Source organism: Streptomyces sp. NPDC006140 (genome assembly GCF_040628815.1).
Classification (GTDB): domain Bacteria; phylum Actinomycetota; class Actinomycetes; order Streptomycetales; family Streptomycetaceae; genus Streptomyces.
Window position 1 is genome coordinate 169,093 of sequence record NZ_JBEXTS010000009.1, and the last position, 55,389, is coordinate 224,481.

55 protein-coding genes, 2 pseudogenes and 1 riboswitch (2 of these 58 cut by a window edge) are annotated in these 55,389 nt (G+C 69.4%); of the genes and pseudogenes, 28 read left to right on the plus strand and 29 right to left on the minus strand.

Going from position 1 to position 55,389, the window contains the following annotated elements; genetic code table 11:
- The 3 genes in view from ABZ386_RS23630 to ABZ386_RS23640 are tightly spaced (at most 32 nt apart) and all read left to right on the plus strand, a layout consistent with a single transcriptional unit that may run on beyond the window.
- Positions 1–392, plus strand: the final stretch of a protein-coding gene (locus ABZ386_RS23630) for an ABC transporter substrate-binding protein (protein WP_114255253.1). It extends 559 nt beyond the left edge of the window; 392 of the gene's 951 nt are visible here — the last part of the coding sequence; its start codon lies off the left edge, out of view; the stop codon is at positions 390–392.
- A gap of 32 nt (positions 393–424) precedes the next feature.
- Positions 425–1,366 carry an amino acid ABC transporter permease gene (locus ABZ386_RS23635; RefSeq protein ID WP_355717664.1) on the plus strand — a complete coding sequence of 314 codons (942 nt, stop codon included), beginning with the start codon at positions 425–427 and terminating at the stop codon, positions 1,364–1,366.
- Positions 1,363–2,124: an amino acid ABC transporter ATP-binding protein gene (locus tag ABZ386_RS23640; protein ID WP_114255251.1), complete on the plus strand. Its 762-nt coding sequence runs from the start codon at positions 1,363–1,365 to the stop codon at positions 2,122–2,124. The genes ABZ386_RS23635 and ABZ386_RS23640 overlap by 4 nt, the downstream gene beginning before the upstream one ends.
- Before the next feature lie 65 nt (positions 2,125–2,189).
- Here ABZ386_RS23640 and ABZ386_RS23645 read toward each other — a convergent pair whose 3' ends face one another.
- The gene (locus ABZ386_RS23645; RefSeq protein WP_351342335.1) at positions 2,190–2,960 is read right to left on the minus strand and encodes a class I SAM-dependent methyltransferase; all 771 of its coding nucleotides are present in this window, start codon (positions 2,958–2,960) and stop codon (positions 2,190–2,192) included.
- Between the two features lie 89 nt (positions 2,961–3,049).
- On the opposite strand from ABZ386_RS23645, the gene ABZ386_RS23650 reads away from it, so the two are divergent.
- Positions 3,050–3,709, plus strand: a complete 660-nt coding sequence (locus ABZ386_RS23650; RefSeq protein ID WP_351342333.1) for a CGNR zinc finger domain-containing protein — start codon at positions 3,050–3,052, stop codon at positions 3,707–3,709.
- Between the two features lie 17 nt (positions 3,710–3,726).
- On the opposite strand, the pseudogene sodX reads toward ABZ386_RS23650, so the two are convergent.
- Positions 3,727–4,173 (minus strand): annotated as a pseudogene (sodX, locus tag ABZ386_RS23655) (nickel-type superoxide dismutase maturation protease); the annotation flags it as partial.
- On the opposite strand from sodX, the gene sodN reads away from it, so the two are divergent.
- Positions 4,172–4,567, plus strand: a complete 396-nt coding sequence (gene sodN / locus ABZ386_RS23660) for a superoxide dismutase, Ni (protein ID WP_003992892.1) — start codon at positions 4,172–4,174, stop codon at positions 4,565–4,567. The pseudogene sodX and the gene sodN overlap by 2 nt on opposite strands.
- A 7-nt stretch (positions 4,568–4,574) precedes the next feature.
- Here sodN and ABZ386_RS23665 read toward each other — a convergent pair whose 3' ends face one another.
- Both ABZ386_RS23665 and ABZ386_RS23670 read right to left on the minus strand, forming a co-directional pair.
- On the minus strand, positions 4,575–5,729 hold the full coding sequence (locus ABZ386_RS23665; RefSeq protein ID WP_358965746.1) for a site-specific integrase: 1,155 nt from the start codon (positions 5,727–5,729) through the stop codon (positions 4,575–4,577).
- 21 nt (positions 5,730–5,750) lie between these two features.
- Positions 5,751–6,254 (minus strand): helix-turn-helix transcriptional regulator, encoded by a 504-nt coding sequence (locus tag ABZ386_RS23670; protein ID WP_358965747.1) that lies wholly within the window; start codon positions 6,252–6,254, stop codon positions 5,751–5,753.
- 120 nt (positions 6,255–6,374) lie between these two features.
- Between ABZ386_RS23670 and ABZ386_RS23675 the strand changes: the two genes are divergently transcribed.
- The 4 genes from ABZ386_RS23675 to ABZ386_RS23690 all read left to right on the plus strand — a co-directional run bounded on the left by ABZ386_RS23675 (position 6,375) and on the right by ABZ386_RS23690 (position 10,926).
- Positions 6,375–6,569, plus strand: coding sequence for a helix-turn-helix domain-containing protein (locus tag ABZ386_RS23675; protein ID WP_358965749.1), 195 nt, complete (start codon positions 6,375–6,377; stop codon positions 6,567–6,569).
- 565 nt (positions 6,570–7,134) lie between these two features.
- The gene (locus ABZ386_RS23680) at positions 7,135–8,319 is read left to right on the plus strand and encodes a DUF3631 domain-containing protein (RefSeq protein WP_358965832.1); all 1,185 of its coding nucleotides are present in this window, start codon (positions 7,135–7,137) and stop codon (positions 8,317–8,319) included.
- A gap of 317 nt (positions 8,320–8,636) precedes the next feature.
- The gene (locus ABZ386_RS23685) at positions 8,637–9,242 is read left to right on the plus strand and encodes a hypothetical protein (protein WP_358965751.1); all 606 of its coding nucleotides are present in this window, start codon (positions 8,637–8,639) and stop codon (positions 9,240–9,242) included.
- Complete coding sequence (locus ABZ386_RS23690; protein ID WP_358965753.1) at positions 9,232–10,926, plus strand: mobilization protein; 1,695 nt, start codon at positions 9,232–9,234, stop codon at positions 10,924–10,926. The genes ABZ386_RS23685 and ABZ386_RS23690 overlap by 11 nt, the downstream gene beginning before the upstream one ends.
- A gap of 65 nt (positions 10,927–10,991) precedes the next feature.
- Here the strand turns inward: ABZ386_RS23690 and ABZ386_RS23695 are convergent, their stop codons facing one another.
- The 4 genes from ABZ386_RS23695 to ABZ386_RS23710 form a co-directional block, all read right to left on the minus strand.
- On the minus strand, positions 10,992–11,570 hold the full coding sequence (locus tag ABZ386_RS23695) for an HAD domain-containing protein (RefSeq protein WP_358965754.1): 579 nt from the start codon (positions 11,568–11,570) through the stop codon (positions 10,992–10,994).
- 30 nt (positions 11,571–11,600) lie between these two features.
- On the minus strand, positions 11,601–12,296 hold the full coding sequence (locus ABZ386_RS23700) for a class I SAM-dependent methyltransferase (protein ID WP_358965756.1): 696 nt from the start codon (positions 12,294–12,296) through the stop codon (positions 11,601–11,603).
- Positions 12,297–13,208 carry an aminoglycoside phosphotransferase family protein gene (locus ABZ386_RS23705; protein ID WP_358965758.1) on the minus strand — a complete coding sequence of 304 codons (912 nt, stop codon included), beginning with the start codon at positions 13,206–13,208 and terminating at the stop codon, positions 12,297–12,299. It lies immediately after the preceding gene.
- A gap of 77 nt (positions 13,209–13,285) precedes the next feature.
- On the minus strand, positions 13,286–14,035 hold the full coding sequence (locus tag ABZ386_RS23710; protein WP_358965760.1) for a hypothetical protein: 750 nt from the start codon (positions 14,033–14,035) through the stop codon (positions 13,286–13,288).
- A 224-nt stretch (positions 14,036–14,259) separates the two neighbouring features.
- On the opposite strand from ABZ386_RS23710, the gene ABZ386_RS23715 reads away from it, so the two are divergent.
- From ABZ386_RS23715 to ABZ386_RS23730, 4 genes and pseudogenes are all read left to right on the plus strand, one after another.
- Complete coding sequence (locus tag ABZ386_RS23715) at positions 14,260–15,618, plus strand: tetratricopeptide repeat protein (protein ID WP_358965761.1); 1,359 nt, start codon at positions 14,260–14,262, stop codon at positions 15,616–15,618.
- A 35-nt stretch (positions 15,619–15,653) separates the two neighbouring features.
- Positions 15,654–16,154: an NUDIX domain-containing protein gene (locus tag ABZ386_RS23720; protein ID WP_358965763.1), complete on the plus strand. Its 501-nt coding sequence runs from the start codon at positions 15,654–15,656 to the stop codon at positions 16,152–16,154.
- A gap of 62 nt (positions 16,155–16,216) precedes the next feature.
- Positions 16,217–16,484: pseudogene (locus ABZ386_RS23725) on the plus strand (hypothetical protein); the annotation flags it as partial.
- A gap of 33 nt (positions 16,485–16,517) precedes the next feature.
- Positions 16,518–18,980 (plus strand): hypothetical protein, encoded by a 2,463-nt coding sequence (locus ABZ386_RS23730; protein WP_358965765.1) that lies wholly within the window; start codon positions 16,518–16,520, stop codon positions 18,978–18,980.
- 272 nt (positions 18,981–19,252) lie between these two features.
- Here ABZ386_RS23730 and ABZ386_RS23735 read toward each other — a convergent pair whose 3' ends face one another.
- The 4 genes from ABZ386_RS23735 to ABZ386_RS23750 all read right to left on the minus strand — a co-directional run bounded on the left by ABZ386_RS23735 (position 19,253) and on the right by ABZ386_RS23750 (position 24,047).
- Entirely contained in the window at positions 19,253–21,937 is a 2,685-nt protein-coding gene (locus ABZ386_RS23735) for a tetratricopeptide repeat protein (protein ID WP_358965766.1), read from the minus strand.
- 14 nt (positions 21,938–21,951) lie between these two features.
- A complete protein-coding gene (locus tag ABZ386_RS23740) occupies positions 21,952–22,323 on the minus strand; it encodes a hypothetical protein (protein WP_358965768.1) in 372 nt (123 codons plus the stop codon).
- 319 nt (positions 22,324–22,642) lie between these two features.
- Positions 22,643–22,876, minus strand: coding sequence for a hypothetical protein (locus ABZ386_RS23745; protein ID WP_351342331.1), 234 nt, complete (start codon positions 22,874–22,876; stop codon positions 22,643–22,645).
- A 16-nt stretch (positions 22,877–22,892) separates the two neighbouring features.
- Positions 22,893–24,047, minus strand: coding sequence for an inorganic phosphate transporter (locus ABZ386_RS23750; protein ID WP_351342329.1), 1,155 nt, complete (start codon positions 24,045–24,047; stop codon positions 22,893–22,895).
- A gap of 105 nt (positions 24,048–24,152) precedes the next feature.
- Between ABZ386_RS23750 and ABZ386_RS23755 the strand changes: the two genes are divergently transcribed.
- Positions 24,153–24,887, plus strand: a complete 735-nt coding sequence (locus ABZ386_RS23755) for a VOC family protein (protein WP_358965770.1) — start codon at positions 24,153–24,155, stop codon at positions 24,885–24,887.
- Here the strand turns inward: ABZ386_RS23755 and ABZ386_RS23760 are convergent.
- From ABZ386_RS23760 to ABZ386_RS23790, 7 genes are all read right to left on the minus strand, one after another.
- Positions 24,884–25,114 carry a hypothetical protein gene (locus tag ABZ386_RS23760; RefSeq protein ID WP_358965772.1) on the minus strand — a complete coding sequence of 77 codons (231 nt, stop codon included), beginning with the start codon at positions 25,112–25,114 and terminating at the stop codon, positions 24,884–24,886. The genes ABZ386_RS23755 and ABZ386_RS23760 overlap by 4 nt on opposite strands.
- Positions 25,115–25,124: 10 nt before the next feature.
- A complete protein-coding gene (locus tag ABZ386_RS23765; RefSeq protein WP_351342323.1) occupies positions 25,125–26,345 on the minus strand; it encodes a sigma-70 family RNA polymerase sigma factor in 1,221 nt (406 codons plus the stop codon).
- A gap of 22 nt (positions 26,346–26,367) precedes the next feature.
- Entirely contained in the window at positions 26,368–26,781 is a 414-nt protein-coding gene (locus ABZ386_RS23770) for a YciI family protein (RefSeq protein WP_351342321.1), read from the minus strand.
- 85 nt (positions 26,782–26,866) lie between these two features.
- Positions 26,867–27,139 carry a hypothetical protein gene (locus ABZ386_RS23775; RefSeq protein ID WP_351342319.1) on the minus strand — a complete coding sequence of 91 codons (273 nt, stop codon included), beginning with the start codon at positions 27,137–27,139 and terminating at the stop codon, positions 26,867–26,869.
- A gap of 171 nt (positions 27,140–27,310) precedes the next feature.
- Positions 27,311–27,922 (minus strand): GNAT family N-acetyltransferase, encoded by a 612-nt coding sequence (locus tag ABZ386_RS23780; RefSeq protein ID WP_356615258.1) that lies wholly within the window; start codon positions 27,920–27,922, stop codon positions 27,311–27,313.
- Between the two features lie 307 nt (positions 27,923–28,229).
- Entirely contained in the window at positions 28,230–29,405 is a 1,176-nt protein-coding gene (locus ABZ386_RS23785; RefSeq protein ID WP_356672984.1) for a family 2 encapsulin nanocompartment cargo protein polyprenyl transferase, read from the minus strand.
- A gap of 111 nt (positions 29,406–29,516) precedes the next feature.
- Entirely contained in the window at positions 29,517–30,923 is a 1,407-nt protein-coding gene (locus ABZ386_RS23790; protein ID WP_351342313.1) for a family 2B encapsulin nanocompartment shell protein, read from the minus strand.
- Between the two features lie 292 nt (positions 30,924–31,215).
- Between ABZ386_RS23790 and ABZ386_RS23795 the strand changes: the two genes are divergently transcribed.
- Together ABZ386_RS23795 and ABZ386_RS23800 are read left to right on the plus strand one after the other, a co-directional pair.
- Positions 31,216–31,668, plus strand: a complete 453-nt coding sequence (locus ABZ386_RS23795; protein ID WP_355717687.1) for a DUF6010 family protein — start codon at positions 31,216–31,218, stop codon at positions 31,666–31,668.
- A gap of 10 nt (positions 31,669–31,678) precedes the next feature.
- On the plus strand, positions 31,679–32,587 hold the full coding sequence (locus tag ABZ386_RS23800; protein ID WP_356675395.1) for a pyridoxal-phosphate dependent enzyme: 909 nt from the start codon (positions 31,679–31,681) through the stop codon (positions 32,585–32,587).
- 14 nt (positions 32,588–32,601) lie between these two features.
- Here ABZ386_RS23800 and ABZ386_RS23805 read toward each other — a convergent pair whose 3' ends face one another.
- Positions 32,602–34,200: a Na+/H+ antiporter gene (locus ABZ386_RS23805; RefSeq protein ID WP_351342307.1), complete on the minus strand. Its 1,599-nt coding sequence runs from the start codon at positions 34,198–34,200 to the stop codon at positions 32,602–32,604.
- Between the two features lie 62 nt (positions 34,201–34,262).
- Between ABZ386_RS23805 and ABZ386_RS23810 the strand changes: the two genes are divergently transcribed.
- The 3 genes from ABZ386_RS23810 (at position 34,263) to ABZ386_RS23820 (ending at position 36,358) form a co-directional block, all read left to right on the plus strand.
- Entirely contained in the window at positions 34,263–34,523 is a 261-nt protein-coding gene (locus ABZ386_RS23810) for a UBP-type zinc finger domain-containing protein (RefSeq protein ID WP_351342305.1), read from the plus strand.
- A 261-nt stretch (positions 34,524–34,784) separates the two neighbouring features.
- Complete coding sequence (locus tag ABZ386_RS23815) at positions 34,785–35,198, plus strand: hypothetical protein (protein ID WP_003992877.1); 414 nt, start codon at positions 34,785–34,787, stop codon at positions 35,196–35,198.
- A 17-nt stretch (positions 35,199–35,215) separates the two neighbouring features.
- Positions 35,216–36,358, plus strand: coding sequence for an RNA polymerase sigma factor SigF (locus ABZ386_RS23820; RefSeq protein WP_351342302.1), 1,143 nt, complete (start codon positions 35,216–35,218; stop codon positions 36,356–36,358).
- A 43-nt stretch (positions 36,359–36,401) separates the two neighbouring features.
- Here ABZ386_RS23820 and ABZ386_RS23825 read toward each other — a convergent pair whose 3' ends face one another.
- Entirely contained in the window at positions 36,402–36,851 is a 450-nt protein-coding gene (locus tag ABZ386_RS23825; protein WP_356615255.1) for a hypothetical protein, read from the minus strand.
- Positions 36,852–36,967: 116 nt separating this feature from the next.
- Between ABZ386_RS23825 and ABZ386_RS23830 the strand changes: the two genes are divergently transcribed.
- Positions 36,968–37,936: a diacylglycerol kinase family protein gene (locus tag ABZ386_RS23830; protein ID WP_351342298.1), complete on the plus strand. Its 969-nt coding sequence runs from the start codon at positions 36,968–36,970 to the stop codon at positions 37,934–37,936.
- A gap of 319 nt (positions 37,937–38,255) precedes the next feature.
- A complete protein-coding gene (locus tag ABZ386_RS23835) occupies positions 38,256–38,513 on the plus strand; it encodes a WhiB family transcriptional regulator (RefSeq protein WP_003992873.1) in 258 nt (85 codons plus the stop codon).
- Between the two features lie 188 nt (positions 38,514–38,701).
- Here ABZ386_RS23835 and ABZ386_RS23840 read toward each other — a convergent pair whose 3' ends face one another.
- Entirely contained in the window at positions 38,702–40,168 is a 1,467-nt protein-coding gene (locus ABZ386_RS23840; RefSeq protein ID WP_351342605.1) for a PAS domain-containing sensor histidine kinase, read from the minus strand.
- A 470-nt stretch (positions 40,169–40,638) separates the two neighbouring features.
- A complete protein-coding gene (locus tag ABZ386_RS23845) occupies positions 40,639–41,709 on the minus strand; it encodes an SIS domain-containing protein (protein ID WP_358965775.1) in 1,071 nt (356 codons plus the stop codon).
- Between the two features lie 293 nt (positions 41,710–42,002).
- Here ABZ386_RS23845 and nagB point away from each other — a divergent pair, with 293 nt between their 5' ends.
- Positions 42,003–42,788, plus strand: a complete 786-nt coding sequence (gene nagB, locus ABZ386_RS23850) for a glucosamine-6-phosphate deaminase (protein WP_355716696.1) — start codon at positions 42,003–42,005, stop codon at positions 42,786–42,788.
- On the opposite strand, the gene ABZ386_RS23855 is transcribed toward nagB, so the two are convergent.
- The 6 genes from ABZ386_RS23855 to ABZ386_RS23880 all read right to left on the minus strand — a co-directional run bounded on the left by ABZ386_RS23855 (position 42,785) and on the right by ABZ386_RS23880 (position 48,358).
- Entirely contained in the window at positions 42,785–43,330 is a 546-nt protein-coding gene (locus tag ABZ386_RS23855) for a hypothetical protein (RefSeq protein ID WP_351342292.1), read from the minus strand. The two genes, nagB and ABZ386_RS23855, sit on opposite strands and share 4 nt — an antisense overlap.
- Complete coding sequence (locus ABZ386_RS23860; protein ID WP_114255227.1) at positions 43,327–43,575, minus strand: helix-turn-helix transcriptional regulator; 249 nt, start codon at positions 43,573–43,575, stop codon at positions 43,327–43,329. Before ABZ386_RS23860 ends, ABZ386_RS23855 begins: the two co-directional genes overlap by 4 nt.
- A 59-nt stretch (positions 43,576–43,634) precedes the next feature.
- Positions 43,635–45,173, minus strand: a complete 1,539-nt coding sequence (locus tag ABZ386_RS23865) for a glycoside hydrolase family 3 protein (RefSeq protein ID WP_356501910.1) — start codon at positions 45,171–45,173, stop codon at positions 43,635–43,637.
- 9 nt (positions 45,174–45,182) lie between these two features.
- The gene (locus tag ABZ386_RS23870; protein WP_355716704.1) at positions 45,183–46,022 is read right to left on the minus strand and encodes a carbohydrate ABC transporter permease; all 840 of its coding nucleotides are present in this window, start codon (positions 46,020–46,022) and stop codon (positions 45,183–45,185) included.
- Positions 46,019–47,005 carry a sugar ABC transporter permease gene (locus ABZ386_RS23875; RefSeq protein ID WP_351342285.1) on the minus strand — a complete coding sequence of 329 codons (987 nt, stop codon included), beginning with the start codon at positions 47,003–47,005 and terminating at the stop codon, positions 46,019–46,021. Before ABZ386_RS23875 ends, ABZ386_RS23870 begins: the two co-directional genes overlap by 4 nt.
- Positions 47,006–47,074: 69 nt before the next feature.
- A complete protein-coding gene (locus tag ABZ386_RS23880) occupies positions 47,075–48,358 on the minus strand; it encodes an extracellular solute-binding protein (RefSeq protein ID WP_358965777.1) in 1,284 nt (427 codons plus the stop codon).
- Between the two features lie 289 nt (positions 48,359–48,647).
- Here ABZ386_RS23880 and ABZ386_RS23885 point away from each other — a divergent pair, with 289 nt between their 5' ends.
- The 6 genes from ABZ386_RS23885 to ABZ386_RS23910 all read left to right on the plus strand — a co-directional run.
- Entirely contained in the window at positions 48,648–49,412 is a 765-nt protein-coding gene (locus tag ABZ386_RS23885; protein ID WP_351342281.1) for a GntR family transcriptional regulator, read from the plus strand.
- 123 nt (positions 49,413–49,535) lie between these two features.
- On the plus strand, positions 49,536–49,790 hold the full coding sequence (locus ABZ386_RS23890; protein ID WP_351342279.1) for a DUF3311 domain-containing protein: 255 nt from the start codon (positions 49,536–49,538) through the stop codon (positions 49,788–49,790).
- Positions 49,787–51,415 (plus strand): monocarboxylate uptake permease MctP, encoded by a 1,629-nt coding sequence (mctP, locus tag ABZ386_RS23895; protein ID WP_351342277.1) that lies wholly within the window; start codon positions 49,787–49,789, stop codon positions 51,413–51,415. The genes ABZ386_RS23890 and mctP overlap by 4 nt, the downstream gene beginning before the upstream one ends.
- A gap of 100 nt (positions 51,416–51,515) precedes the next feature.
- Positions 51,516–52,022: a GNAT family N-acetyltransferase gene (locus ABZ386_RS23900; protein WP_351342275.1), complete on the plus strand. Its 507-nt coding sequence runs from the start codon at positions 51,516–51,518 to the stop codon at positions 52,020–52,022.
- 78 nt (positions 52,023–52,100) lie between these two features.
- A riboswitch (cobalamin riboswitch) is annotated at positions 52,101–52,183 on the plus strand.
- A 144-nt stretch (positions 52,184–52,327) separates the two neighbouring features.
- Entirely contained in the window at positions 52,328–54,703 is a 2,376-nt protein-coding gene (locus ABZ386_RS23905; protein ID WP_358965779.1) for a ribonucleoside-diphosphate reductase subunit alpha, read from the plus strand.
- A protein-coding gene (locus tag ABZ386_RS23910) for a ribonucleotide-diphosphate reductase subunit beta (RefSeq protein WP_351342271.1) crosses the window boundary here: on the plus strand, positions 54,703–55,389 show its 5' portion. It continues 324 nt past the right edge of the window; 687 of the gene's 1,011 nt are visible here — the first part of the coding sequence; its start codon is at positions 54,703–54,705; the stop codon falls past the right edge of the window. Before ABZ386_RS23905 ends, ABZ386_RS23910 begins: the two co-directional genes overlap by 1 nt.

Consider the following 55,389-nt stretch of genomic DNA (forward strand, 5'->3'; position numbering starts at 1 on the left):
TGCAGCGCGGCACGGTCTCCGAGGACCTTGCCAAGGCCGAGTCGAAGAAGTGCCCGGCCGGCAAGAAGATCGCCATCGAGCCGTTCGACAACGACCAGCAGGCCCAGACCCGCCTGCGCGCGGGCGGTGCCGACGCCGGCTCGTCCGACTTCCCGGTCGCCGCGTACGCCGTGAAGACCTCCGGCGGCGGCAAGGACTTCCAGCTGGTCGGCGAGCAGGTCGAGGCCGCGCCGTACGGCATCGCGGTCGCCAAGAACCAGACGCAGCTGCGGGACGCCCTCAAGGCCGCGCTGGACGCGATCATCGACAACGGCGAGTACGACAAGATCATGAAGAAGTGGGGCGTCACGGACGGCGCCGTCAAGGAAGCCACCATCAACGGCGGCAAGTGACCGCGACGCAGCGGCACTGAAAGGCAACACCCGTGACTGTTGACATCGACAAGACGGCGGCGGACACGCCCCCGTCCGGCCCGGAGGCCATCAAGGCCATCCCGGTCCGGCACTACGGGCGGTACGTCTCCGCCGTCGTCGCCCTCGCCCTGCTGGGCGGCATCGTCTACGCGTTCTCCCAGGGCAAGATCAACTGGGACGCGATCCCGGACTACTTCTTCGACGACCGCATCCTGGACGGCGTCGGCAAGACGCTCCTGCTGACCGTCCTGTCCATGGCGATCGGCATCATCGGCGGTGTCCTGCTCGCCGTGATGCGCCTGTCGAAGAACCCGGTGACCTCGTCGATCGCGTGGTTCTACATCTGGTTCTTCCGCGGCACCCCGGTCCTGGTCCAGCTGATCGTCTGGTTCAACCTGGGCCTGGTCTTCGAGTACATCAACCTCGGGCCGTTCTACAAGGACGAGTGGTCGGACTTCATGACCCCGTTCCTGACGGCGCTGCTGGGCCTCGGCCTCAACGAGGCCGCGTACATGGCGGAGATCTGCCGGGCCGGTCTGCTCTCGGTCGACGAGGGCCAGACCGAGGCGTCGCACGCGCTGGGCATGAGCCACACCAGGACGCTGCGCCGGATCGTCATCCCGCAGGCGATGCGCGTGATCGTGCCGCCGACGGGCAACGAGGTCATCAACATGCTGAAGACGACCTCGCTGGTCTCGGTCGTCCAGTACCCCGAACTGCTCCGCGCCGCCCAGGACATCGGCCAGACCTCCGGCGCCCCCGCCGAGATGCTGTTCCTGGCGGCTGCCTGGTACCTGCTGCTGACCTCGGTCTTCAGCGTCGGCCAGTACTACCTGGAGCGGTACTACGCGCGTGGTTCGAGCCGGTCGCTCCCGGCCACGCCGTTCCAGAAGATCAAGGCGAACGTGCTGTCCCTGTCCAACCGCTCGTCGACGACGGGAGGCACCGCATGACCGCCATGGTGAAGGCCGAGGGCGTCCACAAGTCCTTCGGCCCCGTCGAGGTCCTCAAGGGCATCGACCTGGAGGTGAAGTCCGGCGAGGTGTTCTGCCTCATCGGACCGTCCGGTTCCGGCAAGTCGACCTTCCTGCGGTGCATCAACCACCTGGAGAAGATCAACGCCGGCCGCCTGTACGTCGACGGCGAGCTGGTCGGCTACCGGCAGAAGGGCGACAAGCTCTACGAGCTGAAGGACAGCGAGGTCGCCCGCAAGCGCCGGGACATCGGCATGGTCTTCCAGCGCTTCAACCTGTTCCCGCACATGACGGCCGTGGAGAACGTCATGGAGGCGCCGGTCCAGGTCAAGGGCGTGAACAAGAGCCAGGCCCGGCTGCGCGCCCTGGAGCTGCTGGACCGGGTGGGCCTGGCCGACAAGGCGGGCAACTACCCCTCGCAGCTCTCCGGCGGCCAGCAGCAGCGCGTCGCCATCGCCCGGGCCCTCGCCATGGACCCGAAGCTGATGCTGTTCGACGAGCCGACCTCGGCGCTCGACCCGGAGCTGGTCGGTGACGTCCTGGACGTGATGCGCGACCTCGCCGAGTCCGGCATGACGATGATCGTCGTCACCCACGAGATGGGCTTCGCCCGCGAGGTGGGCGACAGCCTGGTCTTCATGGACGGCGGTGTGGTGGTCGAATCCGGCCACCCGCGCGAGGTGCTGACCAACCCGCAGCACGAGCGGACGAAGTCGTTCCTTTCCAAGGTGCTCTGACGGTACGCACGGCGAGGGGGCGGTACGGGATCTCCGTACCGCCCCCTTCGCGTCCGTCGCGCGGTCTACTTCAGGGCGAGCAGCAGGGTGTCCGAGGGTGAGCACCACACCGGCCTGGCCTCGCCGAACCCCTTCTCGCGCAGCACGCGCGCGTGCCACGCCACCGACGGCATGTCACCGTCCGCGTGGTCGCCGTAGATCTCGTAGCGCCGGGCCGTGGGCTCGGCGAGGACCGGGTCCTTGGCGGCCAGCTGCCACCACTCGGTCCAGCCGAGGACGCCGGATTCCCTGGCCTGTTCCATGCGGGCGTGGCGCTGCGCGCGCTCGGCGGCGTTGATCCGGGGCGTCGTGTCGTCGATCATGTGGTCCGCGTTCATGAAGACACCGCCGTCGCGGACGAGTCCCGCGACCTGGCCGTAGAGGTCCGCGAGGGGTTCCCGGTGCAGCCAGTGCAGGGCCGTCGCGGTCAGGACGGCGTCGTACGAGTCGTGCGGCAGCTTCGCGGGCCAGTCGGGGTCCTTGAGGTCGGCGGTGACCAGGGTGACCCGGTCGTCGCTCGCGAAGGTGCCCTCGGCGATGGCGAGCAGCGCCGGGTCGAGGTCGACGCCGGTGCTGGTGGCGTCAGGGAACCGGTCGAGCAGCCGGGCGGTGATGCTGCCGGTGCCGCAGGCGAGGTCGAGCACGCGCGGGGCGGTGCCCACGACGGCCTCGACCATGTCGAGCATGATCGCGAACCGCTCCTCGCGGTCGGGCAGGTACCACTCCTGCTGCCGGTCCCAGCTCTTCTGCCAGGCCTGCCAGTCGGCGGTGGCGGTGGTGGTGTCCGCGTCCGTCATCGAGCCCCTCCCTCGTAATACCCTGGAAGCACCATCAGCTGTTACAAGTGCGCGCTCACGACAATAAAGCCCCTCCGTAAGGACTACAAGTGGAACTGGCCTATTACTCGGACTATGCCGTGCGCCTCGTCAACACCGAGGAGCCGGCCCGGGGCAAGGACGCCCTGACGTCGGTCGAGGCCGTCCGTGATCTGTTCGGCGGCCAGCAGTCGGCGGCGCGCCGCGCCACGGACGCGGACGTGACCCGCTTCCGCTCGGTCCGGGCCCGGCTGCGCGCGGTCTTCGAGGCGGCCGACGGCGGCGACGAGCAACTCGCCGTGGACCTGCTGAACTCACTGCTGCTGGAGTTCCCGGTGAGCCCGCAGATCTCCGGGCACGACTTCCGCGACGACGACGGCCGTCCCCTGTGGCACATGCACCTGGCGGACCACCCGTCCAACGCGACCGCGGGCTACGCGGCGATCGCGGCGATGGGCCTGGCGTTCCACCTCACCGAGTACGGCGTGGACCGCCTCGGCCTGTGCGAGGCAGCGCCCTGCCGCAACGCCTACCTCGACACCTCCACCAACCGCTCCCGGCGCTACTGCTCCGACCGCTGCGCGACCCGCGCCAACGTCGCGGCCTACCGGGCCCGCAAACGCCTGGAGGCGGCCCGGCCCGACCTGCCCGAGAAGACCGGCCTGGCGGCCGAGAGCACCCAGCCGAGCAGCGCCCAGGGCGAACGCCGGCGGGACCCGAGCGGCCGGTAGCGGAAGCGGACCCGCCCCAGCACGAGGTCGTCGGGCACGACGCCGTAGTCGGTGCTGTCGCCGCCGGCGTAGGCGTTGTCGCCGAGCACCCACCAGCCGTTCTCGCGCCGCTGGACGGCCCGCTTGACGACCAGCAGGTCCTGCTGGAAGGGGTGCCGCAGCACGACGACGTCACCGGGCTTGATCCGGGCCCCGTAATGCACCAGCAGCCGGTCCCCGTGGTACAAGGTGGGCACCATGGACGGCCCGGTCACCTCGGCCACCCCGAACGGCGCGGCCGGCCCTCCCCGCTCGGACTCCTGCGACAGCTCCGGCATCACCCGGCACCTCCCCGGTTCTTCCTCCACCAGTCTCAGTCTCACCCCGGACTTTTGTCCTAAGCCCATGGGGGCACTCGCGAAAAGCCTTCCCCCAAGGAGTAATGTCCCCTGTGAGAAGACGATCACGAGGAAGGAATGCTCCATGCTTTCCCGCCTGTTTGCCCCCAAGGTCAAGGTCAGCGCACACTGCGACCTTCCCTGCGGTGTCTACGACCCCGCCCAGGCCCGCATCGAGGCGGAGTCGGTCAAGGCCGTCCAGGAGAAGATGGCCGGAAACGACGACCCGCACTTCCAGGCCCGCGCCACCGTCATCAAGGAGCAGCGTGCCGAGCTCGCGAAGCACCACGTCTCGGTGCTGTGGAGCGACTACTTCAAGCCGCCGCACTTCGAGAAGTACCCGGAGCTGCACCAGCTGGTCAACGACACCCTGAAGGCCCTGTCGGCCGCCAAGGGCTCCACCGACCCGGCGACCGGACAGAAGGCGCTGGACTACATCGCCCAGATCGACAAGATCTTCTGGGAGACCAAGAAGGCTTGATCTTGGATCATGCCGTTTGACCTGCGATTTCCTTGGTCGCTTGGTCTTCCGGTCCGCACCCGGTCCGCAGGCCGCCGAGTACGGCGTCCATGACGGTCCGGGTGCGGTCTTCTTCCCCCGGCCACAGGTGGGCGTAGATCCGCAGCGTGATGACGGCGGACGCGTGGCCGAGGACGAGTTGGACCTGCTTGACACTTGCCCCGCCTGCGATGAGGGCGGAGGCGAAGAAGTGGCGCAGGTCGTGGGTCACCATGTGTGGCAGCTCGACGGGCTTGCGGCCCTCGCGTTCGGCCGTCGCGTTCTCCGCTGCCTGGAGGGTCCTGCGGGCGCAGTTCCACTCCGTCTTCCAGCGGCGGTAGTTGAGGGGCTCGCCTTCCTCCATCGTGAACAGCCACTCCTTGGAGGGGCGTGCCGCGAGGTGCGCGAGGAGCGCGTCGGTGACCACTTCGCCGACCGGGACGGTACGCCGGGACTTGGCCGTCTTCGGCGGGCCTATTTTTCCGGACTGGAGACGCTGGCGCTCGACGCGGATGGTGCCCGCCTTGAAGTCGACGTCCGACACCTTCAGGCCGAGCAACTCGCCTATTCGCAAGCCTGATCCGGCGAGAGTGACGATCGCCGCGCGGATGTACGGCGGCATCACGCGGGCCGTGGCCTCGACTTGCGCGACCGTGGGCGGGGTGACCTCCTCGTCCGGCATGGGCGGGAGGGTGATCCGGCGACACGGGCTGGACGCGATGACCTTGTCCTCGACGGCCGCGGTCATGAGGCGTACGAGGACGTCGTAGACGTTGCGCACACTGCCTGGGCCGAGAAGCTCCGACAGGCTCTTGAAGAGCACCTGGAGGTCGTTGCGGCGTATCGCCGCCATCGCGCGGGAGCCCAGCGCCGGGACGAGGTGCAGCCGCAGCGCGTTGTCGGTGATGCGCTCACCCGCCTCGCTCGCGATGAGCGACTCCTCCCACTTCTTCGCGTACTTCTCGAACGTGATCCGTCCGGCGCGAGGATCCACGTACTGACCCGTCACGATGCTGGCCGTGACCTCGTCGAGCCAGCGCTGGGCGTCGAGCTTGCGGTCAAAGTGGCGGGCGTGCTCCTTGCCGTCGAGGTCGCGGTAGCGGGCCCGCCATTTGCCGTTGGGGCGCTTTTGGATGTTGGCCAAGTGGCTTCTCCCTTGGGTTGGTTATCGGTAGTAGCCGCCGCCCTCGATGTACTCGGTGAGGGTGCGGGCGTCGCGCTCCTCGCCCATGAGGCGAAGGCACTGTTCGTGGATGGCCCGAGAGCTGTCGGGGTGGGCCTGGATGTGCTCGGCGATGCCGACGACGGCGTGATGCAGGCGGTCCTCGGCGTCGCGTGTCTCGTAGTACGCCTCGACGGCCTCATGGACGAGCCGTCTGCTGTCGAGGTCCAGCCCTTCCAGCGGCGGGGACATCAGCTCTTCAAGGGGCAGCTCGAAGACGCGAGCGAAGGCGAGGGCTTCGTCGACATTGATGCGGCGGCGCGGGGTGCCGTTCTCGATGCGCCAGACCGCGGTCTGGTTCATCTTGACGCCGGCCTTGGACACCCGATCCGCCAGCTCGATCGTGCTCCACCCCCTGACTTCGCGCTCCAGTGCCACCCGCGCGGCGATGTTGCCCTCGCTGTAGAGCAGCGGCACCTCACCACCGTCGACCTTGTCGCCTGCCATCGAACCTCCATCCTGACCGTTGCTTTCCCAATTGAAACATGAGCTTCCCGATTTGGCTAACCGGCGATCGTCGAGTACAACCTATGCAGACCGAATTGCCAACTAGTCGATTGGGAATGCATGCGATATCTGACCACCGCCGAGGTCGCCGAGCGCTACCGCACAGCGGAGAGCACCGTCCGCTACTGGCGCCAGATCGAGAAGGGACCGCGCAGCATCAAGATCGGCAAGCGGGTGCTGTACCCCGAGGCCGAGCTGCTGCGGTACGAGCGGGCTCTGATCGACGGCCGAGACGAGTGGGGGCTGGCCTCCTGAGCCGTCGGCGCCCCCGGACACAGCAACGGCCCTCGGCGCGCCAACGCCGAGGGCCGGAGATTCCCCTGCCGATCGCCCATCCCTGAACGAACGAGCTGGTGAGGGGCGGGACCTTGCCCGTCCTGTCCCTCACCGGAGAGGAACGTCTATGGAGGACTCTACGTCCCCCACCACCACGAGCACATCCCCCGCCGCCTGGCCCACAACTGCGGTCCCCGGCGAGGGCATCCCCTGGAGCCGCGGGGACCGGCACTCCGCTGATGCTGAGTCAGGGGACCGTCCCCGCGACGCATCCGGTCCCTTGTCACCGCAAGCCACGGTCCCGATACCCGCATCCGGTGGAAACGCGCAGGCCAGCAGCGTGACAAAGGGGACCGGTCCCCAAGACGCAGACGTTGCACCAGGGGACCGCAATGGGGACCGGGACAACGGCTCCCACGTCCCGCCGGGGACCGACACTCCCGTGGAGCGGGCCGAGAAACACAAGATCGCGGCATCCGATGCCGGGTCAGTCACCGCAGGCCATGAAGGCGCGGGGGTCCAGGTAGCTGCTGACGGGGTCGCGCTGCTGGACGAGTTGCGGGCAGCGATCGGCAAGTACGTAGTGCTGCCCAGCGAGGAGGCGCTGACCGCGGTCACCCTGTGGGTTGCAGCCACGCACATCCAGACGGCTCTGCAGCATGCGCCGCGTCTGGCGGTGGTGAGCCCGACGAAGGGCTGCGGCAAGTCCCGGGTTCTGGACGTGCTCCACGAGACCGTGCACCAGCCGATGATGACGGTGAACACCTCGCCGGCGGTCATCTTCCGGGTCATCGGCAAGAACCCGCCCACCCTGCTGGTGGACGAGGCGGACACCATTTTTAGCCCCAAGGCGAGTGGTGACAGTGAGATCCTGCGCGGCCTGCTGAATGCCGGGCACCAGCGCAACCGGCCCGCCTGGCGGATCTCCGGTCCGGAGCACAAACCCACCCCGTTCCCCACCTTCGCCATGGCCGCCATCGCAGGGATCGGCGACCTGCCGGACACGGTCATGGACCGGGCGGTGGTGCTGCGGATGCAGAAGCGCAAGCCGGGCGAGAAGGTCACCCCCTTCCGCTCCCGGTATTCGGTGCCCGAACTCAACGCGCTGCGTGATCAGCTGGCCGCCTGGCTGGGCCCGCTGCGCGGGCGGGCTGCCCGCATGGTGCCGCAGATGCCGGTGGAGGACCGGGCGGCGGATACCTGGGAGCCGCTGGTCATCATCGCCGACCTGGCTGGCGGCCACTGGCCCGCCCAGGCTCGTGCCGCCTGCCTGGCCATGACCCGCCATGAGGCGGTCCAGGACGAGCAGAGCAGTCTGAAGACGCGGCTGCTGCGCGACATCCATCGCATCTTCGCGCAGGCGGACAACCCCGAGGCCCTGGCCACCCAGGATCTGGTCGCCGCTCTGATGCAGGACGCCGAGGCCCCGTGGGCGGAGCACGGCACCAAAGGATTGAACGCCTACCACCTGAGCAACCTGCTGCGGGACTTCAACATCAGCCCGGCCAACTACCGGTTCGACAAGGGCAGGCAGGCCAAGGCGTACATGCGCAACCGGTTCCTGGATGCCTGGGCCCGCAACTGCCCCGACCTCGTCGAGGCGGTACACGAGCCCGAACACGGCACTGCCCCTGCCCGCATGGCCTTGGGCAAGCCGCCCACCGCCCCGGCGGGGACGCTGCCCGTCGGCCCGCCCGGTAGCCCCGCCGGACCCAGGCGCACTCTCTGATACCACCGGGGTCCGTATCACTTCGTCGCCTCCGTCCCCGCGCAGGTCAGCGCGGGGACGGACTCTCTCGCCGGGACGGAGCTCTCCGTACCTGCCCGCGTGTCCGTACCTGCGCTGACCAGGCATGCGACGGATGCGACGGACGTGACACAGCCCCATCCCCTCCCCATCGGAGCACCACCATGCACACTGAGAACGACACGAACCCCATTTCTTCCCGCCGCTGGGGTTGGTTCAGCCGGGACCGACGAACAGCAGCAAGCTGGAGCGAACGAGCCCCTAAAGGGGCTTCGTCCGCGCTTGCCCCCGCCCCTGGGGTGGCGGAGGAAGAGGGGGCCGGGCGCCAGCGGGCACACGAGCCTGGGGAGGGGGTGAACGGTCCCCGCAGCACGTCTGCCGCCGACAGCCCCCAGCAGCCCGTCGCCGACTCCGTCACCTCACACGCCGAGCCGTCTGCCCGTCCTCAACCGCCCGCCGCCGTTGAGCAGCCCTCGTGGCGTGAGCCCGACGCTCCCGCGCTGCCTGCCCGGATGAACCGCAAGCGCACCACCGAGAAGCGCGACCAGGAGAAGAAGATCCGCTTTACCCCGACGGCGGTCCGCCTCATCGACGCAGAGGCCAAACGGCGCCGCCAGAAGTTCGCCGGCTTCGTCGGCGACGCCGCCCTCGCCGTCGTCGGCAAGGCGGGCATGGTCGGCAGTCCAGAGGACGACCCCATCCGCCCGCTGGTGGAGGCCATCGAAGCGCACACCAAGGCGCTGAACCGGATCGGCACCAACCTCAACCAGATCACGGCAGCCGTCCACTCCGGCGCGATACCCGAGCGCGCCGAGGCCGCCCTCGACCGCATTGAGCAGGCCGCCCAGGCCAGTTACGCACTGATGGACCAGCTCCTGGCGGAAGGGGCCGGTCATGGTGCCTGACGTCTCCACCGGCTCCAGCACGCTCGGCCTGATCAACTACCTCTTCGGCAAAGGGCGGCGCGACGAGCATACGGACCCCCACATCGTCGCCGCCTGGGACATGGCCGGCGCTCCCGACCCCGGCCGCGACCCAACCGCCACCTACACCCAGCTCGCCCGGCGCTTGGACCACCACGTCGACCTGCGCACCCGCGAGCTGGGCGGCAAGAAGCCGCCACAACACGTGTGGCACTGCCCCGTACGCACCGCGCCTGGCGACCGCTACCTCACCGACACCGAGTGGGCCGAGGTCGCCCGCCGCGTCGTCGCCGCCACGGGCATCGCCCCCGACGGCGACGAGAAGGCGTGCCGATGGATCGCGGTCCGGCACGCCGACGACCACATCCACATCATGGCCACCACCGTCCGCGCAGACGGCCGCCGCCCCCGTATGAATCGGGACGGTTGGCGAGCCCAGCGCGAATGCCGAAAAATCGAGGCCGAGTTCGGGCTGCGCCGCCTGAAGTCCGGCGACCTCACCGCCCCGCGTACCCCCACCGGCGCCGAGCGCGCGAAGGCTGAGCGCCAAGGCCAGGAAAAGGCCGCGCGGGAGTGGCTGCGCGAGCAGGCGTACGCGGTCGCCGCTGCCGTACGCAGCATCGACGAGTACTTCAACGTGCTGCGCTCGCTCGGCATCCAGGTCAGGCTGCGCATCGGCCCCGAGACCGGCGAGGTGACCGGCTACAGCCTGGCCGCGCCCGGCGACACCAGCAGGGGTGAGCCCATCTGGTTCGGCGGCTCAAGCCTCGCCCCCGACCTGTCCTATAACCGCCTGTGTGAACGCCTCCAGACCCAGACCCTGGCCGACCGCCCTCAACCGGTGGCGGACCCGGCCGAACCGTGGCACCGGACCGAAACCGCCATCCGCGACGCCAACGCCGTCCTCGAATCGGGCGACGACGCTGTGGCCCAGGGTTACCTGGATGCCTTCGGCGACGCCCTGCACAACCTGGCCCTCACTGCCAACGGTGGGCACCGGGCAGAACTGCAAGCCGCGGCAAGGGCGTTCAACAGCGCCCGTCGCTCGGCGATCCGGGCCGACCACCAGGCCGCCACCGCCCTGCGGGAAGCCGCCAAGGAACTCGCCTACGCCTCACACGATCCGGGCGGACTCGCCATCGCCCTGATCTTCGCCGCGCTCCACGTGGCGCGCGCCGCCGCCAAGTGGCATGAGCAGCGCGGTCACGAGCAGCAGGCCGCAGCGGCCGAGGAAGCCTTCCGCCACCTGCAGGCCGGTTACCGGCAGGCCGCCCAGCCAGTCTTGGCGGATCTCGCGCGGCGCGCACCGCGCGCCACAACCGCCAGCCGCTTCGAGCAGGATCTACGCGCAGTCCTCCCCGACCACGCCGACCGCGTCCTCTCCGATCCTGCATGGCCAGCCCTGACCACGACCCTCGCCCGCGCCGAGACCGCCGGCCACAACCCCCGGCGCCTCCTGTCCGAGGTTGGCGCCCGACGGGAGCTCGATAGTGCCGAACATCCCGCCGAAGTCCTCAACTGGCGCATCACCGCTCAACCGAACAGGCGCGCTCAGGCAGCACGTAGGCAAAGCACCATCAGCGGCACGACGTCCATGTCCGCCGCTCCACGTCCTCCGGCCACACCAGTGAACATGACGCCCGAAGAACGTGGTCGGCACCGCTGAACCCGGTCGGATGCCCTCGCCATACAGCGCGGCGGGGGCATCGACTGTTCTGCCACGGCTTCGCGTCAGGCTGCTTCTGTTCCGCTCGGAGCAGCGGGTGCACCAGTCCGCACGGCGAGCAGCCGCCCGGCCCACGCTCGGACTTCGGCCAGGTGTTCAGCCTGCAGCCCGGCATGGGGATCAGGCTGAACCAGCAGGGTCGCCGCGCCACGGGCGGTGCGCTCCGCGGCCCAGGAGTGGTCGAGGTCAGTGAAATCGTCGTCGATCCACACAGCGGGGGCGTCAGCCAGCCACGCGTCGACGTAGTCGCGCTTCCACAGGTAGCCATTGGGGTGGCTTGTTGTGATCTTGGGGCGCGGGAGATCGACGTGCGGCAGGGGTGGGAGACCGAGGAGCGGTCCGATCAGAGTGGCGGCGTCTTGGCGCCAGCTGGTGCACCAGACCGGCGTGACCATACCGGTGCGGATCACTTCCATGAGCATGGGGCCATGGGCGGGGTTGAGCCAGATGGTGACCGGGTCGTCGGCGCTGCGGCCAGTGGGGACGACGTCGTGGCGGGCGTGAGTGGCTGGGGTCGAGCCCTCCGCGTCGGGGAAAGGTATGAGGACGCCGTCGATGTCGAGGAGCAGGTAGGGCGGGCGCATCGGATTCTCCCAGGGGAGCCGGGGTGAAGGTCAGAGTTTGCGCGCGGTGATCAGCAGGGTCGTGGGCCAACGGCCTCCGTGGCGGGCGTCGTGGAACTCCTGGGCCGAAGTGAGCCACAGGCCGGAACGGTCGAGGTGTTTCTCCCAGCGGTTGGCGTCGAAGTCCCAGCGGGCGATGGGTAGTCGGGTGAGGTCGGGGAGGATGACGTAGTCGCGGCGCGGCCGGTCATCGGTGGCCGGGCGGAGGCCGCCGCGTTGCGGGTGGGGTACGGAGAAGGCGAGAGTGCGGCCGGGCTTGAGGTGCTGGGCGATGGCCGGGAGCAGAAGTTCGGGGGCGACGAGCCCGATGGCGCCGAAGACGGAGTAAACCGCGTCGAACTGCTCGTCCGAGGCTTGCAGGTAGTGCACGGCATGGCCCGCCACGAAGGTGAGGTTGTTCAGCCGACCGTAGTGCGAGCGGGCTCGGCGGACCTGGAAGCCGACGAGGTCGACGCCGGTGACCTTTGCGCCGTAGCGGGTGGCGAGGTGGGCGGCGTTGTGGCCGGGGCCGCAGCCGAGTTCCAGCAGTCGTTTGCGGCGCAGGTCCGGGCCGAGGATCTCGGCTCCGGGTCCGGTGCCCGGCCGGGTGGTCCACTCCATCCTCGCGGGGACCGAGAGTGGCTCGGCAGGGTTTGCCGTGGTGCGTTGTAGGGCGTGGACGTACCAGGGGGAAGCGTGGGCGAGCACCTAGACCTCCAGGAGGTGGAGCACGTCGGTGAGGTGACGGCGTACGGCCTTGATGTACGCGGGGTCGGTGGCCGGGTCGTTGATCCAGCGGATGGACTGCTCCATGAACCACTCGACGGCCCACATGCGGTGCCAGCCCAGCGCCCAGTTCTCGGCGGTCAGCCCGCCGCGCCGGGCAAGGGCGTCGGGGGTGCCGCCAGCGGTGACGTACTGCTCCAGGAAGACACGGAGGCGTACGGGGTCGGGGGTGTCGAGGGTGCCGTGCCAGCTGGCGAGGTCGAGCAGGCCGGGGCCGGTGAAGGCGCGGGCGAAGTCCAACAGCCGCCAGCCGTGCCTGCTGATGTGGAGGCTGGTGGGATGGAACTCGGAGTGCACCCAGCCGAATGGAGCCACTGTGGCACCGGCCGAGCGGGTCTCGGCGGCCTGGGCGATTCGATCGAGCGCGTCCTCGATGTCGTCCGCCTCCTGCCACCGCTCGGCCTTGCGGAGCCGGGCGAGGTGCTCCAGGGCCCTGTCCGGCAGCGTGCGGAGCCGGGCCTGGTCGAGCACGGGCAGGGCGGGAGCTGTGCGGGTGCCGTGCAGGACCACGGCCGCGGCGGTGCCGTCGAGGTCGTCGGCGTCGCGGACGGCGGGGTCGAGGTCCTCCATGAGCATGCCGAGCCAGCCGTCCATGACAGCGGAGGCGTGGACCTGCGGGACGGGAACGCCGAGCGTGCGCGCCAGACGGAGAGCTTGATCCTCGCTGTCGAAGGGCCGCTTCGCGTACTTGAAGATCGCGGTGGTGGAGTCGGGGAAGGTCAGGCGCTCGACCCCGGACATGGACCACACGCGCACCTCCTCGCGCACGGCGGTGGCGCGGCCAGCCACGGTGAGCAGGTTGTCGAGGAGTTCGGCGCTGGGGTTCGCGGTCACGTGGGGGCTCCAAGGAGGTTGAGGGCGTCCAGGGCGGGCGAGAGGTGCCGGCCCGCCCCGGAGCCTGATGTGCGGTGTTACGCGGCTGGGCTCACGCGGTGGGCGTAGATCTGCTCGATCCATCCGGCCTTGAAGGCCGCGAGGTCGTCACGGAAGGCGGCCATCGAGGCACCGTAGGGCGCGACGACGCCACCGGTCTGGTCCGGCACGGACTGGCAGCCGTGTACGAGCCTGCCGCCGAGGGCGGCGTGAGCCTTGATGGACTCGATCCGGCGGTGCTCGTTGAACCAGCCACCGTGGTAGACCTCGTCCAGCATCCCGCCCATCTCGTCGTCCAGGTCGAAGACGACGGAGGTGGCGGCCGGGAAGAACCAGCACGGGCCGACGTTGGAGATGTGCCCGTCCAGCTCGACCTTGTTCAGCGCCATCAGCGTGGCCGCCTCGCGTAGCATCCGCAGGTGCTCGGCCGTGATCTGCGGCAGGCCGAGGCCGACGAGGTGCTCGTCGCGGAACAGGTACGCGTACACCGCGTAGGCGGTGGACAGCACGCGGGCGGCGTCCGAGGTGGACTCGGCGTGAGCCTTGATGAAGTCCAGCGCGAGCTGCTCGACCGCGCTCTCGGTGGTCTCCTGCGCCCCCAGCAGCTGGGACTTGACCAGCTCCCAGTCGGCGACGAGCCACGTGTTCGACTCGAAGCGGAAGAAGTACTCGGCCGGGTCGATGGCGATGCTCCGGCCGTCGACCTGGATGCCGGGCAGGCGGCTCCAACGCTCGTCGAACGCCTCGGGCAGCTCGACCGTGATGGCCGTGGTGTCGATGGTGGTCACCGTGTCTCCGTCTCTGATCGGCCGGGTTCGGGCACAGGAATGCCCGAACCCGGTGTAGGTGTACGGAACTTCGGGGGCCGCCCGGCCGAAGGGGGAGCCTGGTCGCGGTGTCGGACCGGGGCCGGGCGGCTGATGATTAGTGAACTCTTCGTCACGCACAGTGGGTACCGTGAAAGGCAGTTGAAGCGGTATACGCGGTTTACAGCTCTGGAGCGGAGGCGATCGTGGCAGCAGCGCCGAGAGGTCCCAACTCCCGCCTGCGTGACGTCATCGAGGCGATCGGCTGCACCTACGAGGCTCTGGCGAAGGACATCCGGCGTATCGCTGCCGAGAACGGCGAGATCCTCCAGACCAACAAGTCGGCCGTCTCCCACTGGGTGAACGGCACACGCCAGCCGACCGGAGGGACCGGCCAGTACCTTGCGGAGGCGCTGTCCCGCCGAGCAGGCCGCACCATCACCTTGGCCGAGATCGGCCTGCGAGCACCCGAAACAGCGGTGTCGGAGGAGCCTGATCCTGTTCTGGCCGCCACCGATCTGGGCCGTGCCGATGTTGAGCGCCGCCGTTTCCTTGCCGTGGCTGCGTTCACCACGGCCGGCGTGGCCATGCCGCTCTTCTACGACCACGAGGCCACGGCACGCATGCTGCGGGCTCGCACCGGCAGCTCAGTGGTCGGGATTGAGGACGTGGACGTCGTACGGCAGATCACCGCCGCCTTCAGCGCAGCTGACGAACGCCTCGGCGGGGGCCATGGCCTGACAACGGTCACTGCTTACCTCGCCGACACCGCCGCTCCCATGCTCCGCGGACGCTTCCCAAACGAAGCCTTACGGCAAGCGGCCTTCGGTGCCGTCGCCGAACTCGCATACCTCGCTGGGTGGAAGCACCACGACCTCGGCCAAGAAGGCGCAGCCCAGCGCTACTACCAAGTCGGCTACCAACTCGCCTGCGAAGCCGACCCGCGCGGTCACGCCGCCTGGATGATGCGCGCCCTCGCCCACCAAGCCCTCAGCCTCAAGCAACCCCACCACTGCGTCGACCTCGTCGAAGGAGCCCTCACCCGCGGCCTGGGCCGCGTCGACGGCCAGACCGAGGCCCTGCTGCACATCACCCACGCCCGCGCCTACGCCGCGGTCGGCGCGAAGCCCGCAGCGGCCCGCGCCCTGCTCGCCGCCGAAGACGCCCTGCTGCGCGACGACGGCCCCCAGCCCAGCTACTCCCGCGTCAGCGGCCCGGCAGCCGGCACCGTCGCCAGCCACACCGCCCGTACCCTGACCGACCTCGCCGACCACGTCGGTACCGAGCAGCAACACCGCGATGCCTTGGTGCGCTGGGACCCTAAGAAGTACAAGCGCGTCCACGCCCTCACCTATGCCGACCTCGGTGACAGCCTCGCCACCCAGGCTCGCGCCGACGAAGCCGTCGCCGCCTGGTCCCAGGCTCTGACCCTCATGGAAGGCATGACCTCCGACCGCACCCGCAAGGCCATTACCTCGCTCCGCTCCACCCTCTCCATCTACCAGCGCCGCAAAGTGCCCGGAGCCGCCGAACTCGCCCGCCGCGCACGCGAAGCACTGGCCTAAGCTGCCACCATCCGGCCGACGAAGGGACACCAGCCGTGGCTCAGCGGACAACCGACGACCAGCCCAAAGCCCTGCCGCCCGCCCTCGAATCCATGACCCTGCTGGTCGCCGCCGTCATCGTCCACGACAAGTCCACCAACCGCGTCGTCCTCCTCCAGCGCAGCCAGAAGGCCAAGTTCGCCCAGGGCATGTGGGATCTCCCCGTCGGGAAGAGCGAACCAGGCGAGCCCATCACGGAAACCGCCGTACGCGAGTTGTACGAAGAGACCGGCCTGACAGTGAAGCCGGAGGCCCTCAAGGTCGCCCACATCATCCACGGCGCCTGGGGCGTCGAAGCACCCAACGGCTTCCTCACCGTCGTCTTCACTGCCCACGACTGGACCGGGGAACCCGAGAACCGTGAGCCGCGCAAGCACGCCCAGGTTTGTTGGGTCGATACCGACGCCATCCCCGCGGAGTTCGTGGACACCACCGCCAGTGCCCTCAAGCGCTACCTCGTTGGTGGTCCGGAAGTCTCCCTCGACGGCTGGCAATAGGAACGGCGATACCTCTCATGGGCTGAAGGGAACGGCGTTAAAGCTCCTCCTGCACTTCCCGACGCAAGCCGGGCTCGCTGTTCGCCGACCGCGGCTACGACATCTACCGCGCCCAGGTCCGCGCCCGAGGCATCGTGCCCGCAATCGCCCGCGCGGCACCTACCGCTGAGTCGTGGAGAGGACTTTGCGTGGCTGCACGGCTTCCGACGTCTGCGCATGCGCTGGGAACGCAGGGCCGACATCCACGAAGACTTCCTCATGGCATGCTCCGTCAAGAATAAGCTTCACTCAACAACACCCCTAGCACAAAAAGTGACGGGTCATATATAGTTGTGGGTGGCGTAATTTATCCGAGGAGACAACGTGGGCGAAAAGGTTACCTACCAAAACATCACCGCCACGGTGCGCCCGCCTCGCTGCGCCATCTTCATCAACGGGAAAAGTAAGTACTGGAAGACTGCCGTAGACGGCGCCATCGCCAAGGCGTCAGAAATGTGGGGTGGTCGCTACTTCTTGATTATTCCCACAGATGGGATATCCATTGCGGATAAGTTCTGGGAGCTTCTGAAAGCGTACAACCCCGACCACCTCGCAGTCTTCGACTTGACATTCAGTGACCTTGCAGTTGCCGACCCGAACCAGTACAAAGCGACGAAGGAGCAGTACAAGAAGTCCTGGGATTCCAAGGGGAACCCCGCAGATCATTTTGAAGAATGGTTTTCAGGCAGCGCAGCCCAATCGAGGGTGGATCAGCTGACCATAAGCGATGCTCTGGATAAGGAGCTGATCTACAGACTCAGCCCTTTTCACTTCACTGACGCGATCGACACGCACTTGACGCGTAAATCAGGCTTCGGGTATCCGTTCACGAAGATCGCTAAGATTATTTCTGCCTCAACGCGCCATATTGGCCTGGTAAGGCTCGCCCCGCAGATTGAAGACCTGACATTGAAACTCCTCGTTCATTCTGAGACGGGAGTAGCCAGTGAGGATCATTACGCTGAAGCCGGATTCATCGCAAAACCCCTGCCAGATAACTATGCAATCCTGGATGTCCTGAAGCATGTTAGTGGTTCACGTCTGGCGTCTGCTGCCATTCAAGATCAAGAGCCGCGACTCGATGATGACTTCCTACCCAACACTCCATTTGGTCTGAGTATGTTGCACCTCGGTCAGTACTACAGGGCCGATCGTCACATGGATTATAAGGAGCCGGTTGTCCTTGTTCTCGGAGACACGGTCGAGGACTTTTGTTTGTATTACTCACTTTCCCGGCTACATGAGGGTGTTCGGTGGCTGCCCCTTAAATGGCTGCGAGCGTGCAATAAGGCTTTGAATGAGCGACGCATCCAGCGCAAGAAGGAGGAGGAACCGCGCCCATTCACCCTAAAGGAGAATGCTGTCCGAGCGCTCGTTAATCTCGCTTATGAGCTCATCGAATATGGGCACCACGAGAAGCGAATCCAGCTATGTAGTGCGAGCTTGAACCGAAGGCAATTGGTGGCCTATCGAACTCAAGTGGCCCGCTGCTCCTACTTCGCAGCCAGCGAAGTAAGCACTCATATCGACTGCATTCCGATGGAATCGGTTTCCACATCATGCATCTTGCGCGTGTTCGAAACGAACAACTACGCAAACCATCACAGCATGACCTTTGTTGACGGAAAAAGCGTCAGCCAGTTCGAGACGCCCACAGTCAAGAATTTCAGCGAAATTAGACTACCAGATCATTACTGGCTCACCTCGCTACGAATTGAAGGTTATCAGCCGCCCTCTCTTCCAAAACTGGGTCCTAGAATCGTCAACTTGCACAACTCAACGACTGAGTCTCGTGTAGCTGAAGACGGTATCGTATATCAGTGCCCAAACTCGATGATCTTTGGCAATGAGCTGGATGCAGTGCTCGTACGCCCTAAGATTGAAATGCCGGATGAGATGGGTCTTTTCGCTGCCTACTTTGAGGACGCGGATGTCACGGTGAAATATTCCGACAAGGGTAAGTACTTCATGGACACCCTTCGTCGCTTTGGTGGACTCGACCATCTGGGGCGTTTTATCAAGTCACCAGACACTCGTGACATCCTTGATAAGTTCAGTTGGACAAAGAAGCAAGCAAAAGGCATTCAACTCTCAGAGACTCCTGGTGAGCGCGGCAGCGTGATCTGCCTCAGCGAAAGCGCTGATGAGCAGCGCAGCTACCTGAACCTAAATGCGTTTACTTTGAGTATGGGGAGCGAAGAGGCTGCCGCTTCCCTCGTTGACGACCTCGTGGGAAAGCGAATCATTGAGCGCGGCTATATTTTCCGATGCGAGAGATGTGATGCATCTGCTTGGTATAGTTTCGACTCGCTTTCTAACGAGTTCGTATGTGTCCGTTGCGACCTTCGCCAACAGTTCACGGTAAGCCACTGGAGGGAGCCTGCACTGCCACACTGGTACTACAGGCTGGCAGAGACGGTGCGGCTCTTTTACGTCCATAACTCACACGTGACGGCGTTGGCGCTACATTCCCTCAAGGCTCGCTCGAAAACTGCGTTCCACTTTGTCCCCGAGATGGATCTCGTGGGTTTTCCGGGCAGCAGTGGTAAGAGAGAGATGGACATTGCCTGCATTCTCGACGGTGAAGTGATTTTTGGAGAATGCAAGACTGAGCCGCTGCAGGCTAAGGATATCGCAAAATTCAAAACTCTTCGAGGGATGAGCGTAACACCACCTACGAAGATTGTGTTCGCGACTACGCGACCCGTGACTGATGCGTTTGAAGCGCAGGCGCAGAAACTTGGTAACGCCGAAATCCTTACAGAAAGAGACCTCATGGATTTTTAGCCGTCATGATTCAATCCGCCCCCCCCCCCCCCCCCTACTGCTAAGCTTCAGCGCGCTAGTTCTACGGTTCAGATGGGCATGGCCGGCGCGGGGTTGATGACAGCGTTCTACGCGACACTTCCGATTTCGTCCCGCTCGAAGACTTTGACGGCTAACCACAATGAGCCGAACTGTCGGTGGGGATGAGAGAGCAATAGGAGGATGCCGGCCTCGATGACGCCTGCACGTTTACTGAGGAGCGGTAGCCCACCCGCAGACTTCTGGAAGAGGCTCTACTGCTCCGCGGCGGACAGGAGGATCATGCCGCTGACCTTCTGAGCCTGGTTCTCGATCCCGAGCTCCTCAAAGAGGGCACTACTGGCCCCGAAGGCGCGCACCGCCTCCGTCGTCCTGCCCTTGGCGAGTTCTGCGGCGCTCAGAGCCATCATGCTCTCGGCCATGGCTACCTTGCTGCCCATGAACGACGAGACGTGCAAGGCACGTCTGGCCAGACGGACAGCCAGATCTCCGTCCTGTTCCAGAACCGCTACACGTGAACGCTCACCCAGTGCCAACCGCTCCCCTTGGGCGTTTCCGATCTCCCGGAAAGCCCGGACCGCTCTGGCCAGGCTGACGTTCGCCTCGGACAGCGCGCCCTTCATCATCATGAACACACCGGAGAGCAGAAGACAGTTGGCCTTGCCTAAGCGGCTCTCAAGGTGCCCATACGCAGTCGAGGCTCGGCTCACATGTACCAGCGCCTCGTCGATAGCCCCTTGGTGGGCGAGCACTTGGGCGCTCAGCAAGTTCGTGTCGGCCACGCCGAGCTCGTTGCCGATGGAGGCGTACAAGGACGCGGCATCGCGCAGCGATGCGTGGGCCGCATCCGCATCGCCATCGGTTAGCTCCAGGAAGGACAGTTCCGCCCGACACGCGGCCTCGCCGAGCCGGTCGCCGATCTCCCGGTAGAGACTGAGTGCCTCGTGGAGCGCGTTCCGGCTCTCCTGCGCGCGTCCCTCGCGCAGGTAGATCCCTCCTTCCTCCCGCAGGGCATTGGCTACGCCGAGTCTGAAGCCGAGGCCGCGGTACTTTCGGACGGCTAGGCGCAGTGCCTTCCTGCTCTCGCCGTACCGGCCGACCCTGCGCAGCGCGGTGCCGTGCTCCGAATGGACGTTGCCCTCCCCCAGTACGTCCCCGAGTTCCTCGTAGAGTTTCGCGGCAACGCTGAAGCACTTGGAGGCCGTGACGTAGTCGGCCTGTCGGGCCGCGACGGATCCCAGGTGCAACTGGCAGTTCGCCCCGTTCTGGGTATCACCGGTGGCCAGGCAGATATCGAAGGCTTGGCTCAAGAGCTCCTTCGCGCTCGTGAGCTCGCTCCGCCGCTGCGACACGCACCCCAGGAGGAACAGAGCCTTGGCCTCCTCTCGCGCGAGGTCTTCCTCGCGGGCGATCCGGAGTGCCTGTTCGGCCTCGACGACGGCGTCGTCCAACCGACCTTGGTGGAGGGAGATGTCGGACCTGAGCGTCAGGGCGTGGCTCACCAAGCCTGGCCTCGTGCGGAGGAGGCCCTCGCGGACCTCGTGTGCGGTGACGAGCTCAATCACTCTAAGGCCGGAGTCGTAGTCACATGCCAGGTTCGCCGACTGGAAGAGGCGGTGCCACTCCCCTTCCTTGCTCGTGTCGCCGGAGCAGAACCGGTGGTACAGCTCGTTCTCCAGATCACCCGAGCGGGAGAAGTAGGCGGCCGCACGCCCATGCCATTCCATGAGCCGCAGCGGCTCCTGACCCCCGAGGTGGCTGAGGATGGCGCCTCGGACCAGAGGGTGGATGTGCCACGACGGCCTCTGCCGGTGAGCCCGGCGCAACTGGACGAACGAGTACGCGGTGAGGCTCTCGAACCACTGCTCGTCCTGCGGGGCCTTCGCCAGCACCGCAGTGATGGCCTCCTTGACCACCGACCTCAGGGTCGCCGCAGCGACGACGACGGCTCTCCTGGGCTCCGGGATGCGGCTCAGGAACACGCGGGGAAGCCACTCCTCGGCGGGGCGGTCACGAGCTATTCGCTCAAGCTCGAAGAGGTCGATCTCGCCCCAGTCGAGGATCGCCGCGGTGTCGCTAAGCATGCTGGTCCAACCGGGGTGACCCTTGCACAGGCGATACACGGCCTGCTGGAACCCGTCAGCTTCTTGACCGCGCGAGGCCAGGTAGGCGTCGCTATCGGTCGAGGACCAGTTCCGCAGCTCCCTACGCCGGCAACGGATTCCGGACTTCATCGGAACCTCCTCACGGCCGGCGAGCACCAGTTTCAGCCCCTTCGCGCCGCTCAGGAGATGGGGGACAAAGCGATTGGCGAACCAATGACCGATCTCGTCTGCGCCCCGGGCCCCTCCGCTGGCCTCGAAATAGGCGACCTCGTCGAGGTAGTAGAGACGCTCGGTGGTGTCCACGAACAGGACCCGACCCGACAGGTCCGCCTTCCGCAGGTCGTCACACAACGCCCGCACCAGCTTTGACCTGTTTAGCGCCCGGAGGTTCGCCAGCGGCTCCGTGATGCTGCCAGCGCTCAGAGAGACCGGAGAGTCTACGATCGACGAGTTACCTCGGGCGGTCACCGTCGCCTTCAGCGTGATGTTGCGGGTGAGCAGCGCTTGTTCGTCGGCGTCAGCCCGGTCCGCCGCACGGCGGTAGGCGGGGGTGCCGGTCCCGCACCACCCACCTAAAACCTCGGCGAGTTCGTCCAGAAGCTCCCGAGCGGCGTCCGCGGAGTCAGAGGAAGGGTTCCGCCGACCGGCCGTGTACTCGAGGTCCACGACGTATCCGTCCTTCGGACAGCACGCGGCGAGGTGTTCGACCAGAGTGGACTTCCCCTGGCCCGCCACACCCCAATAGAGAAGCACCCGATCGTCACCCTGGAGGAACGCTTCGAATTCCGCCGTCTCGTCTTCGCGCCCCAACAGCGACATGCCCATGTGGTTCATCGCGGTGCTCCCCCTCAGTGAACGGTGATGTCGCTGCCGCTGACTGTCCCTCCGCCGGAGGCATGCTGGGTGACCTGGGCGTCGCGGTTCACCATTACGGCGCTTGCCTCGATGGTGCCTCCCTCTGCGGACCTGTCGACAGCGGAGCGGGAAGCGGCCGCCGCGACATGGGTTGGAGAGTCGGCGATCCGCCCTCCATTCGTGGCGCGCACGCGCACCGCGATCTGCTGGGCAGCACCCTCGTCGCGTGAGCGCACGAACTCAAGGGTGGCCCAGACGAGAGCGCACGCCACGGTGGCACCGATCAACGAGAGACTCCACTGATCAGTCATCAGATTCACACAGACGCTTACCACCACACCCGCGACGACGGACGCACTTGCCATGAGCCCACGATGGTGTAACACCCTCACCCCCGGATATTCGTAAGGCGATAAGAATTGCACACGCATCCGGGGATGTTGTGGCGCCTGGGATATGTCCCGCCCGGCGCCTCCCCCAGTCCGCACACAGTCCGCAGGACACCCGATCACGACCGTCGTACCCCATCGCCAGCCATCAGTAAAAGGCCAGGTCAGCACCCCACGAGGAAGATCCCCGCAGGTCACAGACCCGGCCCATTACTAGGAGACCAAGAAGGCTTGATCGCCCGTACGGCGAAGGGGCCCGGCCGCCGATCCGGCCGGGCCCCTTCGTCGTACGCGTTCAGTGGAACTGAGGCACGATCAGGTAGATCCCGTACGCCACCACGGCCGCGCAGGCGAGGAAGCACAGGGCGGCCTGGCCGAGGCCGAGGGCGCTGGTGCCGCCCGGGTGTTCGCGGGCGCCCTCCAGCCGGGCGAGGCCGAGGACGCCGAGGGCGAAGACGACGACCACGGCGACGGTGACGCCGATGCTCACCGCGGTGACCTCGCCGAGTGCGGTCCAGTCCAGTTGCATGTCGACTCCCGGTCGTTCAGGCGGCCGCGCCGACCTTGGCCGGCGGCTCGGTACGGAGGGTGACCTCGTGCGTGTCGTTGACGTTGTGCGCGTGCACCGGGTTGCGGCGGGAGAGCAGCACGATGCCCCCGGCGAGGGCGGCACCGACCAGGGCGACGACCGCGGTCCCGAGGTCGCCGCCGTTCTGCACGACCGCTGCGGCCAGGCCGCCGACCAGCGCGGCGGCGGGCAGGGTGATCATCCAGGCGACCGCCATCCGGCCCGCGACGCCCCAGCGGACCTCCGCGAGCCTGCGGCCCAGCCCCGCGCCGAGGATGCTGCCCGAGGCGACCTGCGTGGTGGACAGGGCGAAGCCGAGGTGGGCGGAGGTCAGGATGACGGTCGTGGAGGCGGTTTCGGCCGCGAAGCCCTGCGGCGACTGGATCTCGGTGAGGCCCTTGCCCATGGTGCGGATGATCCGCCAGCCGCCGAGGTAGGTGCCGAGGCCGATGGCGAGGCCCGCGGAGGCGATGACCCACAGCGGCGGGCCGGCGTCGTGGCCGAGCGCACCGGCCGAGATCAGGGTGAGGGTGATGACGCCCATGGTCTTCTGCGCGTCGTTGGTGCCGTGGGCGAGGGAGACGAGTGAGGCGGAGGCGATCTGCCCGACGCGGAAGCCCTTGGTGACGGACTCCTTGCGGGCGCGGTCGGTGAGCCGGTAGGCGAGGTAGGTGGCGAGCAGCGCGGCGACCCCGGCCACGACCGGCGAGGCCACCGCCGGGACCAGTACCTTCTCGACGACCTTGTCGAAGTCGACCCCGTGGCTGCCCGCCCCCACCCACACGGCTCCGATCAGCCCGCCGAACAGGGCGTGCGAGGAGCTGGAGGGCAGTCCGAGGAGCCAGGTCAGCAGGTTCCACAGGATCGCCCCGACCAGCCCCGCGAAGATCATGCCCGGGGTGACGAGGGTGTCGTCCACGATGCCGCCCGAGATCGTCCTGGCCACCTCGGTGGACAGGAAGGCACCGACGACGTTGAGGACACCGCTGATCAGGACCGCCGTTCGGGGAGCCAGCGCGCCGGTGGCGATGGACGTGGCCATCGCGTTCGCCGTGTCGTGGAAGCCGTTGGTGAAGTCGAACGCGAGCGCCGTCACGATGACGACGGCCACGAGGAACGTGATGTGGTCCATTCCTGAATGCAAACAAGCCCAGGCCAATAGGCGGGGAACGGCGAGGCAAAGGCTGGTCAAGGTTCACGCGGGTGGCCGTGGCGGCGGCCGCATAGGATCGCGGCCATGACGATCCGCTGGACGTACGCCTTCGCCGACCGGCCGCGCGATGCCTTCGGTGCGGCCTGTGCCTTCTGGACCGCGGTGACGGGGACCCGGCTCTCCGAACTCCGCGGCGAGCACTCCGAGTTCGTCACGCTGCTCCCGGACGGCGCCGACGCCTGCGTGAAGGCCCAGGCGGTCGCGTCGGGTCCCGGCGGAGCGCACCTGGACTTCTGCGTGGAGGACGTACGGGAGTTCGCCGACGCGGGCGTGCGGCTCGGCGCGCGGGTGGTGGAGGACTTCGGGTCGCTCGTCGTGCTGCGGTCGCCGGGCGGGCAGTTGTTCTGCGCCGACCCTTGGCGGGGGCAGGCGTCGCGGCCGGGCGTGGTGCGGGGCAGCCGGCTCGACCAGGTGTGCGTCGACGTCCCGCCCTCGGCGTACGAGGCCGAAGTCGCCTTCTGGAGTGCGCTGCTCGCCGGCTGGGAGTCGCGGCCCGGTGCCCTCCCGGAGTTCCACGTGCTGCAACCACCGCCCGGCCTGCCGGTCCGGCTGCTGCTGCAACGCCTCGAAGAGGAGCGCCCGGCCTCCGCCCACCTCGACCTCGCCTGCGCGGACGTCGGGGCGACCCGCGCGTGGCACGAGGAACTCGGGGCCGGGTACGTGGCCGCCTTCTCCGGCTGGACGGTGATGCGCGACCCGGCGGGCGGCACGTACTGCCTGACGAGCCGGGACCCGGAGACGGGCGGGCTGCGGCTCTAGTCCGTCTCCGCGTACGCGCACAGGGCCGCCCCGCCGCCCTCGGGTGTCGGGCAGGGCGGCAGGTCCGGTGGCTCGTCGGGGTCCGTCCGCTCCCAGACGTACGGTCCCTGCGGCTGCGTCGAGTCCTGCGCCCAGAGGGTCAGCCCGCCCGCGACGGCCACGGTCACCGCCCACACGATCACGGCCCGGCGCCAGAGCCTGCGCCGCCGCTTCCCCGTCATGCCCATGCCGCACACGCTACTGCCTCAACCGCGCCGCCCGGGCCCGGAGATAGCGCTGCTCGGGCAGGCTGAGGGTCTGGGCGGCGGCCGACTCGTAGGCGGCTCGGGCGGCTTGGGGTTCGCCCGCGCGCTCCAGGAGGTGCGCTCGTACGGCGTCCAGGCGGTGGTCCTTCAACTCGCCGCGCAGCAGGTCCAGTTCGGCCAGACCGGCGCGCGGGCCGCGGACCATGGCGACGGCGACCGCGCGGTTGAGGCGTTCGACGGGGCCGGGGACCAGGCCGACGAGGACGTCGTACAGGCCCAGGATCTCGGCCCAGTCCGTCTCCGCGGGCGAGGGCGCCTCGTCGTGCACGGCCGCGATCGCGGCCCGCAACTGGTACGGGCCCGGCCGGCCCCGGGACAGGGCCCGGGTGACCAGTGCGACGCCCTCCTCGATCGCCGCCCTGTCCCAGCGGTCGCGGTCCTGCTCGTCGAGGGGGATCAGCTCGCCGTGCGGTCCGCTGCGCGCGTCGCGGCGGGCGTCGGTCAGCAGCATCAGCGCGAGCAGGCCGGCCACCTCGCAGTCGTCGGGGAGCAGCCGGTGGACCGTACGGGTCAGCCGTACGGCCTCGCCCGCGAGATCGCGGCGCTGGAGGGCGGGGCCGGAGGTGGCCGTGTACCCCTCGTTGAAGATCAGGTAGAGGGTGTGGAGGACGGACGGCAGCCGCTGCTCCCAGCGGTCCGGGCGCCCGAAGCGCACGCCCCGCACCTTCTGCTTGGCCCGGCTGATGCGCTGGCCCATGGTCGCCTCGGGAACCAGGTACGCCCGGGCGATCTCCGCCGTGGTCAGACCGCCGACCGCGCGCAGGGTGAGCGCGATCTGGGCCGGTGGGCTCAGGTCCGGGTGGCAGCAGAGGAAGAGCAGCGAGAGGGTGTCGTCCTCGCGGGGCGCCCGCTCCCCCGACGGCGGGGCGGTGAACGCGTCCCGGGGCGTGAGGGCCGCCGCCCGTTCCTCGCGCTGCCGTCTGGCCTCCTCGCTGCGCAGGGCGTCGGTCAGCCGCCGCGAGGCGACCTTGATCAGCCAGCCGCGCGGATTGCCGGGCACGCCCTGCGCGGGCCACTGCCCGGCCGCCGCGAGCAGCGCCTCCTGTACGGCGTCCTCGGCGGCGTCGAAGTGCCCGTACCGTCTGACCAGCGCGCCGAGGACCTGCGGCGCGTTGTCGCGCAGCAGGTCCTCGATCTCGGGCGTGCTCCGCACCGGCGGATCCGGCGGCGGCTCGTCAGATGTCCCCGGACCCGTCCATGATCGGGCGGATCACGACGGGGTAGTCGGGGGCTCCGGCCGGCTGGGGGCAGCGGGCGACGCGCTCGGCGATCTCCGTGACCCGCTCCAGGCTCTCGCACTCCAGGACCCAGTAGCCGGCCAGCAGCTCCTTGGTCTCGCCGTACGGGCCGTCGGTGATGACGGCCTTGCCGTCGTCGCCGAGGGTGACGTGCCGGGTCTGCGCCGGCTCGGCCAGGCCCTGCCCGTCGACGAACTCACCGGTCTCGGAGAGGTCGTCGTTGATGGCGCCCATGTAGGAGAACATGGCCTGCACCTCTTCCTCGCTCCAGGCGGGGGAGGTCGCCGACGCCTTGCCGCGCATCGCGTCGTAGTCCGCCTGCGTGCCCTGCACCATGACCAGGTACTTCATCAGTCCGCTCCTTCGGCTCTCACCGCCCTGCCGGGCGGCTCTTCACAGGGGACGTCGGAGCCGGGCCGGTGTTCTCGACACGGACTCAGGGATTTCTCGCGACGGTTTCCCCCGGGGCCGCCTCGGAGGGCGTCGTCGCAGGCGGGGCGGTGCTCCCGGCGGGCCGGGCGGCCTCGGCGCGCTCCATGTCCTCACCGGTGTGGCGCACCGCGTCCTGCGCGTCGCAGGCCGTGCACGCGGGGTTGTGGCAGGGGCCCGCCACCCAGAGCGGCACCCACGCGCCCAGCGTCTTGTGCCGCCGGACGACTGTCTCCACGGGCTGTCCGCAGGCCGGACAGACATGTCCTTCGCTGCCCATGTCCTCAGGGTAGGACGGTCGGGGGCTCGGCGCTTCCTGCCGTATGGGCGCGCCGGTACGCCGTTGCCGCGCGTGCGCGCCGATGCCTTGCTTACGCCCCCGGCGTCAGGGCTGCCGGTTTCCGGCGTGCGCGGGTGGCCGGCGCTGCCAGGAAGTCGACGAGCGGGCAGGTCAGGGCGCCCGGTGCGGGCGGGGCTCGCGCCACATCGGCCACATGGTCGGGCCGTCGGGGAGGTCGAGGGCCGGGCCGGCGAGTTCGAAGCCGAGGCGCTCGTACAGCTTGCGGCTGCGGGCGTTGCTGGCCTCCAGATACGCGGGCCGTCCCTCGCGGTCGCAGCGGTCGAGGACCGACTCGATGAGCGCGGTGCCGAGGCCCTCGCCCTGGCGGCCCGGCGCCACGCCGATCATCCACAGGTACTCGTGGGCCCGCCCGGAGGGGTGGATCGCGGCCGTCAGCCGGCCGATCGCCTCGATGCGCTCGTTGTCCGGGTCCACGGCCTGTCGCACCTGGGCCGGACCGTCGTCCTCGGCATCGCCGCCGTGCTCGCCGGCCGGTACGGACAGCCACAGCGCGCAGGCCGAGCCGTCCTCGGTGAGGTCGATGCGCCCCGCCGCGAGCACCACGTCGGTGAAGGCGGCCATGAGCCCGGGGTGCTTGGCACGGCGGTCCTCCGCCCCGGGGAAGACCCAGCCGCTCACCGGGTCGTCCTGGAACGCCTCGTCGAGGAGCCGGACGACCAGGTCCCGGTCCCCCTCGTCCGCCGTCCGGATCGCCACGCCCATGTCCCGCCCCTTCGCTCGCCCGACGGGCGTTGATCGTAGGGCGGCCCGGGGCCTTCCCGGGGCGCGGGGCGGGAGCTTGGCGGGATTCAGCCGAACATCCGCCCGGAGATGATCGCCCCGGAGATGATCGCCCCGGGTGCGGGAGAGAGCGGGCCCCGCACCCCGTGGGGAAGTGCGGGACCCGCCGGCCGGAGACCGGCGGCCGTGCGGAGTCAGGAGCCGCACAGCCCCCGGAACTCCGGGGTCCTGCCCTTCGGACGCCCGAAGGGCCACCGCGTGCCGCTGTCGGCCGGCCGCGTGCCGGGCGTCAACTGCTGCGCCGCGTCACGAACTCGGCGAGGGCCAGCAGACCGCCCGCCGCCTCCGGGTCCGGCACGGCACGCGCCAGTTGCTGCATCGCCCGGGCCATCCGGTCGGCCGCCTGGCCCTGGGCCCAGTCACGGCCGCCCGCGCGCTCCACGGCCAGGGCGATGTGGTCCAGGTCCTCCTTGTCGTGGGGACGGGCGTACAGTTCGGCGAGTTCGACGGCCGCCGGTGTGCCGGAGGCGCAGGCCGCGACGATCGGCAGGGACTTCTTGCGGGCGGCCAGGTCCGCGCCGACGGGCTTGCCGGTGCGGCTCGGGTCGCCCCATATGCCGATGACGTCGTCGATGAGCTGGAAGGCGAGCCCGGCCTCCCGGCCGAACGCGTCCAGCGCCGCCACGTCCGCGTCCCCGGCGCCCGCGTACAGCCCGCCGATCGCGCACGCGCTGCCCAGCAACGCGCCGGTCTTGGCCTCCGCCATGGCGAGGACCTCGTCCAGCGTGACCTCGCCGGGGCCGCGCCGCTCCAGGGCCGTGTCCGCGTGCTGTCCGGCGCACAGTTCGACCACGCAGTCCGCGAGCCGGGCGGCGGCGGCCGGGGACGCAGGATGCGGGTCCTCGGCGAGCAGCCGCAGGGCCAGCGCCTGCAGGGTGTCCCCGGCGAGGATCGCGTCGGCGTCGCCGAACACCGTCCACGCGGTGGGCCGGTGGCGGCGGGTGGCGTCCCGGTCCATCACGTCGTCGTGCAGCAACGTGAAGTTGTGGATCAGCTCCACCGCCGCGGCCGCCCGGACCGCCCCCGCCCGTGCCTCGGGTCCGCCCAGGGCGGCCGCGGCGGCGAGGACGAGCGCGGGACGGATCGCCTTGCCCGAGCCGCCCTCGGCCGGGGTGCCGTCCGCCTGTTCCCAGCCGAAGTGGTAGCGCGCGATCCGCTGCATCGGCCCGGGCAGCGAGCCGACCGCGGCCCGCAGCACCGGATCGACCTCCGCCCGGGCCCGCTGCAGGAGCATGACCGCCTCGTGTCCGTCGGCCGGTCCCGGCCGGCCGTCCTGCTGTGTCCCGATGGGCCCCCGCCTTTCCGGCGCCCCGGCCGCACGCCGGGGCTCGGTGCCGCGCCGCCCGCCGGGCGCGGGCAGCGTCGTCTCCGTCCCGAACTCGACATCCGTGAGGGACTCACCCATGGGACCGCCTCGGAGAACGAGCGGAAGCCGACGCTTCCGCTGCCGCTGAGCACGTACCCCCCGGGTGTACCCGCCCTGCCGGGCGGGGACACGGCCGACGTACCGGAAGCGTCACCGCCAGCGGCCGATCTCGACGTTCTCCAGGACGCCGAGCGCGTCCGGTACCAGGACCGCGGCCGAGTAGTACGCCGTGACCAGGTACTTGATGATGGCCTGTTCGTTGATGCCCATGAAGCGCACCGACAGGCTCGGCTCGATCTCGTCCGGGATGCCGGAGGCCCGCAGGCCGATGACGCCCTGGTCGCCCTCACCGGTACGCATGGCGATGATCGACGTCGTACGGGCTTCCGTCACCGGGATCTTGTTGCACGGGAAGATCGGCACGCCGCGCCAGGTGGGGATGCGGTTGCCGGCCATGTCGATGGTCTCCGGGACCAGCCCCCGCTTGTTGAGCTCACGGCCGATCGCGGCGATCGCGCGCGGGTGGGCGAGGAGCAGCTTGGTGCCGCGGCGCCGGCTGAGCAGCTCGTCCAGGTCGTCCGGGCTGGGCACGCCGTCGTGCGGCTGGATCCGCTGGTCGTACTCGCAGTTGTGCAGGAGGCCGAAGTCGCGGTTGTTGATGAGCTCGTGCTCCTGGCGCTCCTTCAGCGCCTCGACCGTCAGCCGGATCTGCTGCTCGGTCTGGTTCATCGGCTGGTTGTAGAGGTCGGCCACGCGCGTGTGGATGCGCAGCACGGTCTGGGCGACGCTCAGTTCGTACTCACGGGGGCGGGCCTCGTAGTCGACGAACGTGTGCGGGATGTCCGGCTCGCCGGAGTGGCCGGCGGCGAGGTCGATCTCCTTCTCGCCGTACTTGTTGGAGCGCTGCTGGGGGATCGCGCGGCGCTGCTCCAGGTGCTCGCGCAGCGAGTCCGAGCGCTCCGCGATCTGCTCGAACTCCTGGCGGGGCAGCACGAGTACGGTGCACGCGGTGAGCGCGCGGGCGGTGTACTCCCAGATGGCGTCCTGGTTCAGCAGGGCCTGGTCGCCGAAGTAGGCGCCGTCGGCGAGGACTCCGAGCGACTCGTCGTCGCCGTACGGGCCCGTGCCGATCTTCTCCACCCTGCCGTGTGCGAGCAGGTACACCTCGTCGGACTGGCTGCCGAAGGAGGCGATCACCTCGCCCGCCCGGATCTCCCGCTGTTCGCAGCGGCGGGCGATCTCGGAGAGCACCTCCTCGTCCTCGTACGACCGCAGCGCGGGCAGTTCGCCCAGCTCCGCGGGGATGATCTCGACCCGGTCGCCGGTCTTCACGAACGTCATCCGGCCGTCGCCCACGGCGAACGTCAGTCGCCGGTTCACCCGGTACGTACCACCCTGGATGTCCACCCAGGGCAGCATGCGCAGCAGCCAGCGAGAGCTGATCTCCTGCATCTGCGGCACGGACTTGGTCGTGGTGGCCAGGTTCCGCGCGGCCGCCGTGCCGAGACTCTGCTGCGGCTTGGTCTCCTCCGTGCGGACCTCTTCGCCTACCGACATAGAGAACTGCCCTCCCGGTTGTGATCGACACCCATATGCCTCGGGCATCGACGTGCACGCCCAAGCCTTCCCCACCCGGTGCCGCTGTGCTATTACCCGAAAGAGCGGGAATGGATCTTCGTACAAGTGGGCAGGAGGGGGCCCGTTCCGGCGTTCGACGGAGCCTCGGCCGGGCCCGGAGCGGCTGGCGACAACCGGTGGGAACCTGTCGGTTATGCCTCTGGGGCGCGTCCGGGGCCGGATCTAGCGTGGTGGTCCGTTCCCGCCACCGACTCCAGAAACGGGCCCCTCCATGCAGTACATCGCGCCGATCGGCGTCGGCGTCCTCTACGCCTTGTTGATGTCCTTCGTCCGGGAGCCCCACCGGCGGCGCCTGAACGCGTTGATGGTCGCCGGTGCCGGTGCCGCGTACCTCAGCGGCGGCGGCCTGGGCGGCTGGGAGTTCGCCTTCACCGCGCTCGTCACCTACGTGGCCTTCCGGGGCCTGGAGTCGTGGACCTGGATCGGCGTCGGCTGGCTGCTGCACACCGCCTGGGACATCGTCCACCACATCAAGGGCAACCCGATCATCCCGTTCGCCCACACCTCCTCCCTGGGCTGCGCGATCTGCGACCCGGTGATCGCGCTGTGGTGCCTGCGGGGAGGGCCCTCTCTCCTAGCACTCGTGCGCGACCGGCGCAGGCCGGGGCCGCCGGAGCCCGGCCCGGACGTCAGCCGCGGTGCCCCGTCCCCCACCCACGGGTGACAATGGCCGCGTGACCAGCCCCGACACCCCCGGCCTCGCCGCACTGCGCCCCCGGCTGCCCTCGCCGGTGCAGGAGGTCGTGGACGGCCGGTTCGAGCGCCGGGGCGTCCGGCTGCTGCTGAAGCGGGACGACCTGATCCACCCGGAGCTGATCGGCAACAAGTGGCGCAAGCTGGCACCGAACCTCGCGGCGGCGGCCGGCCGTACCGTCGTCACCTTCGGCGGCGCCTGGTCCAACCACCTGCGCGCCACGGCCGCGGCCGGCCGGCTGCTCGGCATCCCCACGGTCGGTGTCGTCCGCGGCGACGAGCTGGCCGGCCGGCCCCTCAACCCGTCGCTGACCCGCTGCGCGGCCGACGGCATGCGGCTGCACTTCGTCGACAGGGCGACGTACCGCCGCAAGTCCGAGCCGCGGACCCTGGCCGGGATCCTGCGCGCGGCGGACGTCGAAGATGCGTACGTCGTCCCCGAGGGCGGCAGCAACGCCGAGGCCGTGCGCGGCTGCCGGGCGCTCGGTGCCGAGCTGCGCGGCCGGGCCGAGGTGGTCGCCGTGGCCTGCGGCACCGGCGGCACGCTGGCGGGCCTGGCCGCCGGTCTCGCCCCCGGGCAGCGTGCCCTGGGGGTGCCGGTCCTCAAGGGCGGCTTCCTGACCGCCGACACACAGACGCTGCAGCGGCAGGCCTTCGGCGGGCCGCGCGGTGCCTGGAGCATGGACGACCGCTTCCATTTCGGCGGCTACGCGCGCGTGCCGGCAGAGTTGGAGGCCTTCGCGGCGGACTTCGAGCACCGGCACGGCCTGCCCGTCGAGCGCCTGTACGTCGCCAAGCTGCTGTACGGGCTCGTCGCCCTGGCCGAGGAGGGCGCCTTCCCGCCCGGGACGACGGTGGCGGCCGTGGTCACCGGCCGCCCCTTCCCGTAACACCCGGCCCGTAGCTACGCCGCCTCCCGGAAGGCCGCCGCCTCCTCCAGGTCCAGCCTGCGCAGCAGGGTCCGCAGCATCTCGTCGTCGATGTACCGGGCGTCCCGGAGCTTGACGAACACCTCGCGCTCGGCGCTGATCATCTCCCGCGACAGCCGCCGGTAGGTGTCGTCGACGGACTCCCCGGTGACCGGGTTGGCCTGCCCGAGCCGCTCCCAGACGGCGTTGCGGCGGCGCTCCAGGACGGTGCGCAGCCGGTCGGCGAGCGGGGCGGGCAGGGCGTTGCGCTCGTCGGAGAGGAGTTCGTCCAGGCGCCGCTCGGCGGCCCGGGAGGCCTGCGCCTGGGCGTTGGCCTCGGCGAGCGTCTCGGCCTGCGCGTCCCGCCCGGGGAACTTCAGCAGGCGGATCAGCGGGGGCAGGGTCAGTCCCTGCACGACCAGGGTCCCGATGACCGTCGTGAAGGTCAGGAACAGGATGAGGTTGCGGTGCGGGAAGGGCTCCTCGCCGTCGTGCATGGTGAGCGGGATGGAGAAGGCGATGGCCAGCGAGACCACGCCGCGCATCCCGGCCCACGCGATGACGAACGGCGCCTTCCACGAAAGGCGCTCCTCCCGCTCCCGGATCCGGGCCGACAGCAGCCGCGGCAGGAAAGCCGCCGGGAACACCCACACGAACCGGGCCGCGACGACCACCAGGAAGACGGCGACGGCGTACCAGGCGGCCTCGACGCCCTCGTACTCCCCCAGACCCCGGAGCACCACGGGCAGCTGGAGGCCGATCAGCGCGAACACCGCCGACTCCAGCACGAACGCGACCATCTTCCACACCGCCTCCTCCTGCAGACGCGTGGCGAAGTCGACCTCCCACGCGCGGTGTCCCAGGAAGAGCGCGACCACCACGACCGCGAGGACCCCGGAGGCGTGCACCTGCTCGGCGGCGGCGTACGCGACGAACGGGATCAGCAGGGAGAGCGTGTTCTGCGGCAGGGCCTCCTTCACGTGCGTGCGCAGCCAGTGGATCGGCACCATCAGCACCAGTCCGACCAGGACGCCGCCGACCGCCGCGAGCAGGAACTCGACGATGCCCCCGGCCCAGGTCGCGCCCTCGCCGACGGCGGCGGCCAGGGCGACGCGGTAGGCGGTGATCGCGGTGGCGTCGTTCAGCAGGGACTCGCCCTGGAGGATCGTGGTGATCCGCCCCGGCAGCCCGACCCGGCGGGCCACGGCCGTGGCCGCGACCGCGTCCGGCGGCGCCACCACCGCGCCGAACACCAGGGCCGCCGTCAGCGGCAGGTCGGGCACGATCAGGTACAGGGCCCAGCCGACGACGAAGGTCGCGAACAGCACGTACCCGACGGACAGCATCGCGACCGGCCGCAGTTGCGCCCGCAGGTCGAGGTACGAGCTGTCGGTGGCGGCCGTGTGCAGCAGCGGGGGCAGGATGAGCGGCAGGACGATGTGCGGGTCGAGGGTGTAGTCGGGCACCCCGGGGACGTAGCTGACCACCAGCCCTGCCGCCACCAGCAGCAGCGGCGCCGGCACCTGGGTGCGCCGCGCGGCGGCGGCGATCGCGGCGCTGCCCGCCACCAGCAGCAACAGTGGCATCACGTCCATCGTTCTCGCCCGCCCTCTTTTTTCGACGCGGTCTTCCGCTCGGCCGTCGTAACCTGGCAATCATGAAACAGTGCACGCATGCCGAAGCGCTGCCGCACCCCGAGCCCGTCCCGCTCAGCGAGACGTGCCCGGAGTGTCTGGCGGAGGGCATGGATCCGGTGCAACTACGGCTGTGTCTCAGCTGCGGTCACGTCGGCTGCTGCGACTCCTCGCCGGGACGGCACGCGACGGGGCACCACCAGCAGTCCGGTCACCCCGTGATGCGGACCCACGAGCCCGGGGAGACCTGGCGGTGGTGCTTCGTCGACCATGTCCTGGTGTGAGGCGACAGGACCCCGGCGGCGGACGGTTCGACCGTCTGACGTCTGGGTACGTCAACCCGGCGCGCGCTCTTCCCATTTGGGCCCGCCCAACCCCTAGACACGGAGCGTGTCCACAGGTTTACTGTGAGTGACGGCACGGGGTTGGGGTCCCGGGGACAGGACCGTTGAGAGCGCGATAGCGTCACCGCTGAACCACGTATCGCGTTACCCCCGGGGGGCGACCCTCGGTCCTAGAACGCTTGTACCACCATGGAGGTGAGGGTGTCCCAGATCGCAGGCGAGCCCGCGACCCAGGACTTCGTGGAAGTCCGGCTGCCGGCCGCGGGTGCCTACCTGTCGGTGCTGCGTACGGCCACGGCCGGTCTCGCGGCCCGTTTGGACTTCACCCTCGACGAGATCGAGGACCTGCGCATCGCGGTGGACGAGGCCTGCGCGATCCTGCTGCAGCAGGCCGTGCCCGGCTCGGTGCTCAGCTGTGTCTTCCGCCTCGTCGACGACTCACTCGAGGTCACCGTCTCGGCACCGACCACGGATGGTCATGCCCCCTCGCGGGACACGTTCGCCTGGACCGTCCTGTCCGCCCTGGCGGGCAAGGTCTCCTCTGCCGTGGACAAGGACAAAACCGTTTCGATCAGCCTCTACAAACAGCGCGGCGCGGGACCCGGGCCGGCGTGAGGAACGAGGACGGGCCGGTGCGGGACGAAGAGCGCAGCACACGAGAGCTGCCGGCCGAGGGCACAGGCACGGGCACGGGCACTCCGAGCGGGGCCCGGCCCATGGCGGACGGCATCGACGGCATCCCCGAACAGGCCCGCCCGCATCCGGAGGACGACTCCACGGGAGCCGTCCTCCCGGGCGGCGGGCGGCAGGAGCGGGACAGTGCCGTGCGGAGCGCGCCTCCGGGCGGGGGGATCACCGCATCCCCCGTCCAGGGGGGTCCTCCCACTCGCGAGAAGTCGAGAGTGGCGGAGGAGGCGAGGGCTCGGGGAAGGGCGACGGGCGGGACGATGAGCGAGCACGAGCGACACTCCGAGGACGAGACGCCGCGCGCGCACCACACACAGGGCGCGCAGCACGGCTCGCCGGACCGCAGCGGGGCGCGCGAGATGTTCCTCAAGCTGCGCACCCTGAGCAATGGCAGTCCCGAGTACGCGGAGCTGCGCAACCAGCTGGTCCGCATGCACCTGCCGCTCGTGGAGCACCTGGCGCGCCGCTTCCGCAACCGCGGCGAGCCGCTGGACGACCTGACGCAGGTCGCCACGATCGGACTGATCAAGTCGGTCGACCGCTTCGACCCGGACCGCGGCGTGGAGTTCTCCACGTACGCGACCCCGACGGTCGTCGGCGAGATCAAGCGCCACTTCCGCGACAAGGGCTGGGCGGTGCGCGTCCCGCGCCGGTTGCAGGAGCTGCGCCTGTCGCTGACCACGGCGACGGCCGAGCTCTCGCAGCTGCACGGCCGCTCCCCCACGGTCCACGAACTCGCCGAGAAGCTGGCGATCTCGGAGGAGGAGGTCCTGGAGGGCCTGGAGTCCGCCAACGCGTACTCCACGCTGTCCCTGGACGTCCCCGACACCGACGACGAGTCCCCGGCGGTCGCCGACACCCTCGGCGCCGAGGACGAGGCGCTGGAGGGTGTGGAGTACCGGGAGTCCCTCAAGCCGCTGCTGGAGGACCTCCCGCCGCGCGAGAAGCGGATCCTGCTGCTGCGGTTCTTCGGGAACATGACCCAGTCGCAGATCGCGCAGGAGGTCGGCATCTCGCAGATGCACGTCTCCCGGCTGCTGGCGCGCACGCTGGCGCAGCTCCGGGAGAAGCTCCTCGTCGAGGAGTGACAGCGAGACGTGAAGCTGAGAAGTGACAGCTGAGCAGTGACGGCTACTTCTCCGTAGCGCCGGGGTTGCCGGGCCCGCGGATCCCGAGGGCCCGGGTCGTCTCCGGGTTCACCAGCAGCACGAGCGAGGCGACGGCCACGACCGCGAGGGCGATCCCGCCCGGGATGGCCATGCTGTCGGCCTGTAGCAGGTTGTAGGCGACCGGCAGCGCCATGAGCTGCGTGATGACGGCCGGGCCGCGGCTCCAGCTGCGGAGGCCGAGCAGCCCGCGCGCGGCGAGCAGCGGCAGCAGCGCGAGCACGACCAGCGTGATCCCCCCGGTGACGGCCTGCTGCCGGTCGTCGGGATGACCCGTGAGGCCGAGGACGAGGATCCAGACCCCGCCGACGACCAGCGCGAGCCCCTCCAGCGCGGCCAGCAGCGCGGCGTACGTCAGACGGCGCGGGCGGGGGCCGGCGTGCTCCGGGGTGGTGGGGGTCTGCTCACTGCTCACCCCTGAAGGGTAGCCCTCGCCGTACGCGCCCCCCGTGGGGAGGTTCACCCCAGGTCTCTTACCGGATCCCTACCTCGGTCTGGGCCCGGTACCCCCCAGTAGGTACGCTGCCAGTCATGCGTGCACTCCTCGTGGTCAATCCGGCGGCAACCACCACAAGTGCGCGCACACGCGACGTACTGATCCACGCGCTCGCCAGCGAGATGAAGCTGGAGGCCGTCACCACCGAGTACCGCGGCCACGCGCGCGACCTGGGCCGGCAGGCGGCGGACAGCGACGACATCGACCTGGTGGTGGCCCTCGGCGGCGACGGCACGGTCAACGAGGTGGTCAACGGCCTGCTGCACGCCGGCCCCGCGCCCGGGCACCTCCCCCGCCTCGCCGTGGTCCCGGGCGGCTCCACCAACGTCTTCGCCCGCGCCCTGGGCCTGCCGAACGACGCCGTGGAGGCCACCGGCGCCCTGTTGGACGCCCTGCGCGACGGCAGCGAGCGCACCGTCGGCCTCGGCCTGGCCTCCGGCACGCCGGGCACGGAGGACGAGGCGGTGCCGGCCCGCTGGTTCACCTTCAACGCGGGCCTCGGCTTCGACGCCGGTGTGGTCGGCCGGGTGGAGCAGCACCGCGAACGCGGCCGGAAATCCACACACGCTCTTTACGTGCGTCAGGTCGTGCGCCAGCTTCTCGGCGAGCCCAACCGCCGGCACGGGACGATCACGCTGGAGCGGGCCGGGGAGGACCCGGTCACCGATCTGGTGCTGTCCATAGTCTCGAACACCTCCCCGTGGACGTTTCTGGGGAATCGCCCGATCTACGCGGCACCTAAGGCCTCGTTCGATACCGGGCTCGATCTCTTCGGTCTCAGCCGCCTGTCCACCGCGGCGGTTGCCCGGTATGGCACCCAGTTGCTCACTTCGTCCCCCGAGCGCGGACCCCATGGCAAGCACGCCACGTCTCTGCACGACTTGACCGAGTTCACCTTGCATTCGAAGGTGCCACTCCCCCTCCAGATGGACGGTGACCACCTGGGGCTGCGAACGAGCGTGACGTTCACAGGCGTACGCCGTGCACTGCGTGTGATTGTGTGAGCAGAACTGGCTAAAGTCCTTTCACTCGAACGTTTAGGCCAGGATCCACCCCATGGAAGTACGGCTGTGACCTAGTCGACACCGAAGAATCAAAAAAAACTTTCCAGAAGGGGTTGTATCCGCCGCTGAGGTTTGCGAGTCTCTACGTGGCGATCGGGACGGCCCGCAACACCGGCCTCCACTGATCACCAGAACCCCTCTTCAACTCACAGGACCCACGCCAGGGAACCTGGCGGTCGGCCCTTCACTTGTTGAGGGATTCGTGAAAGCGTTCACATTCACAAGCACCTGCACGTAATACCAAGGAGAGGTAGCAGCCATGGACTGGCGTCACAACGCCGTTTGCCGCGAGGAAGACCCCGAGCTCTTCTTCCCCATCGGCAACACCGGTCCTGCGCTGCTGCAGATCGAGGAAGCCAAGGCCGTCTGCCGTCGCTGCCCGGTGATCGAGCAGTGTCTGCAGTGGGCGCTCGAGTCCGGCCAGGACTCCGGCGTCTGGGGTGGTCTCAGCGAGGACGAGCGCCGTGCCATGAAGCGCCGCGCCGCCCGCAACCGGGCCCGTCAGGCCTCCGCCTGACAACCCACCCCTGCTGACAGCCTGAGCTTGGCGGCGCGTGCAGCGAGCACGCATCTCCCGCCCCCGAGCCGCAGCGCGCAGTTCCCCCGATGCGCTTACACAGCAGCAGCGAGCTTTAAGCCCCGGGCCACCCAGTGGTCCGGGGCTCAATGCTGTGTGCGGGCCCTCGCTCGACGGGCCGGGAGCTGCTACTTCTGCGACCGCACCGGGATGTCGAGGATCACGCGGGTGCCGCGCTCCGGGGCCGGGACCATGTCGAAGGTGCCGCCCAACTCGCCCTCCACCAGGGTGCGTACGATCTGCAGGCCGAGGTTGCCGGCGGTGTGCGGATCGAAGCCTTCCGGCAGGCCGACGCCGTCGTCCTGGACGGTGACCAGCAGCCGGGCCTCTTTCGTGGTGCCGCCGCGGACCGCCGACACCTCGACCGTGCCGGTGTCGCCCTCGCGGAAGCCGTGCTCCAGCGCGTTCTGCAGCACCTCGGTCAGCACCATCGACAGCGGGGTGGCGACCTCGGCGTCGAGGATGCCGAAGCGGCCGGTGCGCCGGCCCGTGACCTTGCCCGGGGAGATCTCCGCGACCATCGCCAGGACGCGGTCGGCGATGTCGTCGAACTCCACGCGCTCGTCCAGGTTCTGGGAGAGCGTCTCGTGCACGATCGCAATCGATCCGACGCGTCGCACCGCCTCTTCCAGGGCCTCCCGGCCGCGGTCGGACTCGATGCGCCGGGCCTGGAGGCGGAGCAGGGCCGCCACCGTCTGGAGGTTGTTCTTGACCCGGTGGTGGATCTCCCGGATCGTCGCGTCCTTGGTGATCAACTCGCGCTCGCGGCGGCGCAGTTCGGTGACGTCCCGCAGCAGCACCAGCGAACCGATGCGGGTGCCCTTGGGCTTCAGCGGGATGGCCCGGAACTGGATGACCCCGTCGTTGGCCTCGATCTCGAACTCGCGCGGCGCCCAGCCGCTGGCGACCTTGGCGAGCGCCTCGTCCACCGGGCCCCGGGTCGGCGCGAGTTCGGCCGTGGTCCGGCCCAGGTGCTGGCCGACGAGGTCGGAGGCGAGGCCGAGGCGGTGGTAGGCGGACAGGGCGTTCGGGGAGGCGTACTGGACGATGCCGTCGGCGTCGAGCCGGATCAGGCCGTCGCCGACGCGGGGCGAGGCGTCCATGTCGAGCAGCTGGTTCGCGAACGGAAAGGAACCGGCCGCGATCATCTGCGCGAGGTCGGAGGCGCTCTGCAGATAGGTGAGCTCCAGGCGGCTCGGGGTGCGCACGGTGAGGAGGTTGGTGTTGCGCGCGATGACTCCGAGGACGCGCCCCTCGCGGCGTACGGGGATCGACTCGACCCGGACGGGGACCTCCTCACGCCACTCGGGGTCGCCCTCGCGCACGATGCGGCCCTCGTCGAGGGCGGCGTCCAGCATCGGGCGGCGGCCGCGCGGGACGAGGTGGCCCACCATGTCGTCCTGGTACGAGGTCGGGCCGGTGTTGGGCCGCATCTGGGCGACCGAGACGTACCGGGTGCCGTCGCTGGTGGGGACCCACAGGACCAGGTCGGCGAAGGAGAGGTCGGAGAGCAGCTGCCACTCCGAGACCAGCAGGTGCAGCCACTCGAGGTCGGTGTCGTCGAGGGCGGTGTGCTGGCGTACGAGTTCGTTCATGGAGGGCACGTGGCGAGCGTACCCGGGCGTTTGTACGGCTCTGAAATACCCGGACCGGGACGGTACGGCCCAGGAACGGTCGGCCTCCGGAAACACCCGCGGGCCGCGGCGCCTGAGAGGGACCCTCAACCCTCCCGGCACCGCAGCCCGGAGCAGTATCGGCCGTGGGGTGTGCGGTCCCGGTCGGCCGAAGGATGAGGAGCCGGGGCAGTCAGGGCAGAGAGCCTCGGTTCCTCGGTCCGTCCTCCTGTGCGGGGAGGACGGAGGCTGGTGCGCGCTGTGCACGCGCTCTCGTTACGCATTGTGGACTAGACCACTCGGGGTGTCCATGCGTTGGAGGCTGTTCGTTGTTGTTATTTCCGCGACGCGTCGGACGCACGAGCGTCCAGCACGCAGCCTAACCCGTGTGGGTTCCTGTGCGGGGCCGGATGGGGAGGGCAATTTCCGCGACCGCCGTCGGCGCGCGGGTTTCAGTGGGTCTTTGTCACCTTCGCCAGGGCGCGGGGGGCGTCCGGGTCCTGGCCGCGGGCGATGGTCACCTCGTAGGCCAGGAGTTGGAGGGGGATGATCTCCAGGACGGGCTGGACCTCCTCGGCCACGTCCCGCGTCGGCAGCACGAAACCGGCCGACGCCTGTTCGACCTGGCTCCCGGGGCCGATGACGACGAGGTCGGCGCCGCGGCCGCGCAGCCGGTCCAGCACGGGCTGGAGCGCTGCGCCGCCCTTGCCGTCGGTCACCACGGCGATGACCGGGGAGACGTTGTCGACCATGGCGAGGGGCCCGTGCAGCAGGTCGGCGCCGGAGTAGGACAGGGCCGGGATGTAGCTGGTCTCCATCAGCTTCAGCGCGGCTTCCTTGGCCGTGGGGTAGCCGTAGCCGCGTGAGGTGATCACCATGCGCTCGGCGAAGCGGTACCGGGCGGCGAGCGCGCGCACCTCGTCCTGCCGGGCGAGCAGGCCGGCGGCGAGGTCCGGCAGGACGTGCGCGGCTGCTCCGTCGCCGCCGCGCAGGCCCTCCACGAACAGGTACAGCGCGAGGAGGGAGGCGGTGTAGGTCTTGGTCGCGGGGAGGGCCTTCTCGGGTCCGGCCATGATGTCGATGTGGTACTCGGAGACGTCCGCGAGCGGTGAGTCCGGGTGGTTGGTGACGGCCAGCGTGATCGCGCCGGCCTCGCGGGCGGCCCGGGTCGAGGCGACCAGGTCCGGGGAGCCGCCGGACTGGCTGACGGTGACGACGAGGACGTCGGTGAGGTCGGGCCGGGCGCCGTAGGCCGTGGTGGTGGACATCGAGGTGAGTCCGCACGGCAGGCCGAGCCGGATCTCCAGGAGGTACTTGGCGTACAGGGCGGCGTTGTCGGAGGTGCCGCGGGCGGTCAGCAGGACGAAGCGGGGCCTGCGGGCGGCGATCCGCCGGGCCACGTCCCGGATCGCGGGGGCGCCGTCGGCCAGGATCCGGCGCAGGACGGCGGGCTGCTCCGCCATCTCGCCGGCCATGATCCGGCCGGGGAGGTCGCTGAGGGGCTCCGGGGTGGCGGCGGTCATGGCGGGGTCCTTCCGGGCGCGGGTCGGTGCGGGTCGTGCGGGTCGTGCGGGTCGTGCGGGTCGTGCGGGTCGTGCGGGTTCCATTTCACTCCCCCGGGCCGTGGAACGCCCAGGTCCGGGCGGTGCTGTTCACCGTCCGGAGACCTGGTCGGCACGGCGTCGCCGTCTGCCCGGGAGGGGCGGCCGGCACCCTGGGAGGGCGGCCCCCGCTCTGTTAGATTGGTCTAAACCACACGGCCCCTCCCCGGGTCCCCGTCCCAGTCGAGCACTCCTCTCAGATCGGCAGGCCCAGCGTGGAAGTTGTCATCGTTCCGGACGCCAAGGCGGGCGGCGAGCTCGTCGCCGAGGCCATGGCCCAGCTGCTCCGGCGCAAGCCCGACGCCCTGCTCGGCGTGGCCACCGGCTCCACGCCGCTGCCCGTGTACGAGGCGCTGGCGGCGAAGGTGCGTTCCGGTGCCGTCGACGTCGGGCGGGCGCGGATCGCCCAGCTCGACGAGTACGTGGGGCTGCCCGCCGACCATCCGGAGTCCTACCGCTCGGTGCTGCGGCGCGAGGTGCTGGAGCCGCTCGGCATCGGGATGGACCGGTTCACGGGCCCGGACGGCACGGCCGAGGACGTGCCGGGGGCGTGCGAGGCGTACGACAAGGCGCTCGCGAACGCCGGCGGTGTGGATCTGCAACTGCTCGGGATCGGGACCGACGGGCACATAGGGTTCAACGAGCCGTGCTCGTCGCTGGCGTCGCGGACGCGGATCAAGACGCTGACCGAGCAGACCCGGATCGACAACGCGCGCTTCTTCGACGGCGACATCGACCAGGTGCCGCACCACGTGATCACGCAGGGCATCGGCACCATCCTGGAGGCCCGGCACCTGGTGCTGCTCGCCACCGGCGAGGGCAAGGCGGACGCGGTCGCGGCGACGGTGGAAGGACCGGTCGCCGCGGTGTGCCCCGCGTCCGCGCTCCAGCTCCACCCGCACGCGACCGTCGTCGCCGACGAGGCCGCCGCGTCGAAGCTGAAGCTCGCGGACTACTTCCGGCACACGTACGCCAACAAGCCGGACTGGCAGGGCATCTAGCCCTCCACGGCCCCGGTCGTCAGGACGTCGTCGTCGGCCGGGTCGTCCTCGGCCAGCCAGCCGGCCACCCACAGGGGCATCACCCAGTGGGTGACGAGGACGGCGATGAGCAGGGGCGCCGCGTAGGCCCTCGGGGCGTCGCCGGCGACGCCGCCCGTGATCAGCAGGGTGACCGCCGCCGCGGCCAGCAGCAGGGTCGTCACGCGGTGGGCCCGGGCCAGGACGCGGCTGCGTTCGGCCGACTGCCGCTCGTCCAGGACGTGGGCGCGCAGCTCCAGCAGGCCCCGGGTGGCGCCGTTGATCACGCCGGTCGCGACCATCCAGGGGAGCAGCAGCACCGCCATCACGGCGATGGCCCACAGCGGTTCGCCCTCGGCGAGGAAGAGGTGGGTCATCAGGCCGCCGATGGCCACCGTGAGCGTGACGTGCGCGGCGACGGCCAGCCGGCGGCGGGCCGCCGTGGCGTACCAGGCCGCCCCGCGGCGGTCGTTCATCAGCCGCAGCATGCTCCGGTCGTAGCGGGTCAGGCGCGTCGTCGTCATGGCTGGTTCCTCCCGTAGACCTCGTCCGTGAGCGGCCGGAACGGTTCGAGGGAGAACAGGGCCTCGACCGGCAGTCCGAAGAACTTCGCGATCCTCAGCGCCAGGTCGAGGCTCGGGTTGTACTGCCCCCGCTCGATGTAGCCGATGGTCTGGTAGTGGGCTCCCACTGCCTCGGCCAGGCTCTGGCGCGACACCTTCCGTTCGGCGCGCACCACGGCCAACCTGTTGTGAACCTGCTCGCTCATGTATAAGAAGTACTACATTCGGATGCAGCCTTACAACCCCATGGGATCTCGGCTGGTTCTTACAGCCCCGTGACTCCGGCGATCACCTCGGCCGCCGCCCGGCCGCAGACGCGGGCCGCGCCGTGGGTGGCGATGTGCAGGGCGCCGCGCGGGGCGGCCTGCGGGACTCCCATCTCGACGACGATCGTGTCGGGGCGGGCGGCCAGCAGGGCGTCGAGGGCAGAGGCCATCCAGGGGTGGCGGTGCTCGTCCCGGACGACGGCCACGATGCGGCGGGCACCGGCCGCTTGCAGGGCCGCCCGTCCGGCGCTCCGTCCGGCCTCGCTCTCCGTGCCGTCCCCGGCGGAGAAGCTGCCGGTCACCGTGCCCGGCAGGAGGTGGATGAGTTCCGCGGCGACGCCCCACGGGGTCTCGTCGCCGACCGCGATGTTGGCGACGGGGGTGAGGGCGGCGACGTAGGGCGGTTCGGTGAGGGCGGTGAAGGCCCCCGGGCCGCCGAGTCCCGGTGCGGGGGTCACCGTGAGGGCGCGGCGGGCGGCCTCCAGGCCGATCTCGCCGCCGGGTGTGTCCCCGGGTGGGCGGCCCGCCGAGCCGGCCCAGCCGGCCAGGGCCCGGACGCGCTCGGCCGCGTCGGCGAGGCGTTCCTCGGGGAGTTCGCCCGCGCGGACCGCCGCGACCAGGGCGTCCCGCAGGCGCAGCACGATCGCGTCGTCGGCCAGGCCGCCGCCGACGCAGATCGCGTCGGCGCCCGCGGCGATGGCGAGGACGCTGCCGCGTTCGATGCCGTAGGTGCCGGCGATGGCGCGCATCTCCATGCCGTCGGTGACGATGAGGCCGTCGTAGCCGAGTTCGCCGCGCAGCAGCCCGGTGAGGATGCGGCGGGAGAGCGTGGCGGGGCGGTCGGGGTCCAGGGCCGGGACCAGGATGTGGGCGCTCATCACGGCCCGGGTGCCGGCGGCGATGGCCGCGCGGAACGGGGCGAGTTCGCGCTCGGCGAGCACGTCCGCGGGGACGTCGATGCGCGGCAGGGCGTGGTGGGAGTCGACGGCCGTGTCGCCGTGGCCCGGGAAGTGCTTGGTGCAGGCGGCGACTCCGGCGGACTGCAGGCCCGTGACGTAGGCGGCGGTGTGCCGGGCGGCCAGGCCGGTGTCGGCGCCGAAGGAGCGGACGCCGATGACGGGGTTGGCGGGGTTGGAGTTCACGTCGGCGGACGGGGCCCAGTCGAGGTTCACGCCGCAGGCCGCGAGACGCCGGCCCAGTTCGTGGGCGACCTGGTGGGTCAGCTCCACGTCGTCGACCGCGCCGAGGGCGTGGTTGCCCGGGAAGGAGGAGCCGGACCGCACCTCCAGGCGGGTCACGTCGCCGCCCTCCTCGTCGATCGCGACGAGGACGTCGTCGCGCTCGGCCCGCAGTTGGGCGGTCAGCGCGGCGAGTTGGGCAGGTGAGGCGATGTTGCGGCCGAACAGTCCGACGGAGGCGAGTCCCTCACCGAGGCGGCGCAGCAGCCAGTCGGGGGCGGTGGTGCCGGTGAAGCCGGGCTGGAGGACGGTGAGGGCGTCGCGGGTGAGTGTGTCGGTGCCGCTGGCGAGTGTCGTCATCGGGTGGGGTCATCCCTTCACGGCGCCCGCGGTCAGGCCCGCGGCCATCTTGCGCTGGACGAGGAGGAACAGGGCGACGATCGGCACGGCCATCATCGTGGCTCCGGCCATCATCGGGGCGTATTCGGTGCCGTGCTTGGTGGTGAAGTTGCCGAGCCAGACGGTCGCGGTCTGGTTCTTCTGGCTGAGGAGCATGAGGGCGTACAGGTACTCGTTCCAGGCCTGGATGAAGCCGTAGACCGAGGTGGCGACCATGCCGGGGGCCAGGAGCGGGAAGACGACCCGCAGGAAGGCGCCGGTGCGGGAGCAGCCGTCGACCATGGCCGCCTCCTCCAGTTCCTTCGGGATGTTGACGATGAAGCCCCTGAGCGTCCAGACCGTGAACGGCAGGATGAAGGTCAGGTACGTGATGATGAGGCCGGTGAGCCGGTCGTACTGGCCGAGGTCGTTGAGCAGCAGGAACACCGGGATGATCATGGCGACCAGGGGGACCATCTGGACGGCCAGGATCCCGACGATCACGATCTTGCGGCCGCGGAAGGCGAACCGGGAGATGGCGAGCGCGGCCAGCAGCCCGACGGCCATGCCGATGACGACCACCGCCAGCGACACCACCAGGCTGCGCCCCACCGGGCCCCAGAAGTCGGCGATGTCCAGCGCCCGGCCGAAGTTGGCGAGGGTGAGGCCGGTCGGCAGCAGGCTCGGGTCGGGGTCGATGGCGTCCTCGGCGGGCTTGAACGCGGTGTTGAGCATCCAGTAGAGCGGGAAGCCCGCGGTGACGAAGACGAGGAGCCCGAGGAGGTTCCACCAGAGCTTCGGTGCCCGGCGGCCCGTCAGGGTGCTGCTCATTCGACCTCTCCGATCTTCAGCATCTGACGCATGTAGACGGCGACCACGCCGAGCAGCAGCAGGACGGTGATCAGCGCGATGGCCGAGCCCTGTGCGTAGTCGTTGACGACGAAGGCACGGTCGTAGGAATAGGTGTTGAGGACCTGGAACTCCGGCTCGGGGTGGCCGCCCCGCATGACGAACACCTGGGGGAAGACGCCCATGTCCCAGATGACCGACAGGGTCGTGAGCATCACGATGATCGGCTTGAGGACGGGCAGGGTGACATAGCGGAAGACGCCCCAGGAGCCGGCGCCGTCGAGGCGGGCTGCCTCCTCCAGTTCCTTCGGGACCTGGGTGAGGCCCGCGCTGAGCGTGATGACCACGAACGGCACGGCGCCCCACACCACCAGCAGCATGATCACGGCGAGGCCCTCGGGGCCGCTGGCGAACCAGTTGTGGCCGATCATGTCGACGCCGGGCACCTTGCTGAGCAGGGCATTGAAGACGCCGTAGTCCGAGTCGAAGAGCCACTTGAAGACCGTGGTCGCCACGATCACCGGCATGCCCCAGCTGGCCACCAGCACGATGTTGATGAGCACCTTCAGCCAGCCGGAGACCCGCTGCAGCAGCAGGGCGAGGGCCATGCCGATCACCATCGTGAAGACGACTGCCCCGGTCGCGAAGACGACCGTGCGCACGACGACGGCCCAGAACTCGCCGTCGCCGAGCACCTTGGCGAAGTTGTCGAAGCCGACCGACTCGGCCGGCTGGAAGCCCCACAGCTGGGACTGCCCGAACTTCTGGAAGGACAGCGTGACCAGGCGGGCCAGCGGATAGCCCATGACCAAGGCCAGGATCGCCAGGCAGGGCGCGAGCAGCAGCCAGGGGACCGCGGCACCGCCCGACGGCCGGCTCACCCGTGGCAGCTCATCGGCGGGAGGTGGCGGTGCCTGCCGCGGTGGCGGCACCTTGGCGGGAAGGTGGGTGTCTGCGGCACTCATCGCGCGCTCCTCGGCGGTCCCTCAGGTCTTGACGACGGCGGGGCTCCGCGTGGGAACCCCGCCCGTAGGTCACTTGGTGTTGATGACCTTGTCGATCGCGGCGTCCGCCTCCTTGGCGGCGGCCTCGACGGACTTCTTGCCGGTGCCGATGCTCTGCAGCATGGTCTGCAGGATCTGCGCCTTCTCGACCTGGCCCCAGCCGGGGGCCATCGGGACGAACCAGTTGGACTCGGCCGCGGTGGCCGGGACCGCCGTCTTCGGGTCGTTCTTCAGCGTCGCGAGGTCGGTCTTGTTGTTGGGCAGGTTGCCCTTGGCCATCAGGCCCTTCTGCCCGGAGGAACCGGTGAACGCGTTGATCCACTCGGCGGCCAGGGCCTGCGCGTCGGACTTCACCGGCACGGCGAGGTCGGAGCCGCCCAGGAAGACGGGCATGTTCTTGCCGGACGGGCCGGGCATCACGAAGTTCTCGAGGTTGCCCTTGAGCTTGCCGGTCTTGTCGTTCTTCGGGTCCTCGGCGGTCGCGCCCTCCCAGGCGGCGGCGAAGATCATGGCGGACTTGCCCTGGCCGTAGACGATGTACCGGTCGGACTCGTCCTTGGTCTTGTCGCCGTGCATGTACGTGTCGACGACGTTCTTGAACTCCTTGAGGCCCTTGAGGGACTCGGGCGAGGAGAGCGAGGCCTTCCACTGGCCGCCCGTCTCGGTGGCGATGGCGCCGCCGGCGTCGTAGACGAAGGACATGGCCGCGTACCAGTCGCGGGTGGGCTGGTACCAGGCGCTGAACTTGTCGCCCTGCTTCTGCTGGATCTTGTCCAGGGCGGCCGTCAGTTCCTGGTACGTCTTCGGGGGCGTCTTCACGCCGACCGAGGCCGCGAGGTCCTTGCGCCAGTTGGCGACGCGGCCGCCGGCGTAGTACGGGACGCCGTAGGTCTTGTCCTCGTAGGTCACCGAGGCCTTGAGGCCGTCCAGCCAGGCGGAGGAGTTGTCGAACTTCGCCGGGTCCAGTGGGGCGAAGGCGCCCTTGACCATGTAGCCGAGCATCTCGGTGTTGCCCATCTCGACCACGTCGGGGGCCTTGTCCGTGGCCAGGACGGCGTCGAGCTTGGCGTTCTTGTCGGGCCAGCCGTAGTACTCGTGGTTGATCTTCAGGCCGGGGTGCTTCTTCTTCACCGCGTCGTCGGCGGCCTTCACCAGCTCCGGCCAGTTGTTCTGCGCGTCGACGGTGAGCCAGACGGTCAGCTCCTTGGCGTCCGCGCCGCCCTTGCCCGAACCCCCGCCGCCCTCGCCCCCGCACGCCGCGATGGAGACCATCATGCCCGCGATACCGATCGCGGCTGTCAGCTTGCGCTTCACGCCACCCTCCTCAGGGATGCCCACCCAGCCCGCCGGGCCTGGACCAATGGTGTAGACCAGTACGGGGAGCTTGGACCAGACCAGAAAGCCTGTCAAGGGTCCCGAGACGGCGCTGACCAGCCGTTATGCGACCTACATATGCAGGAACCTTTAAGTAAGAACCCAGCGAAAACCCGGCCGGGCACGGCATACTGCGGGTAGACCACAGCAACGGGTGGACTAGACCAAAAGAGGCGCCGACGGTATACAGGTGGGATCGTGTCGGCGGACCGAGCCGGGAAGGCGGAGCATGAGCACCGACGTCAGCAGTGCGGAGAACGAGAGCGGGGCACCCGTCCGTACCGCACGCGTGCCCAAGTACTACCGCCTGAAGAAGCACCTGCTCGACATGACGGAGACCCAGACGCCCGGCACGCCGGTCCCGCCCGAGCGCACGCTCGCGGCGGAGTTCGACACCTCGCGCACGACCGTGCGCCAGGCGCTGCAGGAACTGGTCGTCGAGGGCCGGCTGGAGCGCATCCAGGGCAAGGGCACGTTCGTCGCCAAGCCGAAGGTCTCCCAGGCCCTGCAACTGACCTCGTACACCGAGGACATGCGCGCCCAGGGCCTCGAACCCACCTCGCAGCTGCTGGACATCGGCTACATCACCGCCGACGACCGGCTCGCCGGCCTGCTCGACATCACGCCGGGCGGACGCGTGCTGCGCATCGAGCGGCTGCGCATGGCCAACGGCGAGCCGATGGCCATCGAGACCACCCACCTCAGCGCGAAGCGCTTCCCCGCCCTGCGCCGCTCCCTCGCGAAGTACACGTCCCTCTACACGGCACTCGCCGAGGTCTACGACGTCCATCTCGCCGAGGCCGAGGAGACCATCGAGACGTCCCTGGCCACTCCGCGCGAGGCCGGCCTGCTCGGCACGGACGTGGGCCTGCCGATGCTGATGCTGTCCCGGCACTCGCTGGACCGGGAGGGCGGGCCGGTGGAGTGGGTGCGGTCGGTCTACCGGGGCGACCGGTACAAGTTCGTGGCCCGTCTGAAGCGGCCTCAGGAGTAGCGGACCGGCGGCGCGTTTCTTTTGGATACCGCATTACGGACGAGGGGTTCCGCTGTCGGCACACCCTGACCTAGATTGCCTGCGCATTACACAGGTGATCACTTGAGGGGACGGAGCCGCCTGATGTCGCAAGCCCCAGAAGCCAGCAGAGGGCCGGTGGTGACGCCGACGCGCGTCGTCATCGCCCTCTGTCTCATAGCGCCCTTCGTGGCCATGCTGTGGGTCGGCTCGTACGCCAAGACCGACCCGGCCTTCATCGGCATCCCGTTCTTCTACTGGTACCAGATGGCGTGGGTGCTGATCTCCACCGCGCTGACGATGATCGCCTACAAGCTGTGGCAGCGTGACCAGCGCGCCCGTCGGGGAGGTACGCGGTGAAGGACGGCGTGAACGGCGTCGCGCTCGCCGTCTTCATCTTCTTCTTCCTGCTCGTCACGGTCATGGGCTTCCTGGCCGCGCGCTGGCGCAAGGCCGAGAACGAGCACAGCCTCGACGAGTGGGGCCTGGGCGGCCGCTCCTTCGGCACCTGGATCACCTGGTTCCTGCTCGGCGGCGACCTGTACACGGCCTACACCTTCGTCGCCGTCCCCGCGGCGATCTACGCGGCGGGCGCGGCCGGCTTCTTCGCGGTGCCCTACACGATCCTCGTGTACCCGCTGATCTTCACGTTCCTGCCCCGCCTGTGGTCGGTCTCCCACAAGCACGGCTACGTGACGACCTCCGACTTCGTGCGCGGCCGCTTCGGCTCCAAGGGCCTCTCCCTGGCGGTGGCGCTGACCGGCATCCTCGCGACCATGCCGTACATCGCGCTCCAACTGGTCGGCATCCAGGCCGTGCTGGACGTGATGGGCGTCGGCGGCGGCGAGAACACCAACTGGTTCATCAAGGATCTGCCGCTGCTGATCGCGTTCGGCGTGCTGGCGGCCTACACGTACTCGTCGGGTCTGCGGGCGCCCGCGCTGATCGCGTTCGTGAAGGACACGCTGATCTACATCGTCATCGCGGTGGCGATCATCTACATCCCGATCAAGCTGGGCGGCTTCGACGACATCTTCGCCAAGGCGAGCGAGGCGTACGGCCAGACCAACCCGGCGACGGGCGCGCCGCGCGGTGCGCTGGTGCCGCCGGAGGCGGGCCAGTGGACGTACGCCACCCTGGCGTTGGGCTCCGCCCTGGCCCTGTTCATGTACCCGCACTCCATCACGGCGACGCTGTCCTCCAAGAGCCGTGAGGTGATCCGCCGCAACACCACGATCCTGCCGCTGTACTCGCTGATGCTGGGCCTGCTCGCGCTGCTCGGCTTCATGGCGATCGCGGCCGGGATCAAGGTGCAGAACGGGCAGCTGGCGATTCCGCAGCTGTTCGAGACGATGTTCCCGGACTGGTTCGCGGGCGTCGCGTTCGCGGCGATCGGCATCGGCGCGCTGGTGCCGGCGGCCATCATGTCCATCGCGGCGGCGAACCTCTTCACGCGCAACATCTACAAGGACTTCATCAAGCCGGACGCGACGCCCGCGCAGGAGACCAAGGTCTCCAAGCTGGTGTCCCTGCTGGTGAAGGTGGGCGCGCTGGCCTTCGTCCTCACCATGGACAAGACGGTCGCCATCAACTTCCAGCTGCTGGGCGGCATCTGGATCCTGCAGACCTTCCCGGCCCTGGTCGGCGGCCTGTTCACGCGCTGGTTCCACCGCTGGGCGCTGCTCGCGGGCTGGGCGGTCGGCATGATCTACGGCACGGTCGCCGCGTACGGCGTCGCCTCGCCGACCCAGAAGCACTTCGGCGGCTCCTCCAAGGAGATCCCCGGCATCGGCGAGATCGGCTACATCGGCCTCACGGCGTTCGTCCTGAACCTGGTGGTGACGGTGGTCCTGACCTTCGTCCTCAAGGCCCTGAAGGCCCCCGACGGCATCGACGAGACCAAGCCGGAGGACTACACGGCCGACGCGGGCGACCCCGGGGTGCAGGTGGAACTCCCGCCTGCCACCGCCGGTTCCGCGCACTGACTCAGGGGCGCGGGGAACTGCGCGAACAACCACACACAACCCCGGACCGGGCCGCCGTGATCAAGAACCACGGCGGCCCGTTGTCGTACACACTTCCGCCATGGACCTTCTCATCCGCCCCGCCGAACCCACCGAGTACGAAGCGCTCGGCGACATCACCGCCCACGCCTACCTCCAGGACGGCCTCCTCGACTTCGGTGAGAGCGACGAGTACCTCCACGAACTGAGGGACGTCGCCAAACGGGCAGCCGCCGCCGAGGTCCTGGTCGCGCTCCGGGGCGGCGAACTGCTCGGCGGCGTCACCTTCGTACCGTCCGGCGGCCCCATGGCCGACATAGCCCGCCCCGGCGAGGCCGAGATCCGCATGCTCGCCGTTTCCCACCGGGCCCGCGGGCAGGGCGCCGGCGAGGCCCTGGTCCGCTCCTGCATCGACCGGGCACGGGCCACGGAGGGCTGCGTCCGGATCGTGCTCTCGACCCAGCGGACCATGCACTCCGCCCACCGCATCTACGAACGCCTGGGCTTCGTCCGCACTCCGCAGCGGGACTGGAACCCGCTCCCGCACCTGGACGACATCACGCTGCTCACTTACGAGTTGACGCTCTGAAGTCATCCACGACACAACATATAGGGGCGCGATCCTCACCCGGCACAAGATGTATGCTCATGCTCGCTGTCGCCGCAGGGGAATCCGGTGCGAATCCGGAACTGTCCCGCAACGGTGTACCCATGCCCGTTTATGCGTGCATGGGCGTCAGTCCGAGGACCTGCCGACAGCGCGCCCGGCCACCCGGCCGGTGTGCCTGACGTCCGGGCCTCGTGGAATGGGCCGGTGGACGCGACGCCGCGTGCGCTCGTGTGCTGCCCCCTGCCCTCGGCGAGGCCCCCCTGCCGAGCGAGGGAGAGCCCCACGTGACCATCGCGCCAGCCGATCCGGTCTCAGCCGCCGAAGAGACCGCCGAAGAAGCCGCCGGGGAAGCGCACGACGCTCCCGGTGCCGCGCTGCTGCGGACCCTGACCGAGCTGACCGCCGACCTCCCCGACGCCGACCCCGGCCGGGTCGCCGCCGCCGCGCTGCGCGGCCGGTCCGCGCAGGCGGACGAGACGGAGTTGCGCGAGCTGGCGACGGAGGCGGCCGCCGGCCTCATCTCCGAGGACCCCGCCTACTCCCGGCTGGCCGCCCGGCTGCTGACCATCGGCATCCGCGAGGAGGCCGCCTCCCAGGGCGTCACGTCCTTCACCGAGTCCGTGGCGGTCGGCCACCGCGAGGGCCTCATCGCCGACCGCACCGCCGAGTTCGTCCGGCTGCACGCGGCCCGGCTCGACGCCCTGATCGACACCGCCGCCGACGACCGCTTCGGCTACTTCGGCCTGCGCACGCTGCACAGCCGCTACCTGCTCCGGCACCCGATCACCCGCAAGGTGATCGAGACGCCCCAGCACTTCCTGCTGCGCGTGGCGAGCGGCCTCGCCGAGGACGACACCGCACGGGCCGTGGACGAAGTCGCCGCGCTCTATGGGCTCATGAGCCGTCTCGACTACCTTCCGTCCTCCCCCACGCTCTTCAACTCCGGCACCCGGCACCCCCAGATGTCGTCCTGCTACCTCCTCGACTCCCCCAAGGACGAGCTGGACTCCATCTACGACCGCTACCACCAGGTCGCCCGCCTGTCGAAGCACGCCGGCGGCATCGGCATCGCCTACTCCCGCATCCGTGCCCGGGGTTCGCTGATCCGCGGCACGAACGGACACTCCAACGGCATCGTCCCGTTCCTGAAGACCCTGGACGCCTCGGTCGCCGCCGTGAACCAGGGCGGCCGCCGCAAGGGCGCCGCCGCCGTCTACCTGGAGACCTGGCACTCCGACATCGAGGAGTTCCTGGAGCTGCGCGACAACACCGGCGAGGACGCCCGGCGCACGCACAACCTGAACCTGGCGCACTGGGTGCCGGACGAGTTCATGCGCCGCGTGAACGCCGACGCGCAGTGGTCGCTGTTCTCCCCCGCGGACGTGCCCGAGCTGGTCGACCTGTGGGGTGAGGAGTTCGACACCGCCTACCGGGCCGCCGAGGCGAAGGGTCTCGCGAAGAAGACGCTGCCCGCGCGCGAGCTGTACGGCCGGATGATGCGCACCCTCGCGCAGACCGGCAACGGCTGGATGACCTTCAAGGACGCCGCCAACCGCACCGCCAACCAGACGGCCGAGCCGGGCCACGTCGTCCACTCCTCCAACCTCTGCACGGAGATCCTGGAGGTCACCAGCGACGGCGAGACGGCGGTCTGCAACCTGGGCTCGGTCAACCTCGGCGCGTTCGTGAGCGGCGGGGACATCGACTGGGAGCGCCTGGACGAGACCGTCCGCACGGCCGTGACGTTCCTCGACCGGGTCGTCGACATCAACTTCTACCCGACCGAGCAGGCGGGCCGCTCCAACGCCCGCTGGCGCCCGGTCGGCCTCGGCGCCATGGGCCTGCAGGACGTCTTCTTCAAGCTGCGCCTGCCCTTCGACTCGCCCGAGGCGAAGGCCCTGTCCACCCGCATCGCCGAGCGGATCATGCTCGCCGCGTACGAGGCCTCCGCGGACCTCGCCGAGCGCAACGGCCCGCTCCCGGCCTGGGAGAAGACCCGCACGGCCCGGGGCGTGCTGCACCCCGACCACTACGACGTGGAGCTGACCTGGCCGGAGCGCTGGGCGGCCCTGCGCGAGCGGATCGCCACGACCGGCATGCGCAACTCCCTGCTCCTCGCCATCGCCCCCACGGCGACGATCGCGTCGATCGCGGGCGTGTACGAGTGCATCGAGCCGCAGGTGTCCAACCTGTTCAAGCGCGAGACGCTGTCGGGCGAGTTCCTCCAGGTCAACTCCTACCTGGTGGAGGAGCTGAAGCGGCTCGGCGTGTGGGACGCCCGCACCCGGGAGGCCCTGCGCGAGGCCAACGGCTCGGTGCAGGGCTTCGCCTGGCTCCCCGGGGACGTCCGCGCGCTCTACCGGACGGCCTGGGAGATCCCGCAGCGCGGCCTGATCGACATGGCGGCGGCCAGGACCCCGTTCCTGGACCAGTCCCAGTCCCTGAACCTCTTCCTGGAGACGCCGACCATCGGCAAGCTCTCCTCGATGTACGCCTACGCCTGGAAGTCCGGGCTGAAGACGACGTACTACCTGCGCTCGCGCCCGGCGACCCGCATCGCCCGCGCCGCCCAGGCCGCTGTCCCCGTGCAGGCCACCCCGGACCCCGACGCGGTCGCCTGCTCCCTGGAAAACCCCGAGTCCTGCGAGGCCTGCCAGTAATGCCCAGCAACCAGAATCTCCTCGACCCCGGCTTCGAGCTGACGCTCCGCCCCATGCGCTACCCGGACTTCTACGAGCGCTACCGGGACGCCATCAAGAACACCTGGACCGTGGAGGAGGTCGACCTCCACTCGGACGTCGCCGACCTCGCCAAGCTGTCCCCCGCCGAGCAGCACCTGATCGGCCGGCTGGTCGCGTTCTTCGCCACCGGCGACTCGATCGTCGCGAACAACCTGGTGCTGACGCTGTACAAGCACATCAACTCCCCCGAGGCGCGGCTGTACCTGAGCCGCCAGCTCTTCGAGGAGGCCGTGCACGTCCAGTTCTATCTGACGCTGCTCGACACCTACCTGCCCGACCCGGAGGACCGGGCGGCGGCCTTCGCGGCGGTGGAGAACATCCCGTCCATCCGGGAGAAGGCGGAGTTCTGCTTCAAGTGGATGGACTCGGTGGAGCAGCTCGACCGGCTGGAGTCCCAGGCCGACCGCCGCCGCTTCCTGCTCAACCTGATCTGCTTCGCCGCGTGCATCGAGGGCCTGTTCTTCTACGGCGCCTTCGCCTACGTGTACTGGTTCCGCAGCCGGGGCCTGCTGCACGGCCTGGCCACCGGCACCAACTGGGTGTTCCGCGACGAGACCATGCACATGTCGTTCGCGTTCGACGTGGTCGACACCGTCCGCAAGGAG

What these genes read in the sequence shown, in the direction of transcription:
- ABZ386_RS23760 (WP_358965772.1), bottom strand. Translation starts at nt 25,114, where the DNA reads ATGGGCATGACGGGGAAGCGGCGGCGCAGGCTCTGGCGCCGGGCCGTG.
- ABZ386_RS23690 (WP_358965753.1), top strand. Translation starts at nt 9,232, where the DNA reads ATGGTGCCTGACGTCTCCACCGGCTCCAGCACGCTCGGCCTGATCAAC.
- ABZ386_RS23735 (WP_358965766.1), bottom strand. Translation starts at nt 21,937, where the DNA reads ATGAACCACATGGGCATGTCGCTGTTGGGGCGCGAAGACGAGACGGCG.
- ABZ386_RS23805 (WP_351342307.1), bottom strand. Translation starts at nt 34,200, where the DNA reads ATGGACGTGATGCCACTGTTGCTGCTGGTGGCGGGCAGCGCCGCGATC.
- ABZ386_RS23900 (WP_351342275.1), top strand. Translation starts at nt 51,516, where the DNA reads ATGGACCTTCTCATCCGCCCCGCCGAACCCACCGAGTACGAAGCGCTC.
- ABZ386_RS23785 (WP_356672984.1), bottom strand. Translation starts at nt 29,405, where the DNA reads ATGGGTGAGTCCCTCACGGATGTCGAGTTCGGGACGGAGACGACGCTG.
- ABZ386_RS23740 (WP_358965768.1), bottom strand. Translation starts at nt 22,323, where the DNA reads ATGGCAAGTGCGTCCGTCGTCGCGGGTGTGGTGGTAAGCGTCTGTGTG.
- ABZ386_RS23745 (WP_351342331.1), bottom strand. Translation starts at nt 22,876, where the DNA reads ATGCAACTGGACTGGACCGCACTCGGCGAGGTCACCGCGGTGAGCATC.
- ABZ386_RS23775 (WP_351342319.1), bottom strand. Translation starts at nt 27,139, where the DNA reads ATGGGCAGCGAAGGACATGTCTGTCCGGCCTGCGGACAGCCCGTGGAG.
- ABZ386_RS23675 (WP_358965749.1), top strand. Translation starts at nt 6,375, where the DNA reads ATGCGATATCTGACCACCGCCGAGGTCGCCGAGCGCTACCGCACAGCG.
- ABZ386_RS23790 (WP_351342313.1), bottom strand. Translation starts at nt 30,923, where the DNA reads ATGTCGGTAGGCGAAGAGGTCCGCACGGAGGAGACCAAGCCGCAGCAG.
- ABZ386_RS23860 (WP_114255227.1), bottom strand. Translation starts at nt 43,575, where the DNA reads ATGAGCGAGCAGGTTCACAACAGGTTGGCCGTGGTGCGCGCCGAACGG.
- ABZ386_RS23810 (WP_351342305.1), top strand. Translation starts at nt 34,263, where the DNA reads ATGAAACAGTGCACGCATGCCGAAGCGCTGCCGCACCCCGAGCCCGTC.
- ABZ386_RS23750 (WP_351342329.1), bottom strand. Translation starts at nt 24,047, where the DNA reads ATGGACCACATCACGTTCCTCGTGGCCGTCGTCATCGTGACGGCGCTC.
- ABZ386_RS23890 (WP_351342279.1), top strand. Translation starts at nt 49,536, where the DNA reads ATGTCGCAAGCCCCAGAAGCCAGCAGAGGGCCGGTGGTGACGCCGACG.
- ABZ386_RS23835 (WP_003992873.1), top strand. Translation starts at nt 38,256, where the DNA reads ATGGACTGGCGTCACAACGCCGTTTGCCGCGAGGAAGACCCCGAGCTC.
- ABZ386_RS23755 (WP_358965770.1), top strand. Translation starts at nt 24,153, where the DNA reads ATGACGATCCGCTGGACGTACGCCTTCGCCGACCGGCCGCGCGATGCC.
- ABZ386_RS23865 (WP_356501910.1), bottom strand. Translation starts at nt 45,173, where the DNA reads ATGACGACACTCGCCAGCGGCACCGACACACTCACCCGCGACGCCCTC.
- ABZ386_RS23885 (WP_351342281.1), top strand. Translation starts at nt 48,648, where the DNA reads ATGAGCACCGACGTCAGCAGTGCGGAGAACGAGAGCGGGGCACCCGTC.
- ABZ386_RS23855 (WP_351342292.1), bottom strand. Translation starts at nt 43,330, where the DNA reads ATGACGACGACGCGCCTGACCCGCTACGACCGGAGCATGCTGCGGCTG.
- ABZ386_RS23770 (WP_351342321.1), bottom strand. Translation starts at nt 26,781, where the DNA reads ATGAAGTACCTGGTCATGGTGCAGGGCACGCAGGCGGACTACGACGCG.
- ABZ386_RS23875 (WP_351342285.1), bottom strand. Translation starts at nt 47,005, where the DNA reads ATGAGTGCCGCAGACACCCACCTTCCCGCCAAGGTGCCGCCACCGCGG.
- sodN (WP_003992892.1), top strand. Translation starts at nt 4,172, where the DNA reads ATGCTTTCCCGCCTGTTTGCCCCCAAGGTCAAGGTCAGCGCACACTGC.
- ABZ386_RS23670 (WP_358965747.1), bottom strand. Translation starts at nt 6,254, where the DNA reads ATGGCAGGCGACAAGGTCGACGGTGGTGAGGTGCCGCTGCTCTACAGC.
- ABZ386_RS23640 (WP_114255251.1), top strand. Translation starts at nt 1,363, where the DNA reads ATGACCGCCATGGTGAAGGCCGAGGGCGTCCACAAGTCCTTCGGCCCC.
- ABZ386_RS23645 (WP_351342335.1), bottom strand. Translation starts at nt 2,960, where the DNA reads ATGACGGACGCGGACACCACCACCGCCACCGCCGACTGGCAGGCCTGG.
- ABZ386_RS23870 (WP_355716704.1), bottom strand. Translation starts at nt 46,022, where the DNA reads ATGAGCAGCACCCTGACGGGCCGCCGGGCACCGAAGCTCTGGTGGAAC.
- ABZ386_RS23840 (WP_351342605.1), bottom strand. Translation starts at nt 40,168, where the DNA reads ATGAACGAACTCGTACGCCAGCACACCGCCCTCGACGACACCGACCTC.
- ABZ386_RS23830 (WP_351342298.1), top strand. Translation starts at nt 36,968, where the DNA reads ATGCGTGCACTCCTCGTGGTCAATCCGGCGGCAACCACCACAAGTGCG.
- ABZ386_RS23780 (WP_356615258.1), bottom strand. Translation starts at nt 27,922, where the DNA reads ATGGGCGTGGCGATCCGGACGGCGGACGAGGGGGACCGGGACCTGGTC.
- ABZ386_RS23695 (WP_358965754.1), bottom strand. Translation starts at nt 11,570, where the DNA reads ATGCGCCCGCCCTACCTGCTCCTCGACATCGACGGCGTCCTCATACCT.
- ABZ386_RS23795 (WP_355717687.1), top strand. Translation starts at nt 31,216, where the DNA reads ATGCAGTACATCGCGCCGATCGGCGTCGGCGTCCTCTACGCCTTGTTG.
- ABZ386_RS23845 (WP_358965775.1), bottom strand. Translation starts at nt 41,709, where the DNA reads ATGACCGCCGCCACCCCGGAGCCCCTCAGCGACCTCCCCGGCCGGATC.